General features: G+C 61.4%; 48 protein-coding genes and 2 pseudogenes (1 of these 50 running past the window's edge). 29 read left to right on the top strand and 21 right to left on the bottom strand.

What is annotated here, in order from left to right; translation table 11 throughout:
- Positions 1-113 precede the first annotated feature (113 nt).
- A pseudogene (locus tag CVM52_RS27575) lies at positions 114-632 on the bottom strand (transposase family protein); the annotation flags it as partial.
- A 24-nt stretch (positions 633-656) separates the two neighbouring features.
- On the opposite strand from CVM52_RS27575, the pseudogene CVM52_RS02255 reads away from it, so the two are divergent.
- A pseudogene (locus tag CVM52_RS02255) lies at positions 657-1,649 on the top strand (acyl-CoA dehydrogenase family protein); the annotation flags it as partial.
- Positions 1,650-1,670: 21 nt separating this feature from the next.
- Here the strand turns inward: CVM52_RS02255 and CVM52_RS02250 are convergent.
- Positions 1,671-2,837, bottom strand: coding sequence for a CaiB/BaiF CoA transferase family protein (locus CVM52_RS02250; protein ID WP_100160984.1), 1,167 nt, complete (start codon positions 2,835-2,837; stop codon positions 1,671-1,673).
- A 33-nt stretch (positions 2,838-2,870) separates the two neighbouring features.
- Positions 2,871-4,016 (bottom strand): CaiB/BaiF CoA transferase family protein, encoded by a 1,146-nt coding sequence (locus tag CVM52_RS02245; RefSeq protein ID WP_100160983.1) that lies wholly within the window; start codon positions 4,014-4,016, stop codon positions 2,871-2,873.
- A gap of 104 nt (positions 4,017-4,120) precedes the next feature.
- Here CVM52_RS02245 and CVM52_RS02240 point away from each other — a divergent pair, with 104 nt between their 5' ends.
- The 10 genes from CVM52_RS02240 to CVM52_RS02195 all read left to right on the top strand — a co-directional run bounded on the left by CVM52_RS02240 (position 4,121) and on the right by CVM52_RS02195 (position 13,228).
- The gene (locus CVM52_RS02240; protein WP_100160982.1) at positions 4,121-4,498 is read left to right on the top strand and encodes a Zn-ribbon domain-containing OB-fold protein; all 378 of its coding nucleotides are present in this window, start codon (positions 4,121-4,123) and stop codon (positions 4,496-4,498) included.
- Positions 4,499-4,501: 3 nt separating this feature from the next.
- Positions 4,502-5,653, top strand: a complete 1,152-nt coding sequence (locus CVM52_RS02235) for a thiolase family protein (RefSeq protein WP_100160981.1) — start codon at positions 4,502-4,504, stop codon at positions 5,651-5,653.
- Positions 5,654-5,676: 23 nt separating this feature from the next.
- Positions 5,677-6,534 carry a MaoC/PaaZ C-terminal domain-containing protein gene (locus tag CVM52_RS02230; RefSeq protein WP_027264317.1) on the top strand — a complete coding sequence of 286 codons (858 nt, stop codon included), beginning with the start codon at positions 5,677-5,679 and terminating at the stop codon, positions 6,532-6,534.
- A gap of 10 nt (positions 6,535-6,544) precedes the next feature.
- Entirely contained in the window at positions 6,545-7,681 is a 1,137-nt protein-coding gene (locus CVM52_RS02225; protein ID WP_027264318.1) for a CaiB/BaiF CoA transferase family protein, read from the top strand.
- A gap of 61 nt (positions 7,682-7,742) precedes the next feature.
- On the top strand, positions 7,743-8,462 hold the full coding sequence (locus CVM52_RS02220) for a transglutaminase-like domain-containing protein (RefSeq protein ID WP_027264319.1): 720 nt from the start codon (positions 7,743-7,745) through the stop codon (positions 8,460-8,462).
- On the top strand, positions 8,459-8,908 hold the full coding sequence (locus tag CVM52_RS02215) for a MaoC family dehydratase (RefSeq protein ID WP_100160980.1): 450 nt from the start codon (positions 8,459-8,461) through the stop codon (positions 8,906-8,908). The genes CVM52_RS02220 and CVM52_RS02215 overlap by 4 nt, the downstream gene beginning before the upstream one ends.
- A complete protein-coding gene (locus CVM52_RS02210; protein WP_100160979.1) occupies positions 8,895-10,019 on the top strand; it encodes an acyl-CoA dehydrogenase family protein in 1,125 nt (374 codons plus the stop codon). Before CVM52_RS02215 ends, CVM52_RS02210 begins: the two co-directional genes overlap by 14 nt.
- Positions 9,980-11,167, top strand: coding sequence for an acyl-CoA dehydrogenase family protein (locus tag CVM52_RS02205; RefSeq protein ID WP_240620830.1), 1,188 nt, complete (start codon positions 9,980-9,982; stop codon positions 11,165-11,167). Before CVM52_RS02210 ends, CVM52_RS02205 begins: the two co-directional genes overlap by 40 nt.
- Before the next feature lie 27 nt (positions 11,168-11,194).
- Positions 11,195-12,004: an enoyl-CoA hydratase/isomerase family protein gene (locus CVM52_RS02200; protein WP_027264323.1), complete on the top strand. Its 810-nt coding sequence runs from the start codon at positions 11,195-11,197 to the stop codon at positions 12,002-12,004.
- Positions 12,005-12,175: 171 nt separating this feature from the next.
- The gene (locus CVM52_RS02195; RefSeq protein ID WP_237267657.1) at positions 12,176-13,228 is read left to right on the top strand and encodes a phenylacetate--CoA ligase family protein; all 1,053 of its coding nucleotides are present in this window, start codon (positions 12,176-12,178) and stop codon (positions 13,226-13,228) included.
- A gap of 71 nt (positions 13,229-13,299) precedes the next feature.
- Here CVM52_RS02195 and CVM52_RS02190 read toward each other — a convergent pair whose 3' ends face one another.
- Positions 13,300-14,265 carry an NAD(P)H-dependent flavin oxidoreductase gene (locus CVM52_RS02190; RefSeq protein ID WP_027264325.1) on the bottom strand — a complete coding sequence of 322 codons (966 nt, stop codon included), beginning with the start codon at positions 14,263-14,265 and terminating at the stop codon, positions 13,300-13,302.
- Between the two features lie 223 nt (positions 14,266-14,488).
- Between CVM52_RS02190 and CVM52_RS02185 the strand changes: the two genes are divergently transcribed.
- The 8 genes from CVM52_RS02185 to CVM52_RS02150 all read left to right on the top strand — a co-directional run bounded on the left by CVM52_RS02185 (position 14,489) and on the right by CVM52_RS02150 (position 22,669).
- The gene (locus CVM52_RS02185) at positions 14,489-15,259 is read left to right on the top strand and encodes an enoyl-CoA hydratase/isomerase family protein (RefSeq protein WP_223228104.1); all 771 of its coding nucleotides are present in this window, start codon (positions 14,489-14,491) and stop codon (positions 15,257-15,259) included.
- Positions 15,256-16,446: a CaiB/BaiF CoA transferase family protein gene (locus CVM52_RS02180; RefSeq protein WP_027264327.1), complete on the top strand. Its 1,191-nt coding sequence runs from the start codon at positions 15,256-15,258 to the stop codon at positions 16,444-16,446. Before CVM52_RS02185 ends, CVM52_RS02180 begins: the two co-directional genes overlap by 4 nt.
- Before the next feature lies 1 nt (position 16,447).
- Positions 16,448-17,623: an acyl-CoA dehydrogenase family protein gene (locus tag CVM52_RS02175; RefSeq protein WP_027264328.1), complete on the top strand. Its 1,176-nt coding sequence runs from the start codon at positions 16,448-16,450 to the stop codon at positions 17,621-17,623.
- Between the two features lie 17 nt (positions 17,624-17,640).
- Entirely contained in the window at positions 17,641-18,783 is a 1,143-nt protein-coding gene (locus tag CVM52_RS02170; protein ID WP_027264329.1) for an acyl-CoA dehydrogenase family protein, read from the top strand.
- A 28-nt stretch (positions 18,784-18,811) separates the two neighbouring features.
- Positions 18,812-19,588 (top strand): enoyl-CoA hydratase/isomerase family protein, encoded by a 777-nt coding sequence (locus CVM52_RS02165; protein WP_027264330.1) that lies wholly within the window; start codon positions 18,812-18,814, stop codon positions 19,586-19,588.
- 41 nt (positions 19,589-19,629) lie between these two features.
- Complete coding sequence (locus CVM52_RS02160; RefSeq protein WP_027264331.1) at positions 19,630-20,151, top strand: TRAP transporter small permease subunit; 522 nt, start codon at positions 19,630-19,632, stop codon at positions 20,149-20,151.
- A gap of 10 nt (positions 20,152-20,161) precedes the next feature.
- Entirely contained in the window at positions 20,162-21,469 is a 1,308-nt protein-coding gene (locus tag CVM52_RS02155; protein ID WP_027264332.1) for a TRAP transporter large permease, read from the top strand.
- 66 nt (positions 21,470-21,535) lie between these two features.
- Positions 21,536-22,669, top strand: coding sequence for a C4-dicarboxylate TRAP transporter substrate-binding protein (locus CVM52_RS02150; protein ID WP_027264333.1), 1,134 nt, complete (start codon positions 21,536-21,538; stop codon positions 22,667-22,669).
- Between the two features lie 68 nt (positions 22,670-22,737).
- Here CVM52_RS02150 and CVM52_RS02145 read toward each other — a convergent pair whose 3' ends face one another.
- The 8 genes from CVM52_RS02145 to CVM52_RS02110 all read right to left on the bottom strand — a co-directional run bounded on the left by CVM52_RS02145 (position 22,738) and on the right by CVM52_RS02110 (position 31,115).
- On the bottom strand, positions 22,738-23,883 hold the full coding sequence (locus CVM52_RS02145) for a thiolase family protein (RefSeq protein WP_027264334.1): 1,146 nt from the start codon (positions 23,881-23,883) through the stop codon (positions 22,738-22,740).
- Positions 23,880-24,275: a Zn-ribbon domain-containing OB-fold protein gene (locus tag CVM52_RS02140; RefSeq protein ID WP_027264335.1), complete on the bottom strand. Its 396-nt coding sequence runs from the start codon at positions 24,273-24,275 to the stop codon at positions 23,880-23,882. Before CVM52_RS02140 ends, CVM52_RS02145 begins: the two co-directional genes overlap by 4 nt.
- Before the next feature lies 1 nt (position 24,276).
- Positions 24,277-25,053: an SDR family NAD(P)-dependent oxidoreductase gene (locus CVM52_RS02135; protein ID WP_027264336.1), complete on the bottom strand. Its 777-nt coding sequence runs from the start codon at positions 25,051-25,053 to the stop codon at positions 24,277-24,279.
- 60 nt (positions 25,054-25,113) lie between these two features.
- On the bottom strand, positions 25,114-25,527 hold the full coding sequence (locus CVM52_RS02130) for a PaaI family thioesterase (RefSeq protein WP_036051569.1): 414 nt from the start codon (positions 25,525-25,527) through the stop codon (positions 25,114-25,116).
- A 1-nt stretch (position 25,528) separates the two neighbouring features.
- Positions 25,529-27,496, bottom strand: coding sequence for a TRAP transporter permease (locus tag CVM52_RS02125; protein ID WP_240620829.1), 1,968 nt, complete (start codon positions 27,494-27,496; stop codon positions 25,529-25,531).
- 68 nt (positions 27,497-27,564) lie between these two features.
- On the bottom strand, positions 27,565-28,710 hold the full coding sequence (locus CVM52_RS02120; protein WP_027264339.1) for a TAXI family TRAP transporter solute-binding subunit: 1,146 nt from the start codon (positions 28,708-28,710) through the stop codon (positions 27,565-27,567).
- A 49-nt stretch (positions 28,711-28,759) separates the two neighbouring features.
- On the bottom strand, positions 28,760-29,986 hold the full coding sequence (locus CVM52_RS02115) for an acyl-CoA dehydrogenase family protein (protein ID WP_027264340.1): 1,227 nt from the start codon (positions 29,984-29,986) through the stop codon (positions 28,760-28,762).
- Positions 29,987-30,002: 16 nt separating this feature from the next.
- The gene (locus CVM52_RS02110; protein ID WP_027264341.1) at positions 30,003-31,115 is read right to left on the bottom strand and encodes an acyl-CoA dehydrogenase family protein; all 1,113 of its coding nucleotides are present in this window, start codon (positions 31,113-31,115) and stop codon (positions 30,003-30,005) included.
- A 320-nt stretch (positions 31,116-31,435) separates the two neighbouring features.
- Here CVM52_RS02110 and CVM52_RS02105 point away from each other — a divergent pair, with 320 nt between their 5' ends.
- Together CVM52_RS02105 and CVM52_RS02100 are read left to right on the top strand one after the other, a co-directional pair.
- The gene (locus CVM52_RS02105) at positions 31,436-31,918 is read left to right on the top strand and encodes a MaoC family dehydratase (RefSeq protein WP_036051571.1); all 483 of its coding nucleotides are present in this window, start codon (positions 31,436-31,438) and stop codon (positions 31,916-31,918) included.
- Positions 31,919-31,952: 34 nt separating this feature from the next.
- Positions 31,953-32,771 carry an IclR family transcriptional regulator gene (locus CVM52_RS02100; protein WP_071974435.1) on the top strand — a complete coding sequence of 273 codons (819 nt, stop codon included), beginning with the start codon at positions 31,953-31,955 and terminating at the stop codon, positions 32,769-32,771.
- Positions 32,772-32,811: 40 nt separating this feature from the next.
- Here CVM52_RS02100 and CVM52_RS02095 read toward each other — a convergent pair whose 3' ends face one another.
- From CVM52_RS02095 to CVM52_RS02085, 3 genes are read right to left on the bottom strand one after another with little or no spacing between them, the layout of a single operon-like run.
- Positions 32,812-33,960 carry an acyl-CoA dehydrogenase family protein gene (locus CVM52_RS02095; RefSeq protein WP_027264344.1) on the bottom strand — a complete coding sequence of 383 codons (1,149 nt, stop codon included), beginning with the start codon at positions 33,958-33,960 and terminating at the stop codon, positions 32,812-32,814.
- Entirely contained in the window at positions 33,957-35,015 is a 1,059-nt protein-coding gene (locus tag CVM52_RS02090; protein WP_100160977.1) for an acyl-CoA dehydrogenase family protein, read from the bottom strand. Before CVM52_RS02090 ends, CVM52_RS02095 begins: the two co-directional genes overlap by 4 nt.
- On the bottom strand, positions 35,015-36,445 hold the full coding sequence (locus CVM52_RS02085) for an MmgE/PrpD family protein (protein ID WP_027264346.1): 1,431 nt from the start codon (positions 36,443-36,445) through the stop codon (positions 35,015-35,017). The genes CVM52_RS02090 and CVM52_RS02085 overlap by 1 nt, the downstream gene beginning before the upstream one ends.
- A gap of 510 nt (positions 36,446-36,955) precedes the next feature.
- Between CVM52_RS02085 and CVM52_RS02080 the strand changes: the two genes are divergently transcribed.
- From CVM52_RS02080 to CVM52_RS02060, 5 genes are all read left to right on the top strand, one after another.
- Positions 36,956-38,383 (top strand): hypothetical protein, encoded by a 1,428-nt coding sequence (locus CVM52_RS02080; protein ID WP_027264347.1) that lies wholly within the window; start codon positions 36,956-36,958, stop codon positions 38,381-38,383.
- 224 nt (positions 38,384-38,607) lie between these two features.
- On the top strand, positions 38,608-39,468 hold the full coding sequence (locus CVM52_RS02075; RefSeq protein WP_036051647.1) for a CoA transferase subunit A: 861 nt from the start codon (positions 38,608-38,610) through the stop codon (positions 39,466-39,468).
- Complete coding sequence (locus CVM52_RS02070; RefSeq protein WP_027264349.1) at positions 39,465-40,232, top strand: CoA-transferase; 768 nt, start codon at positions 39,465-39,467, stop codon at positions 40,230-40,232. The genes CVM52_RS02075 and CVM52_RS02070 overlap by 4 nt, the downstream gene beginning before the upstream one ends.
- A gap of 45 nt (positions 40,233-40,277) precedes the next feature.
- The gene (locus CVM52_RS02065) at positions 40,278-41,249 is read left to right on the top strand and encodes a TAXI family TRAP transporter solute-binding subunit (protein ID WP_027264350.1); all 972 of its coding nucleotides are present in this window, start codon (positions 40,278-40,280) and stop codon (positions 41,247-41,249) included.
- Between the two features lie 89 nt (positions 41,250-41,338).
- Positions 41,339-43,282: a TRAP transporter permease gene (locus CVM52_RS02060; RefSeq protein WP_223228103.1), complete on the top strand. Its 1,944-nt coding sequence runs from the start codon at positions 41,339-41,341 to the stop codon at positions 43,280-43,282.
- Positions 43,283-43,365: 83 nt separating this feature from the next.
- Here CVM52_RS02060 and CVM52_RS02055 read toward each other — a convergent pair whose 3' ends face one another.
- The 6 genes from CVM52_RS02055 to CVM52_RS02030 are packed head-to-tail and all read right to left on the bottom strand — an operon-like array spanning position 43,366 to position 48,741.
- The gene (locus tag CVM52_RS02055; protein WP_027264352.1) at positions 43,366-43,770 is read right to left on the bottom strand and encodes a Zn-ribbon domain-containing OB-fold protein; all 405 of its coding nucleotides are present in this window, start codon (positions 43,768-43,770) and stop codon (positions 43,366-43,368) included.
- Between the two features lie 4 nt (positions 43,771-43,774).
- Positions 43,775-44,947, bottom strand: a complete 1,173-nt coding sequence (locus CVM52_RS02050) for an acetyl-CoA acetyltransferase (RefSeq protein WP_027264353.1) — start codon at positions 44,945-44,947, stop codon at positions 43,775-43,777.
- 47 nt (positions 44,948-44,994) lie between these two features.
- Positions 44,995-46,137 (bottom strand): acyl-CoA dehydrogenase family protein, encoded by a 1,143-nt coding sequence (locus CVM52_RS02045; RefSeq protein WP_027264354.1) that lies wholly within the window; start codon positions 46,135-46,137, stop codon positions 44,995-44,997.
- Positions 46,134-46,571: a MaoC/PaaZ C-terminal domain-containing protein gene (locus CVM52_RS02040; protein ID WP_051372686.1), complete on the bottom strand. Its 438-nt coding sequence runs from the start codon at positions 46,569-46,571 to the stop codon at positions 46,134-46,136. The genes CVM52_RS02045 and CVM52_RS02040 overlap by 4 nt, the downstream gene beginning before the upstream one ends.
- Positions 46,572-46,630: 59 nt before the next feature.
- On the bottom strand, positions 46,631-47,302 hold the full coding sequence (locus CVM52_RS02035; protein ID WP_027264356.1) for an acetate--CoA ligase family protein: 672 nt from the start codon (positions 47,300-47,302) through the stop codon (positions 46,631-46,633).
- Entirely contained in the window at positions 47,299-48,741 is a 1,443-nt protein-coding gene (locus tag CVM52_RS02030; protein ID WP_240620828.1) for an acetate--CoA ligase family protein, read from the bottom strand. Before CVM52_RS02030 ends, CVM52_RS02035 begins: the two co-directional genes overlap by 4 nt.
- A gap of 135 nt (positions 48,742-48,876) precedes the next feature.
- Between CVM52_RS02030 and CVM52_RS02025 the strand changes: the two genes are divergently transcribed.
- The 3 genes in view from CVM52_RS02025 to CVM52_RS02015 are tightly spaced (at most 30 nt apart) and all read left to right on the top strand, a layout consistent with a single transcriptional unit that may run on beyond the window.
- Positions 48,877-50,085, top strand: coding sequence for a CaiB/BaiF CoA transferase family protein (locus tag CVM52_RS02025; RefSeq protein ID WP_027264358.1), 1,209 nt, complete (start codon positions 48,877-48,879; stop codon positions 50,083-50,085).
- A gap of 30 nt (positions 50,086-50,115) precedes the next feature.
- Positions 50,116-51,282, top strand: a complete 1,167-nt coding sequence (locus CVM52_RS02020; RefSeq protein ID WP_027264359.1) for an acyl-CoA dehydrogenase family protein — start codon at positions 50,116-50,118, stop codon at positions 51,280-51,282.
- Positions 51,283-51,305: 23 nt separating this feature from the next.
- Positions 51,306-52,803: the 5' portion of an acetate--CoA ligase family protein gene (locus CVM52_RS02015; protein WP_027264360.1), read on the top strand. 617 nt of this gene lie beyond the right edge of the window; the window shows 1,498 of its 2,115 coding nt (coding positions 1-1,498); its start codon is at positions 51,306-51,308; its stop codon lies off the right edge, out of view.

Below are 52,803 nucleotides of genomic sequence, written 5' to 3'. Positions count from 1 at the left end.
ACTGACCGTTCTCAACGCAATGATCAAAACTGGAACGGCCTACCGAGACGCCATTGTTTGAAACACAGTTGCTACTCAAGAGTTGGAGCCTCCGGAAAACCCGGCGCGGTTCAGTTCAAACCTTCGACCTGGCCGTTCGTCGGGGCAATGGTCCCTCGGACCATTGCCTGACCCTCCTCACTCCACGGGTGGTTGGGTTTCGCTAGTCGATGCTTGATATCATTTGCCTCACAGATCAGATCAAACCGCATCTTGCGGAACGTCACGCTGTCACGGCTCCGAGCCTGTTCAGCGAACTGGATGCCGTTATCCGTCGGGTTCGTGTGGATCTTGTACGGAACGGATTCGAGAAGGTGTTGAAGAAACTCCCAATCCGACTTGCGATTGACATGCGCGACCAGTTGCGCGAAAGCAAACTTGCTGATCCGGTTAATGGCCTCAAAGAGATAAAGCTTTCCTTACGCTGTCTTGACTTCGGCGATGTCGATAGGAAAATAGCCAATCGGGTCGCGTTTGAAATTCTGCCGCTTCGGCTTTTCACCTTCGGCCTCTGGCAAACGGGATCTCCCATGCCGCCGCAGACAACGATGCAATGAAGATCGCGTCAGGTGCGGGATTGAGGGCTGCAAACTGGTCGAAAATCTAGGACCACCTCTGTCATGGGTGGCTCGATTGCCGAAGAATATGGTGGGTTCGGTGGCGGCATCGGGTTCGACGCGATTACCGTCTACGAGCAGGGGCGCACCGGTGATACAGGTTGGGGTTATGGGATCCAATCCATCGTAATCCATTATCTCAACGCATATGGCAGTGAGGAACAGAAGAAAAAGTGGTTGCCGAAACTGGTCAGCGGCGACAGCGTTGCGGCGATTGCCATGACCGAACCTGGAACGGGGTCAAACCTTCAGAACGTCCAGACCCATGCCGAAAAGGATGGCAACCACTACAAGATCTACGGTTCGAAGATCTTTATCACCAACGGGCACACGGCGGATCTGGTTGTGATCGTGGCAAAGACCGACCGCAATGCCGGCGCCAAGGGCGTTTCGCTGATCGTTCTGGAAACCGAGGGTGCCGAGGGCTTTCGCCGGGGACGGAACCTGAAGAAACTGGGTATGAAAGGTTCGGATACTGCTGAGCTGTTCTTCGAGGATGTGCGCGTGCCTACGGCGAACCTGCTTGGTCCGGAAGAGGGGCAGGGGTTCTACCAGCTGATGAAGCAGCTGCCTTGGGAGCGGCTGATGATCGGCATTACCGCGCTCGGCTTTATTGATTTTGCGATCGATGAAACTGTGAAATATGTTCAGGACCGCAAGGCATTTGGAAGCCGGATCATGGACTTCCAGAATACACGCTTCAAACTGGCGGAATGCAAAACCAAGGCCGAATTGCTACGTTCCTTCGTAAATGACGGGCTCGCGCGTCTTGAAGCGGGCGAACTTGATGCGGCCACGGCTTCGATGGCGAAATGGTGGGGCAGCCAGACGCAGAACGAGGTCATGCATGAATGCCTGCAACTGCACGGCGGTTACGGTTTCATGATGGAATACCCCATCGCGCGACTTTATGCCGACAGCAGGGTCCAGATGATCTATGGCGGCACCAACGAGATCATGAAGGAACTGATCGCACGCTCGATGGATGTTTGATCCGTCCGGTGCCGGGTGGGGCTATTCCCTGCCCGGCCCCAGAATTTCGTCGCTGTGTTCCCCAAGTCGCGGGGCCGGGCGATGATCATGTCGCGAAGGGGTCGCCGAAAAGCGAACCGGCGGGCGTGTCGTCCAGATCGCACCTTCGGTCGGGTGATCAATCCGTTGAAAGAACCCGGTTGCGGCAAGATGGGGATCGTTCGGCAAATCTGAAAGGTTGCGCACTGGCATGGCGGGTATGTCGGCCTGCTCCATGAGGTCAAGCCACTCATCTGTGGTCCGGGTCAGCGCAATGTGCGCCACCATATCGTATACTGCGCCGATGTTGCGGCTACGGGCGTCCATGTCCGTGACCCAGACATGGTCGATCATGTCATTGCGCCCAACCGTCTTGAAGAATCGCGCCCATTGTACGTTGGTGTAAGGCAGAATTGTGATGTAGCCATCAGCGGTCTGAACTGGACGCCGGTGCGGAACCAGCATGCGGGCATAGCCGAAATCCTGCGGAAGCTCTTCAAAGGTGGCACCATCCATATGTTCGGCCAACAGGAAGGCGGCGAGCGTCTCAAACATCGGAACCTCAACATGCTGAGCCTCTCCCGTACGCTCGCGGTGGAATAGGGCACCCATCACGGCATAGGCAGCGGTGACCCCGCCAAGCTTGTCGGCGAGAATTGTCGGGGCATAGGCGGGCGGTGCCTCGGGGTCGCGAAGGGTCGCCAGGCTGGCCAATCCCGACACCGACTGGACGGAATCGTCGAATGCAGGCTTGGCGGCATAGGGCCCGTCCTGCCCGAAACCGGTGGCGGATACCGTGATCAGGTTCGGGTTTTCCTGGCGTAGAGTTTCGGGATCCAAAGACAATCTGGCCAGCGCCGCAGGCCGGATGCTCGAAATCATCACATCGGCATCGATGAGCAGTTTGCGCAACTGATCGCGACCAGTTTGTGTTTTGAGGTCGAGTACGACACTGCGCTTGTTACGGTTGGTCCCCAGAAAAGCGGCCCCCATCAGCTTGTTGCGCGATGGCTGGACCTGGCGAAGAAGATCGCCCTCGGGGCCTTCCACCTTGATCACATCGGCCCCCAGATCGCCCAGCATCTGCGTCGCCAAAGGTCCGAAAACCACAGAAGTCAGATCGACGATCTTCACGCCTTGAAGGATCGCCGGTTTGTTCTCAGCGGTCATTTGATTGTCCACCCTTTTGGTTGTCCACCGTTTTCATGAACGGGGTCCGAATTCGGCGCGAATGGCTTTACCTTGCGCATCGAAGGCCGGGCAGGGGCGCAGTGTCGTTTCGCCGACGCTGCGCCGGATCGGGGGTGTCGGGACGTTGATCTCGCCCGAGGGTGTGCCTATCACGGATCGGTCAAGCTGGGGGTGACCGGACAGGGTCGCCACGTCGTTCACCGCGCCCGAGGCAATGCCCGCAGCGTCAAGCCGCTTCAGCATCTCGGCGCGGTCATGCGAGGCGAACACGGCCTTGATGAGCACTTCGAGCGCGGGTTTGTTGTTGATGCGCGATGTGTTGTCGTGAAAACGGGGGTCGGTTGCCAGAGCCGCGTCGCCCAGTATGTGTTCACAGAACCTTTGCCATTCGCCGCTGTGCTGCACGGTAATGACGACAAGCTGACCGTCCTTGCATTCATAGGCCCCGTACGGGCAGATGACCGTGTGGTTCAGTCCGACACGGGGTGTCGGCTTGCCAAGGTAATCGTGATATAGCAGCGGAACCGACATCCAGTCGGCCATCACATCAAACATTGCCACGGAAACGCCGCTGCCCTTGCCGGTGCTATCTCGCCCGACCAGTGCTTCGCAGATTCCGGCATGGGCTGTCATACCGGTTGCGATATCGCAGACCGACACTCCAACCCGTCCCGGTCCGTCCGCAGTGCCGGTCACTGATGCCAGACCGCTCTCGCATTGCACCAGAAGGTCATAGGCCTTGGCGTTGCGCATCGGGCCGTCTTCGCCATATCCGGTGATGTCGCAGGTCACGAGACGCGGGAACCTCTCTCGCAGACTTGCGGAATCGAGCCCGAGCTTGGCCAGCGCGCCCGGCAGCAGGTTCTGAATAAACACATCCGCGTTTTCCAGCATCCTGAGCAGGATTTCACGGTCTTCGTCGGCTTTAATGTCCAGCGCCACCGATTCCTTTCCCCGGTTCAACCATGTGAAATAGGCGCTTTCGCCGTTGGCGGCGGTATCGTAGGCGCGGGCGAAATCGCCGGCTCCCTTGCGTTCGATCTTAATCACACGCGCGCCGGCATCGGCCAGCCGCGAGGAGCAAAAAGGCGCGGCGACTGCCTGTTCCAACGCAACGACGAGTTTGCCGGAAAGGGGGGCTAAGTCTGAACCTGACATGAGTTTCTCTCAATTGATCCTGAAAGGTTGACTAAATCTAACAATTGTTAGAAACATAATCAATACGATTAGACAAAGACTGGATCGCTTGAAGGAGAACGCCGGTGCAGGACGCCAAACGACCAGACCAGTTTTTCCAACGCGCGCTGGCAGAGGGAGAGATCCTGCTGCCCAAGTGCGATGACTGCGGGGCATATCACTTTTTCCCGAGAGTCCTGTGTCCCCATTGTCATGGCAGCGCGATTTCTTGGAAGAAGGCTAGCGGCAAGGGACGGGTCCACACCACAACAGTTGTGCGCCGAAAGCCCGAACGGGGCGGCGATTACAACGTATGCGTCGTCGAGCTGGACGAGGGTGTCCGGATGATGAGCCGGGTCGAGGGCATTGCCCCAGGTGAGGTCGTCATCGACATGCCTGTAACCGCATTCGTGGGCGAGGCTGAGGGTGTTCCGGCCGTGCTTTTCAAACCGTCGGAGGGATAGGCCATGACCACTGAACTTCGGGGAAAATCCGCCATCGTGGGAACCGGTCATGCCGGTTTCGGAGAAGCCCATGGCCTGACGGCCTATGATGTCATGGCGCAATCCGCGCTTGCGGCGCTTGGCGATGCCGGGCTGAACCTGTCCGACGTCGACGGGCTGTTTTGCACCATGATGGAAGACAGCATGCCGGCGCTTATGGCGGCGGAGTATCTGGGCATCCAGCCCCGTTTCATTGATGGCACGATGTCGGGCGGTTCGTCTTTCGTAAACTACCTGACGTCCGCGACCATGGCGCTGGACGCCGGTCTGTGTGATGTCGCGCTGATTGTTTATGGCTCCAACCAGCGCACCGCGTCGGGCAGACTCGTGACCGCTTCACGTCCGCCGGCCTACGAGGCGCCGTATAATCCGCGCTATCCGATCTCGGCCTATGCGATGGCGGCGGCGCGGCACATGCATGAATATGGCACCACCCGCGAACAGCTGGCCGACGTGGCCGTTGCTGCGCGGGCCTGGGCGCAGCACAACCCCGAAGCGTTCGAGCGCGGCCCGCTGACCCGCGAGGACGTGTTGGGTGCGCGCATGGTGGGCGATCCATTGACCGTGCGCGACTGTTGTCTTGTCACCGACGGCGGCGGCGCGATCGTAATGGTCCGCGCGGACCGCGCCCGGGATTTCCCGAAGGCGCCTGTCTATGTGCTGGGCAGTGCTGCGGCAAGCTCGCACCGGCAGATTTCGCAGATGAAGGATTTCACCGTGACCGCAGCCCGCGACTCGGGCGCGCGCGCTTTTGCGGCGGCCGGCGTGACCCCTGCGGACATCCAGGCGGTCGAGCTTTATGATGCCTTCACCATCAATACCATCCTGTTTCTTGAAGATCTGGGGTTCTGCGCCAAGGGCGATGGCGGGGCCTTTGTCCAGGGCGGGCGCATCGCGCCTGGCGGGGCCTTGCCGGTGAACACGAATGGCGGAGGCCTGTCCTGTGTGCACCCCGGGATGTACGGTATCTTCACAGTGATCGAGGCTGCTCGTCAGATCCGTGGCGACGCGCCGGGCATTCAGTTGAAGGATATTGATCTGGCGCTGGCGCATGGCAACGGCGGTGTGCTGTCCAGTCAGGTCACGGCCATACTTGGATCGCAAAACACGCTCTGACGGCAACTAAGGGAGGAAAGATCATGCCACTGGATTTCGAAGCACTTTCGAATTGGGATTTCGAAGAGATCAAGCAGACTCTGACCGAGCGGGATACCATCCTTTACGCACTCGGGCTGGGGTTCGGCGAAGATCCGACAGACAAGAAAGAACTGGCCTTTGTCTATGAGGACGGTCTGAAGGCGGTTCCCTCGATGGCGGTCATTTTGGGGTATCCCGGCTTCTGGCTGCGCGATCCCAAGACCGGCGTAAACTGGCAAAAAGTGCTGCACGGCGAACAGTGGCTCGACATCTACAAGCCGCTGCCGACACATGGCCGGATTGTCGGCCGCAGCCAGATCGACTTCATCTCGGACAAGGGCGAGGGCAAGGGCGCTGTGATCTATCAAAGCCGCGAGATCATCGACGCGGACAGCGGCGACAAGCTGGCACGCGTCGCGATGTCGGCCTTCGCCCGGGGCGACGGCGGATTCGGCGGCGAGAACAGGCCCGGCCCGACGCCGGCGGTGCTGCCGGACCGGGTGCCCGATCACATATGTGATATCGAGACGCTTCCGCGCCAGGCGCTGATCTACCGGCTCAGCGGCGACATGAACCCGCTGCATGCCGACCCCGATGTCGCGCGGTCGGTCGGGTTCGACCGCCCGATCCTGCACGGTTTGGCGACCTATGGTCTGGCCGCCCGGGCGATTCTCAAGACGTTGCTGGACTATGATTCTGCCCGGCTTGTCGGTCTGGATGTTCGGTTCTCGGCTCCGGTCTATCCCGGCGAAACCGTGCGGTTCGAAATCTGGGAAGAGGACGGCGAGGCCCGGTTTCGAGCGTCTATTCCTGCACGCGACGTGGTTGTTCTGAACAACGGCGCGGCGCGCTTTGCCTGAGGCAGTGAAGATGGCTCAACCGCTCAAGGATATCCTGGTGCTGGATTTCAGCACACTTCTTCCCGGTCCGATGGCGACGCTCATGCTGTCCGAGGCTGGCGCCGAAGTGATCAAGTTCGAACGGCCCGGAGCCGGCGAGGACGCGCGCCACACGGAGCCAAAGATCGACGGAGAGAGCATCGGATTTGCTGTGTTGAACCACGGCAAGCGATCGGTGGCCATCGACCTCAAGTCAAGGGGCGCAGTGGAACGTCTGCGCCCCTTGATCGAGAAGGCCGATGTTCTGGTAGAGCAGTTTCGTCCCGGCGTGATGGACCGGCTGGGGCTTGGTTATGAAGCGGTGCGAAAGATCAATCCCGGTCTCATCTATTGTTCGATCACCGGCTATGGCCAGACCGGACCAAAGGCCAGCGCCGCCGGCCACGATCTCAACTACGTCGGTGATGCGGGTATCCTGTCGCTCAGTCGCGGACCGGATGACCAGCCAACAGCCCCGTTCGGGCTGGTCGCCGATATCGGAGGCGGAACCTATCCTGCGGTGATGAATATCCTGCTGGCCCTGATTGCGCGGCAGGCAAGCGGGCAGGGGACGCATCTGGATATCGCAATGGCCGAGGGGGCGTTCGCCTTTGCCTATTGGGCCCATGCCGAAGGTGTGATTGCCGGGCAGAACATCGAAAGCGGTGGCAGCCGTCTGACGGGTGGCCTGGCCCGGTATCGGCTTTATACGGCTGCGGACGGGCGTCAGATCGCCGTCGGCGCGTTGGAAGAAAAGTTCTGGCAGTCGTTCTGCGATGTCATTGGTTTGCCTGTGGCCCTTCGCGATGACTGGTCCGATCCAAATGCCTGTGCCGCAGAGGTTGCACGTCGTCTGAGGGAACACCCCTCGACCCATTGGGAGCCTTTGCTGGCTGCGGCAGATTGCTGCTGTTCGGTCGTGAAGACGCCCGCCGAGGCGGCGCGTGACCCGCATTTCAAAGCGCGTGACGTGTTCGGGCGGACCGTAAAAATCTCCGGCCGGGACGCGCCCGCTTTGCCGCTGCCAATTGCCCCGGAGTTCCGTTCTTCCGGAAATTCGGTCGGAGTTGCAGCCACTCTGGGCGAAGACAATCCGCGTTATGGCGTGGACCAACCGAAAACAGAGTAAATCCCGTTGACGGGCAGGATTTGAATCGGTAATCTAACATTTGTTAGAAAAAGGGGGGCCAATGGACAAGTCTGACGATGACCTGCCGACTGAAGCTGAGCGTTATGTCATGCCATCGCGCTTTGTGGAAAGCGATAGCGTGGAAGTGCAGGGTTTCGTGACATCGGCTTTGCGTGATCTTCCTGTGGACGCAACCAATCGAGACAAGGCGATCCGCCTGTTCGAAGCGGTGCGCGACGATATTCGCTATGATCCCTATTGTTTTGCGCTGGATGAGGACTCTTACCGTGCCAGCCGTATCGCTGGCGCGGAAGCGGCGTTTTGCGTTCCCAAGGCAATTCTTCTGGCGGCTTGTTTGCGTGCTGTGGGTATCCCCGCCGCTCTGGGGTTCGCGGATGTGCGCAACCACCTGAATACACCCAAGTTGCAGGAGTTGATGGGGACCGATCTCTTTATCTACCACGGCTATGTTCAGCTGTGGTTGGGGAATGAGGCCTACAAGGTGACACCTGCATTCAACATGGAACTGTGTGAAAGATTCGGGGTCAAACCCCTGGTCTTCGACGGCTATCACGACGCGCTCTTTCATGAGTTCGACGAACAGAATCACCGGCACATGGAATATGTGAACGACCGTGGTCTCTATTTCGACGCGCCGATGGGTGAGTTCCTGATGGCGTTCAAGGAAACCTATCCGAAGCTGGAAGAATTCAACCGCATCCGGATATCCAAGGATGCGAGCGGATACGATGACGGTTTCGCAAAGGAGGGTGCCTCTTGAGGTATCTGGAAGACTTCTCGCCGGGCCAAGTCTATCGCTTTCGCAGCGCTCCGATGAGCGCGGATTCGATAAAGGCCTTTGCCAAGGAATGGGATCCGCAGCGGCTGCACACCGATGAAGACTATGCAACCGCCATACATGGCAGCCTGATCGCCTCGGGCTTTCAGACCATGCTTGAGGTGTTCAAGCCGGTCATGACCGAGATGATGGTCGATGTTGCCAATATCGGCGGCATGGGCTTTGACAATTTGCGCTGGCTGCGGCCTGTGCACCCGAACGAACCCCTTGATGTCGAACTGACGGTCAACGCGGTCACGCCGTCAAAAAGCAAGCCCGACAGAGGTGTTTTGCACTATACGCTCAGCGCCAAAAACCCCGAGGGCGAGGTCGTTTTTTCGACCGACACCCCTGTGATGATCCAGCGAAAACAAAATGACACAAACTGAGTTCCTTTCCAGCGAACAAGAAGACCTTCGCCTGTTGCGCGAGAGCGTGCGCACGTTGTTTGAACGGGCGGGCGGAAGTGACAGAGCCCGACAACTCCGTGATGCCGGGGGCGGTTTCGATCCGGAGATGGTCCGGGAACTGGCCGAGGCCGGTGTTTTCGGCGTGGCGGTGCCCGAAGATCAGGGCGGGCTTGGCATGGGCCTAGCCGCCGGGGGTGTCATCGCCGAGGAAGTCGGCCGTGTGTTTGCCCCGGAACCGGTCGTGTCGACGATAGGTCTGAGCCTCGGCCTTCTGCGCCGCCTTTGTCCGGATCATCCGAAGATGGCACAGCTCATCGGCGGCGAAATTTCATTGGCGGTTGCCTGGCAGGAACGCGGCCCCGACGGGGCGCCTGCCGATGCGACCTGCCGATACGCGGACGGAAAGCTGACCGGTGGCAAGGCCTGGGTCGTCGGTGCGATCGGTTCGCACGGGTTCCTTGTCGTGGCCGAACAGGATGATGGTCCGGTTCTGGTTCTGGCTGAGGCAGACGCGCAGGGGCTTGTCATCGACAAGCGGACGCAGGCGGATGGCAGCTCTCTGGGCGAGCTTTCGTTTTCGGGAACTCCGGCCGCGGAATTGGCCAGCAGCGGTGCGGTTCTCACTGCACTGGCCGAGGCTGTCGCCGATGCAACGGCGCTTGCCGCGGCCGAGCTTGTCGGCGTGAGCGAGCGCGCCTTCGAGATCACGCTCGACTACATCAAGACGCGGGAGCAGTTCGACAAGCCGATCGGATCATTCCAGGTCATCCAGCACCGTGCCGTCGACCTCAACGTGATGTGCGAGGTCGCGCAGGCCGGAGTGCGGGAGGCGCTTGCGCAGATGGACAGCGAAACCGATCCAAAAGTCCGGGCGCGGCTTGCCAGCCGGGCCAAGGCTCGCGCGGTCACCGCCGCCAAGAAGATCACGCGCGACGCCATCCAGCTGCACGGGGCCGTCGGGTACACGGATGAGTTCGATATCGGGCTCTACCTGAACCGGGCGCTGGTGCTGTCGGCCTGGTTGGGCGACGATGCCTATCACAGGCGGATATGGTTCGAGGCACGCGAAGCAGAGGGGGCAGCACAATGACCGACTGGAACGCTATGACCGATGCAGAGTTCCGCAAAGAAGTGCGCCAGTTCTTCGAGGCGGAATATCCCGAGGAGCTGCGTCACCTGCCGCACCGACCGAAGTTCGCCGAGATCGAACATTGGCACCGCAAGCTTCACGCCAAGGGCTGGGTCGCGCCAGCCTGGCCCGCTGAATTCGGCGGTATGGGGCTGAACGCCGCCAAGTTGCTGATCTTTTACGAAGAGCAGCAGCGCTGGGGCGTCAATCGCGGCCGCGACATGGGCGTGCAGATGGTCGGGCCGCTGATCATCAAATTCGGCACCCAGGAACAAAAAGATTACTGGCTGCCGCGTATCCTGAGTTGCGAAGATATCTGGTGTCAGGGCTATTCGGAACCCGGCGCCGGGTCCGATCTGGCGAACCTGCGCACACGCGCGGAAATTGACGGCGACGATTTCGTCATTAACGGCCAGAAGATCTGGACGACGATGGCGCATGATGCCACGCACATCTTCATGCTGGTGCGCACCGATCCCGATGCGCCGAAGAAACAGCAGGGCATCAGTTTCCTTCTTGCTCCGATGGATCAGCCGGGGATCGAGGTGCGCACGATCACCACCCTTTCGGGTGAGACCGAATTTTGCGAGGTGTTCTTCGACAATGCCCGCACTCCCCGGGAAAACCTGGTCGGCGAACTGAACAAGGGCTGGACGATGGCCAAGGCGCTTTTGAGCTTCGAGCGCATCTTCATCGGCTCGCCAAGTCTGGCCCAGAACGCTCTGGGACAGCTTGAAAGCTTTGCCCGTGGCCGTGGCGCGTTTGACGATCCGGTGTTCCGTGACCGCTTTGCCCAAGCGGCACTGGATGTGGAAGATCATGCCGCGCTTTATGCCCGTTTTGCAGATCAGCTCAAACGTGGCGAGACGCTCGGTGCGGATGTGTCCATGCTGAAGATCTGGGTGACTGAATGCTTCCAGCGCATCACCGAGCTGATGATCGAAGCAGCCGGTCCCGATGGCGGCTCCATCGGGCCGCTTCAGGTTGGCAATGTTAGCGTCGACGTTTTGTCGAGCTTCTACAAGGCCAGACCTACCACGATCTACGGTGGATCGAACGAAATCCAAAGAAACATCCTGTCCAAGGCCGTCCTGGGACTGCCTGGCTGAACCCATACCCTGAGGAGGAAAAGACCTATGTCGGAGCGTTACGCAAAGTACGACAAACTGAAATTTGACTACCCGGCGGATCGCGTCCTGCGCATCACGTTCGACCGGCCCGAGACATTCAACTCGGTCGATGCCGAAACCCACACCCAGATGACGGACATGTGGATCGACATCGACCGCGACCCCGACATCAACGCGGTCATCGTGACCGGCGCGGGCAAGGCGTTTTCGGCGGGCGGCGATTTCAGCCTGATTGAGAAGATGATCGGCGACTCGCACGAGATCATGAAGACGTGGAAAGAAGCCAAGGATCTCGTCTACAACATCATCAACTGCAACAAGCCGATCATTTCCGCGATCAATGGCCCTGCGGCAGGCGCGGGCCTTGTGGTTGCCATCCTGGCCGACATCTCGATCGCCGGGAAACGGGCAAAGATTGTCGATGGTCATCCGCGTCTGGGCGTTGCCGCTGGCGATGTCGCGGCGATTATCTGGCCGCTGCTGACCTCGATGGCCAAGGCGAAATACTATCTGATGACCTGCAAGCCGGTGTCGGGCGAAGAGGCCGAGCGCATCGGTCTGGTGTCAATGTGCGTCGAGGATGACGAGCTTCAGCAGATCGCTTTGGACACGGCTGTCGAACTGGCCAACGGCTCGCAAAGCGCGATCCGCTGGACCAAGTATTCGCTGAACAACTGGCTGCGCCAGGCCGGGCCGATCTTTGATGCGTCGACCGCGCTGGAGATGCTTGGTTTTATGAGCGAGGACGTCAAGGAAGGTGTGTTGTCGCACCGCGAGAAGCGCGCGCCAAACTTCCGCAAGGACTGCCCGCTTTAACGCCCGATTGGACGAGGAGGCATGGAAATGTCTGATGATATCTACAAAGATATAGCGCAAGCCTATGCCGCTGCGGCCGAAAAAGCTCCTGGCCTGAAATCGCGATTTACGGCTGCCGGATTCGATCCGGCAGCCGTCACATCGGTGGCGGACCTCTCGCGACTTCCAGTGATGAAAAAAGAAGAGCTTCTGAAGATCCAGCGCGAGAACCCGCCTTTCGGCGGATTCCTTGCCTCGGATCTGAAGGATATTGGACGGATCTACGTGTCCCCTGGCCCAATTTTCGAGCCGGCCCTTTCGGGCGAGGGAGGTCATGGCCTGGACCTGCTTTTCAAGGCGGCAGGCGTGGGGCCGGGGGATATCATCCTGAACACCTGGATGTATCATCTTGTGCCCGCAGGCTTGCTGTTCGACGAAGCGGCACAGGCCGCAGGTGCCACGGTGATTCCCGGCGGCGTGGGCAATACCGAGCTTCAGGCGCAGATCATCGTCGAAACCGGCGTGACTTCGATCTGCGCCTCGACCGCGTTTTTCCTGACGCTGGCGGACAAGGTGATCGAAACCTATGGCCGCGACGCATGGAAGGTGAAGACAGCCTTCCTCGGCGGTGAGATGGGCGACTGGATGGCCAAGCGCCGCCGGATCGAGGCCGAATACGGCGTGTCCACCTGGGCCGCCTATGCCACCGCCGATCTAGGCCTTGTCGCCTATGAGGATGGCGGCGAAGGCTATCTGGTTCATCCCGACCGCGTGGTGCAGATCTGCGATCCGGTCAGCGGCGAACAGGTCGCCCATGGCGAACCGGGCGAGGTTGTCGTGACCGCGCGCGATGCCACCTGGCCGATGATCCGGTTCGGCACCGGCGACAGCGCCTTTGCCCTGGAAAGCAACGCGGATGGCACCGTCAGCCGGATTTCAGCATTGCAGGGACGGGTCGGGGCAGCGGTCAAAGTGCGCGAGATTTTCGTTTATCCGCGCGTGGTTGAAGAAGTTGTCATCGGCACGCCGGGCGCAAAGGCCGCGCAGGCCGTGGTAACGCGCGAGAACGATCGCGACATGATCCGCCTCTCGCTTGTGCTGGAAGACGGTGCCGACGCTTCTGCTGCGGAAGCAGCCGCCGCCAAAAACTTCAAACTGCATACACGAATTCGTGTCGACGAAGTGAACATTGTTTCGGAACTACCCGAAAATGCAGAACTGATCGTCAACCAAAAGGACCGCTAAGATCGGGTCTCGATCATTCGCGACAACCGCAGAAACAGATGGGCGGCCGGGCAACCGGCCGCCCTCTTTCGTCAGGAACAGAGCGCATCTTTGGCGACCTGGTATTCCCGGTCGAGACGGTCGACGTAGTCCGCCGTGGTCATCACCTCTTTCACCGCTCCGATCCCCTGACCGCTGCCCCAGATGTCACGCCAGGCCTTGGGGCGAATGTCGCCGGTGGCCAGATCGAGTTTGTTGCCGATCCCGGCCAGGTTGTCCGGATCGAGACCGACCGCCCGCACCGACGGTTTCAGATAGTTGGCATGCACGCCGCTGAAATAGTCGGTATAGACAATATCATCGGCCCCGCCTTCGACGATCATTTGCTTGTACTCCTCCGACGCGACCGCCTCGGTCATGGCAATGAAGGGGGATCCGATATACCCAAAATCCGCACCCATGGCCTGCGCCGCCAGAATTGAGCGCCCGGTCGCGATGGACCCGGACAGGGCAAGCGGACCATCGAACCATTCCCGGATTTCCTGAACCAGCGCAAAGGGTGACAAGGCCCCGGCGTGGCCGCCAGCGCCGGCGCAGACCGCGATCAGGCCGTCGGCGCCCTTGTCGATCGCTTTCCTGGCGTATTTGTTGTTGATTACATCGTGCAGTACAGTGCCGCCGCACTCATGTGCCGCCTGGTTGACGTCTTCCCGTGCGCCCATTGATGTGATCCAGACAGGCACTTTCCAGCGCGCACATATTTCGACGTCCCGCTCAATCCGATCATTCGATCGATGGACGATCTGGTTGACCGCGAATGGCGCGGCGGGCCGATCGGGATTGGCCTGATTGTGCGCGTCAAGCTCTTCAGTGATGCGCTTGAGCCAGGCTTCAAGCAGCGGCGGTTCACCTTCGGACTCGCGTGCGTTCAGCGCCGGAAAGCTGCCGATGACGCCGGCTTTGCACTGGGCGACGACAAGATCCGGCCCGGACACCAGGAACATGGGCGAGCAGATCACAGGCAGGCGCAAGCGGCCGAGAGGGGTGTCGGAGTACATTGTCTATTTCTTCTTTGCTGTTTCAACAGGGGGTGCCGAGGCCCGTAGCCGTGACGGGCGCGCATGGGAAGGGAAGCCGAAAAAACGTGCCAGCAGACCGCAAGGAAATACACAGAACGGGTGAATTTTACACATGTCTGATTTTCCGCACCGGACTATTGCCCGTCGCTCAATGCCACTCCTATCGTGTTCCATGCTAGCCCATTCCTGGGAGGAGGAAGCGGTGCCATTGCTCTACAGCCGCTCGGAAAGCGTTGGTCGGATGACTTTCGATTTTCCCGAGAAGAAGAATGCCCTTGATCAAGACGCACGCAAAGAGATGGAACGCATCGTCACCCAGGTGCGCGACGATGACCGCGTGCGCGCGCTGTTGATCACGGGTGCCGGGGGCGCGTTTTGCGCCGGAGGCGATATCAGCACCTTCGCCGGTTCTTCGCCTGTGGCCATGCGGGACCGCATGAAACAACAGCACCGCGTAACCCGGATGCTATATGATCTTGAAAAGCCGGTCGTCGCGGCGGTTGCCGGGCCGGCCTTTGGCGTGGGGTTCAACATTGCGCTTCTGGCTGACGTGATCCTGGCCGCGCCCTCGGCCCGCTTTTGCCAGGCCTATGCGCGCGTGGCGATCGTGCCCGACGGTGGCGGGCTTTACTTGCTGGCGCGGACGGTCGGGACGCAGCGGGCGAAGGCGATGTTCCTGACGGCCCAGGTGATCGATGCCCAAGAGGCGCACGACCTTGGGATCGTCCACGCAATCCACGAAGAAGACGCGCTCGACGCAGAGGCCGATGCGCTGGCCGTGCGTCTGGCCGAAGGGCCGACCCGAGCCTTTGGGCTGGGCAAGTCGATGCTGAACCGTGGCATGGATTGCGATTTCGCGACCTATCTCGAGATCGAGGCAACCGCCGAAGCCCATATCATGCAGACCGCAGATCACCGCGAGGCGGTCGCCTCTTTCAAGGAAAAGCGCCCGCCGGGCTTTGTCGGATCATGAACGCGGCGCCCGATTGTGGCCCGCTGGCCGGTCTTCGGGTGATCGACCTCGGGCAGGTCTACCTTGGGCCCTATTGCGGTCTGATGTTCGCGCTCATGGGGGCCGAGGTCATCAAGGTCGAGCCGCCCGGCGGCGACAGTATCCGCGGCATCGCGGGCGGGCGCGAGAACCCCGCAGCGATGATGCTCAATTCCAGCAAACAGAGCGTGACGCTTGATCTGGGGTCCGAGGGCGGGCGCAGCGCCCTGCTGGCGCTGGCAGATTCGGCCGATGTTCTAATCGAGAATTTCCGTCCCGGTACGATGGAGAAACTGGGGCTGGGGTGGGAAACACTCTGTGCCCGCAATCCGCGCCTGGTCATGGGGTCAGGAAAGGGTTACGCGGCCGATTCCGTCTATCGCGATGCGCCGGCGATGGATTTTCCTATTCAGGCCCTGACCGGGCTGATGTCGGTGACCGGGTTTCCCGATGGTCCGCCGGTGAAATGCGGCGCAGCGATCACCGATTTTCTGGGCGGTATCCACCTTTTTGGTGGCATTATGGCGGCGTTGCATGCGCGCGGCGCGACAGGGCGCGGGGACTTTGTCCAGATCGCGATGCAGGACGTCACGCACCACGCGCTGGCGTCGAATATCGCAAGCTATCTGCTGGCGCCTGACGGGTTCGCCGACCGGGCCGGCAACAGTCAGGCCGTGCTCAAGGTCGCACCCTACGACCTGTTTCCGGCGCGCGACGGGCAGGTGGCCATCATGTGCCTGAATGATCGCCACTGGCAGCAGCTGACCCGGGCCATGGGTCGCCCTGATCTGGCCGAAGATCCCGAACTGGCCGCGGGACCCGCGCGCTGCGCGCGGCGTGCCCAAGTCGATGGCTGGGTGACGGCGTGGACCTCAAGTCAGACCCGCGCCGAGATTTTCGCGGCCCTGAGCAGCGCACATGTGCCGGGCGCCCCGGTGCGCACGCTCGCTGAGGTGGTGTCGGACGATGACATGCGCGCCCGCGGCATGATCCATGACCTTCCGCATCCAGACCTGGGCACGGTCCCTGTTCCAGGGCTGCCGATGCGTTTCGCGGCTCACCCACAGGTCGCCCCTATCCCCGCACCAACCGTAGGCGCCGATACGGCGCGCATCCTGGCCGCGCTGGAACAGGACCTGCCCTCTGCTCAATCAAAGGACACCTACTGACATGTTCAAGCTCGATCCGGAATTGGAGGATTTTCGCAACGAGGCACGCAAGCTGGCTGAGCGCGAGTTTGCTCCCAGGGCCGCCCATTGGGACGAAGCCGAAGAGTTTCCAGCCGCGAACCGCGACAAGCTGGCCGAACTTGGCTATCTGGGAATGTTCATCCCTGAAGAATACGGCGGCTCCGGCGCGCCAGTGATCCAGGGCACGGTGTTTCTGGAAGAAATGGCGCGGGTCTGTTTCAACACGGCGCTGGTCTCGCAACTCTACCTGAACGGCCCATCCCGGGCAATCAGCGTTCTGGGCAGCGACGAGCAGAAAAAGCGGTTCCTGCCAGACATGGCGGCCGGCAAGAAATTCATCGCAATCGCCATCAGCGAGCCAGAGGCGGGGTCGGCGGTGACAGACCTGCGCACCACGGCCACAAGGGACGGCGACGGATGGGTGCTGAATGGCAACAAATGCTGGTCCACGGGCGCCCATGTGGCCGATTATGCGCTGGTCTTCTGCCGTTTCGGCAAGGCCAGCGGGGCGAAGGGGATTGGTGCCTTTGTCGTCGATCTGAAGAAGCCGGGCGCGCGGATCGGCCACATATCGCTGAAGATGGGTGGCCGGGGGCTGACCGAGGCCGAGATTATCCTTGAAAACTACAAGGCCGGTCCCGAGGATGTGCTGGTCGAAGGGGACCCGGAAAGCTCGCGCTCCTTCGCGCTGTTGATGAGCAGTTTCGGACCCGAGCGGGTGGGCAACGCAGCGATGTGCGTGGGGCTGGCGCAGGGCGCTTTCGATGCTGCAAAGTCGTATTCCGAGATTCGCCATCAGTTCGGGCGCCCGATCAAGGAATTCCAGGGCCTGCAATGGAAAATCGCCGACATGGCCACACAGATCCATGCTGCGCGTCTGATGGTCTATCGGGCCGCGACCAACCCCGCGCCGAACGGCTTTCCCGATCCGATGGATGCGACCATGGCCAAGCTTTACGCCAACGAAATGGCGCAGAGGGTCACGAACGAAGCGCTGCAGATCCACGGTCACAATGGTTACACGCGCGAATACCCGCTGGAACGTATGGTGCGTGACGCGCGCGGCTTCGCGCTTGGCGGTGGCACCGTCGAAATCCTGCGCAATACGATCGCCGCCATGGTCTACGGCCACAGCTTCGACCAGCGGCGGGGGTAGGGCGGATGCATCCCTCGTTGCTAACGACAGAACAGGTCGCTCTCAAGGATGCCGCGCGCAAACTGGCGCTCGGGGAATTCCGGGACCGCGCCGCACGCTGGGACCGCGACGGCATCTACCCCGAGGAAAACCACCATCGCCTGGGCGCGCTTGGCTATCTGGGCATGACCATTCCCGAAGAATACGGCGGTGGCGGTACGCCGCTGGTGGATTGCTATCTCGTGATCGAAGAACTGGCCAAGGTGGATTTCAATACCGCGCTGATCGTTCACGATCAGAACGTCTCGCCCCGGATCATCGCCACCTGCGGCAGCGAGGCGTTGAAGCAGGCTTTCCTGCCCCGCTTCGCCGCGGGCGAGATCGAATGCGCGATCTCCTGGTCCGAGCCCGAGGCCGGGTCGGACGCCACCGCGGTGACGACATCGCTGCGCCCGGACGGGGACGGGTTTGTGCTGAACGGCGGCAAGATCTTTACCACTTTCGGCGACAGGGCCGATTACCTTCTGGTCTATGCTCGGTTCTGCGAAAGCAAAGGCGCGCGAGGCATCGGAACCGTTTTGGTGCACCGCAAAAGCCCCGGCGTTTCGGTCCATATTCTTGAACAGAAGATGGGCGCGCGCGGCTGCAACGAATGCGAGATCCATTTCGACGATGTGCGGGTGCCGTCCGAAAACGTCGTGACCGAAGGGCTGGCCGGCAACTCCAGCGGCTTTGTCCGCCCGCTGGGTGTCTATAACGCCACGCGCGTCGGCATGGGGATACTGGCGCTTGGTGTCGCCGAGGGGGCGTTCGACCTTGCACGCGACTACATGAAGACCCGCCGGCAATTCGGCAAGGCGCTGTCCGAGATGCAGGGGCTGCAATGGATGATGTCGGACATGAAGGTGCAGATCGAGGCCGCGCGGTCGTTGTGTTATACGGCGCTGTCGCTGATCGACCGCGGCCAGCCCGATCCAACATTGTCTTCGATCGCCAAGGTTCAGGCCACCGAAATGGCACAGCGCGTCACCCATGACGCCATGCAGATGTTCGGTGGCTACGGCTATTTCGGTTCGCTTCCGTTGGAGCGGATGGTGAGGGATGTGCGGATGCTGACGATCACCGGGGGAACGACCCAGATACATAAGAACGGGATTGCTCGGGCGCTGTTCACTGACTGACGAATCTTCGCCAAAGGGAGGGGTGGTCATGACAAGCGATATCACTGTGGAACACTCAGAAGGTCTGGCCGTCGTGTCGTTGAACCGGCCCGACAAGCTGAATGCGCTGACCCTCGACATGCGCGTCGAACTCCTGGACGCGTTTCGCGATATCCAAACTGACCCGCGGATTCGCGCCGTATTACTGCGGGCCGAGGGCCGCGCTTTTTGTGCGGGTGCGGATATTTCGACCATGGGCAAGGACGATGTCTGGGGTGATCGGGCGCGCTTGTACAGGGCGCACCAGATGATCCTTTCCATATTCAATTGCGAGAAGCCTGTGGTTGCCGCGGTGCGCGGTCCGGCGGTCGGGATCGGTCTGAGCATGGCGCTCGCCTGCGACGTTATCCTGCTCTCCGAGACGGCAAGATTCGGTCAGGTTTTTCGCAAGATCGGGCTGGCCCCCGATGGCGGCGCGGCGTTTTTCCTTCAGAATCTGATCGGTCGGCAACGTGCGACGGACCTTGCCTTCTCAGCGCGGATGGTGCCGGCGGATGAAGCCCTGAGCCTGGGATTGGCAAGCCAGGTTCATCCCGATGATGCCCTCGACCGGGCGGCCCTGGACTATGCGACAGACCTGGCCGCGGGGCCAACCTTTGCCCTGGCCGGTACCAAGCGGCTGATGCGCGCCGCGATGCAACCGTCTCTGGAGAGCTTTCTTGAAACAGAAGCCATCATTCAGGGGCAAATCATCAAGAGCGCGGATCACGCCGAAGGCATCGACGCCTTTCTGAGCAAGAGAAAACCGGTTTTCCGTGGCGTATGACCAAGCGGATTGGCCCTTTTTACGACAGGGAAGAGATAGTGATGGAAACAGTCATTGCACGACTTGGCAGGGTGTCGCGGATTATCACCTATATTGCGACTGCCCTGGCGGCCCTGATGATGGTCCACGTCACGCTCGATGTCATCCTGAGCCAGTTCATCGCCGAGCCCCTGCCGGGCACGGTGGATTACGTGTCGTATTATTACATGGTCGGGCTGGTCTTTCTGCCGCTTCCCTTCGTCGAATACACCAACGAGCACATCAAGGTCGACCTGATCCACGATCTGCTCCCGACGGGGGCGAGGACCGCTCTCGACATGCTGGCTCTGGCGCTGTCTGCGGTGTTCTACGGGCTGCTCACCTGGCAGACCTGGATCGATGCCGTCGAAAAATACCTCATCGGCGAGCAATCCATGGGCATGGCGGCGGTGACCGTCTGGCCCGGTCGCTTCTGTCTGCCTCTTGGTGCGGGGCTGATGGTTCTGCTCTTGCTGGCCAAGCTGATCCAGAGGCCTTTCACCGACGCTGGCATGGCCGGCCCCAATCACGACATGTACGAATAGGAGTGGAACGGTGAGCTTTTTCCAGATCGGCCTTTGCGGCATCGTTTCTGTCATCCTGCTGGTCTTGCTGCGCGTTCCGATCGCGGTCGCGCTGGGTATCGTGTCCTTCTTCGGGTTCTGGGCGATGCTGGGAAGCGGCGCGGCTTTCGGCCTGCTGACGGCGGTGCCCTATGATTTTGCCGCGCACTGGACCCTCAGTTCGATCCCGATGTTCCTGTTGATGGGATACGTCTGTTACCAGACCGACATCACGCGCGGGATCTTCAAGGCCGCCCGGGTCTGGCTGTCATTCCTGCCGGGCGGGCTGGCGGTCGCCAGCGTGGGCGGCGCGGCGCTGTTTTCGGCGGCGGCCGGCTCCAGCCTGGCCTGCGCCGCGGCAATGGGCCGGATCGCGGTGCCGGAAATGCTGAAGCGCGACTACGATCCCGGGCTGAGTACCGCCGTGGTTGCCGCAGCCGGCACCATGGGGTCGCTCATCCCGCCGAGCATCCTTCTGATCATCTACGGTATTTTTGCCGAGGTCGCGATCAGCAAGCTGTTTCTGGCCGCGATCGTGCCGGGCGTACTGACGATGCTGGGGTACTGGGCCGTGATCATCGTTCGTGTGTGGATCAATCCCGCGCTCGCGCCGTCGCTCGACGAAAGCGCGACATGGTCCGAACGGCTGGAGGCCCTGAGCGAGACATGGCCCGTGATCTTGCTGGTGGTGGGCGTTTTCGGCGGTCTGTTCACCGGGATATTCACACCCACGCAGGCCGGGGCTGTCGGGGCGGCGTTGTCCTTCGTGATTGCGGCGGCGCGCGGCACCCTGAACTGGAAAGTTTCCAGGATCGCGCTGATGGACACTGCAAAAATGACTGCGGCGATCTTCATCATCGCGGTCGGTGCCAACCTGTTTTCGAGGTTTCTGGCGATCAGCGGTATCCCCGAAGCGATGACCGACCTGGTGATTGATATGGGGGCCAGCTATGTGATGCTGGTTTTCGGCACGGCCGTGATCTTTTGTCTGCTGGGCATGATCCTCGATCCGCTGGGCATCCTGCTGCTGACGCTGCCGATCCTTCTGCCGATCTACGAGGCGAACCATATCAGCCTGATCTGGCTGGGCGTGCTTGCAACCAAGCTGGTCGAGATGGCTCTGATCACCCCACCGGTGGGGCTGAACGTGTTCGTGATCAAGGGCATCGTCGGTGATGCGGTCCCGATTTCACTGATTTTCAAGGGTGTTTTGTGGTTTTTGGCTGCGGATGTGGTGGTCCTGATCATCATGGTCGCCTTTCCCGAACTGATCATGTTCCTGCCAGAGCTCGGCAACTGATTTGGCCATCCCGGCCGTGACGAACCCCGCGCAATAGCGGGGTCTTGAAAAAGAGGAGGAGACCACATGAAACTGACCAATGCGTTTGCCGCGCTGGCGGCGACGACCGTTCTAGCGGCGACACCGGCCCTGGCCGAAAAGCGGGTGACTATATCCAACTGGACGTCACCCAATCACGCGACATCGCGTGGCCATGCCGCCTTTGCCGAAATGACCGAATCTGAATTTCCGGATGCCTTCGACTTCAAGCTGTTTGCCGGCGGCGCCTTGCTTGGCCCCAAGCCAACACTGTCCGGCCTGCGCGACGGCGTCGCCGATGTAGGTCTGCTGGCGTTGACCTATTTCAGGTCGGAAATGCCCTATGCGCAGCTCGTCGCCGATCTCGCTCTTTTGGGCGAGGACCACTATGCCATGGCCGGCGCGACCAGCGAATTCGTGATGCTGCACTGCCAGCCGTGCAAGGACGAGTTCGCAAAGAACGGCATGGTGGCGCTGAGCGGGATCAGCACTGCGCCTTATGTATTGCTGACCACCAAGCCGATCGTCGAAATCAGCGATATGCAAGGGGTCAAGCTGCGCACGGGCGGGTCGGTCTGGGACCGCTGGGCGACACGCCTTGGGGCAGAGCCGGTAAACGTGCCGTCGAGCGAGATGTACGACACGATGAGCCACGGTGTCGTCACCGCTGCGGTGCAGCCGGTCGGTGCGCTCAAGGGGCACAGTCTGATCGAGGTTGCCAAGCACCTGACGGAGTTGCCGTTGGGCACCTATCATTCCGGTTCGATCTTTGCCGCCGGCCCGAAATTCTGGATCTCACTTTCGCCGGAGCAACGCGAGCAATTCGTCAAGAACATACCCGAGGCCGTGGCGCAGACCGAGGTGTACTACGAAACCGACGATCTCGACGTGCTGAAAGAGGCGGGTGGGCTTGGCCTGCAGGTACACCAGCCGTCGCCTGAGTTTCTTCAGGATCTCATTGATTTCCGCACCGCCGATCTTGAAGAGATCGCCCGCATCTCGCGCGAGGAACGCGGCATCGAAGATCCGGAACCGCTGATCGCAACCTATCGCGAGCTGATCGAGAAATGGCACGGTCTGGTTGAGCCGCTGCAACCGATCCGGGACAATCATCAGCCTTATGCAGACCTTCTGCGTCAGGAGATTTATTCCAAGATCGACTTCGCAACCTACCCGAACTGAGCCGTTTCAGGCCTGAATACACAGCGGCCCTTCGCAAGAAGGGCCGCTTCATTGCTTCCTTCGTCTGTTCAGAGGGTGGCTTCGGTGCCCAGGATATTCGTCACCTGGCTGGACAGGACACCGCCGTTGCCGTGGGCCAGGGCCAGTTCGGCACTGCCGATCTGGCGATCGCCAGCATCGCCGCGCAGTTGCCGCACCGCCTCGACCAGCGTGAAGATGCCGTACATCCCGGGATGCACGCATGACAGGCCGCCACCATTGGTATTGACCGGCAGGTGGCCGCCAGGCGCGATGCCGCCGTTCGCCACAAACGCACCGCCTTCGCCTTTCTTGCAAAAGCCCAGATCTTCTAGAAAAAGGATCACATTGATGGTGAACGCGTCGTAGAGCTGGACCACGTCGATGTCCGCGGGTTTGACACCCGCCATGTCCATGGCCGTTCGCCCTGATTGCGCAGCGCCGGTCACGGTCAGGTCCGCCATTTCGGAGATGTCGCGGTGCGTCGTGCCCTCGCCGCCGCCCAGCAAATACACCGGAGGTCTGGGGTGATCCTTGGCCGTCTCGGCCCGGCGCATCACAATCGCGCCACCGCCATCGGTCACAAGGCAGCAGTCGCGCACCCGCAGAGGGTCGGAAACCGGCCGCGAGGCGATGACATCCTCGCGCGTCAGAGGATCGCGCATGAAAGCGTCGGGGTTCTTTTGGGCCCAGGCCCGGGCCGCCACCGCCACGTCGGCCAGCTGTTCGCGCGTTGTGCCGAATTGCGTCATGTGACGGTCTGTGGCCAGCGCATAGGACGACAGCGGGAACAACGGTCGGTAGGGGGCCTCGTAGGTCGGCAGGCCAAGCGCAGTCATCAGCTTGCCCGAGGCGGTGCGCTGGTTCGATCCGTAGCAGATCAACACGGTATCAGCGAGCCGCAATTCGAGCAGCATCGCGGCCCAGAGCGTGTGCGACAGGAACGACGAGCCGCCCATGCGGTTGTTCATCGTGAACCTGGGGTTCAAGCCCAATTCCTGCGCCAGTGTAAGACCCGACAGCATATCCAGCGGCTGGCAGGTGGCAACGGCATCGACCTCGCCAAGTGCGATCCCCGCATCGGCAAGCGCGCCGTGCACCCCCTCGATTGTGATCTCCATCGAGCTTTTGCCATGGGCCTCGCCGCAGCCTGCCAGCGCTGCACCGACGATGGCGGCTTTTCCCCGTAAACTCAATTTGCTTCTCCTTCTGGCCGGAAAACCACGGCGGGGTCACCTTCGGCGCCTTCGCCGATCGACGCGGTTACTTTCAGCCCGGCGACAATCTGGTCATGCGCGATACCGTCGATGCGCGACATCATTCGTACCCCTTCCTCCAGGTCCACCAGAACCACGTTGTAATCGCCGCCTCGTTCCGGTTTTCGGCGCACGACCGTTCGCGCATAGACGGTGCCCCTCCCGGTTGGCGCGAACCATCCCAGATCCGCGCTGCCGCAGGCCGGACAGATCACGCGCGGATGGAATACATGGGTGCCGCAGCCGCCACATTTCTGAATCTCGAAGACGCCCTCGGCCAGCTTCGCGGCGAAGACGGCGTCCGGCCCTGGGCCTTGTCCAATGCCGGCCATCTCAGAACCCGATGTGGAAGCCACCGTTCACGCTCAGGTGCTGGCCGGTGATATAGGATGCCGCGTTGGACAACAGGAAACAGACGGGCTGCGCGACTTCTTCAGGGGTGCTCATCCGTCCCATCGGAATCTGCGCCATATACCTGTCGGCGAATTTTTCAGAGCGGATGGTCTCAGTCATTGGTGTCTCGACCATTCCGAAACAGACTGAATTGACGTTGATGCGGTAACGGCCCCATTCACGCGCGGCGCTCATTGTCAGGCCCAGAACCCCGGATTTTGCCGCGCCATAATTGATCTGACCGATGGTGCCGCGACGCCCGGCATCGGATGAGATATTCACGATGGCACGGCGCGCGGCGCTTTCGGGGTCTTTTTCGACCCGGTCCTTGTAATAGGTCCCCACGGCCTGAAGGCAGGCGAAGACACCGGTGAGGTTCACGTCGATGACCTGTTGCCAGGTGGCCCGGTCCATCTTGTGGATCATCGCGGCGCGCACGATCCCGGCGTTGTTCACAAGCCCGTTGATGTCGCCGAATTCGTCGAAGGCGAATTTCACGAGCTTCCCGGGAAAGTCCGGGTCGGCCACATTCCCCACGATGGCGCGGGCATTGCCACCGATCTGTTCGGCGGTTTCCTTGACGCCGTCCTCGTTCAGATCGTTCACCACGACCTTGGCGCCCAGCTCTGCCGACAGCGCCGCCACACCGCGGCCGATACCCTGTCCGGCGCCTGTGACGATAACCACTTGATTGTCCAATGCCATCGGGTTGATCATTTCTGTCTCCTTTTGTCCTTCGTTTGTTTGGTCTCGCTCACCATCGGTTCACTCAGGTGGTCACGACGGTGGTGCGAGCCGCTTGATCACGGCATCGCCATGGGCCAGATGGTGCCCGTCCTGATTGAAGATCTCGCCCTGTACAAAAACCAGTTTGCGTCCGCCCCCGACAATGCGCGCGCGGGCCGTCAGCGTGTCTCCTTCGGTCGCCGGGGCGACGAAACTGGTGGTAAGCGAAAGCGTAAGGCAGCGATGACCTGGGCGGCCATCCCCCGCGTAGGCCGCGCAAAAGGTGACCGCGTTGTCCAGCATGGTCGCGTAGACACCGCCATGCACCGAAAAAGCGCCGTTCAGGTGATCGCGTCCGATGGCCAACCGCAGCTCGGCTTTGCCATCGGACCACGAGACGAAGCGCACGCCGAGCAATGCGTTGAACGGGGCGGGGATGTCCGGTCTGCCGTCTTGTGCGCTCATATTACGCTGTCTCCTGCTTGGCCGAGACCATCACCAAAGCGACAGCCACTGCCGCCATAGCGGCACCTGCGCCCACCGCGCCGAGGATCGGAACCGCCAGACCCGCGTTCGAGGGAAAGGCGAAGGCCAGACCGGCAATACCAAGAAGGACGCGGGCGATTGTTCCTGGCAGTCCGGTTTCGATCCGCCCGACGCCAAACAGATACCCCTGAATACCGGCGCAGATCAGCAGAATGCCGAGACCGGCGCGCAGAACCGTAAGCAGGCTTTCGAGTGGACCGGCTTGCAGGATGAACGCCGGATCAAGGACGAAGAAGAAGGGAATTATATAGACGATGCTTCCAAGCTTCATCGCTTCGAAGGCCGTCGCAAAGGGTTTGGCCTGGGCGATGGCCGCCGCGGCGAAAGCCGCGAGCGCGACGGGGGGGGTGATATAGCTCAGCATGCTCCAGTAAAGGATAAATAAATGGACGCCGATCGGATCGAGCCCGCCGGCGACCAGGGCGGGTGCCAGCGACACCGCCAGAATCACATAGGCGGCGGTCACGGTCATGCCCATTCCAAGAATGAAACTGGTCAAAGCCCCCAGCAGCAGAAGCAGAAAGATGTTGCCGCCCGCGATGAACAGCAGATCGTTCGAGATCGTCCCGGACATCCCGGTCACCGCCAGTCCGCCGACGATCAGCCCGACCGCCGCAAGAATGGCAACAAGTTCGACGAACAACTGTCCCGTGGCGATCAGAAAATTCATCAGCTCCTTTCGCCCCCAGCGTGATTTTGAGAGCAGCTGGTTCAGGACAAGAAGCAGCGCGGTCGCATAGAATGGAGCGATCGCCTCGCGCTTGAGGTAGAGCAACATCCAGATCAGCAGCCCGAAGACGGCGAGAAAGTACCAGCCTTCGCGCAGCACCTTGCCGATCCTGGGAAGGTCGGCGCGCGGAACGCCTTTCAGTCCGTTGCGCGCCGAGTATGCGTCGATTTGTGCGAACAGGCCGAAAAAGTAGAACAGCGAAGGAAGCACCGCCGCCACAACGATGTTGGTGTAGTCGGTCGCCAGGAATGTCGCCATGACAAAGGCCGTGGCGCCCATGATAGGGGGCATCAGCACCGCCCCCGTCGACGCCGCCGCTTCGATCCCCGCCGCATAAGTGGGCCTGAACCCCACCTTTTTCATCGCTGGAATGGTAATTGATCCGGTCGTCAGCACATTGGTGATCACGCTGCCGCTCATCGAACCGGTCAGCCCGCTGGTCAGAACTCCTACCTTGGCCGGCCCGCCCCGGACATTTCCGAGCGCGGCAAAGGCGATGTCGATAAAAAACGGACCTGCGCCGGTATGTTGCATCGCAACGCCGAAGATCATGAACCCCACGACAAGATTGACAAAGCTGCGCATCGGTATGCCCAGCACACTTTCGCCGCTCATCGCGTGGAAGATCGCCGTTTCGACGGGCGAGCGCTGGAAGCCCTGGATCGGGCCGGGCGCATAGTTGGCGATCATGGGGTAGATGGAAAATACCAGGATTACCGCGAACAGCGTCCAGCCGCCGGTGCGGCGCGCGGCCACGAGCAGCAGGAACCAGAAGGCGAAGCTGGCGATCACGGCATTAAGAGGAGCGGCGAAATCCCACCCTTTGTTCACCACGCTGCGCCCGTAGTAGGCAAAGAAGGCGCAGGTGATCAGGGCCAGCAGGGCCAGAAAGTAATCCCACCATCGCGTCGATCCGTAAGGATCTGACTTTGAACAGGGAAAGACAAGGAACACCAGTGGCAGCGTCAGCAGAAGCATCACGTAGAGGTAGTGAATTTCAAGCAACCGGACGTTCATGAAGAAGCTCAGATTGAACAGATGGTTGACCGACGCCGCGGTCAAAAGCAGCGCCGAGACGACGAGCGACCAGCGAACAAACGCGGGCAGGGTGCCCATACCGGTCGGTTGCGCCGGCGCTTCCTGTGTTTCCTGTGCCATGCCCGTATTCCAGTTTTGTGCTGCGTTGCTTTGTGCAAGGCGCCTGTGGGGCGCCGCGCTGTGTCGCATCAGCGGAAAAAGACTTCGTGGCCGGCCGCTTCCAGTGCGTCGGCACGGGCTTTCATCCATGCAGCGGCAAATTCTTCTTCACCCTCTGGAGCGTCCCCGACAAATGTGCCCCAGGCCCGCAAGAGCACCTCTTGCCGTTCCACCAATTTGTCCTGGTTTGCCTGGGCTTCCGGTGTCCACAGACCCTTTTCCTTGAAGTAGGCAACGCTGCCATCGCTCCATGGCATCACCCAAGACAGGATCTGGCGATCAATCGCATACGCATTGGCACCGGGGGCGGCATCCTTGTAATCGTCGAACCCTGCGTCAAGCGCGGCTACGATGTTGCGCACCTCGGTGGAATCCTGATCGGAGTTAGTGACCAGGATCGGATAGGGGTACTGCGCCATGGGCAGTGGGGAGGCAGGGTCGATGCCCGGCCCCACAGACACCATATGCGGTGTCACGAAGGGCGTTACGCTGGTGTAGCGTTCCCATGCTTCTGTCTGGTCCGCGGGTGTTTCAAGCCATTTCAGGCCGCGCGGGCTTGACTCGATCTGGTAGTTTACGGTGGTCGTCGTCAGTGCAAAGGCGGCATCCACACGGTCTTCGAGAATGCCCTGGAGCGTGTTCACATAGCCCGAGAATTCCACTGCCTCCACGTCGTCCCATGTCAGGTCCGCAAAGGCCAGCAGCCCCTCCATGTTGACATCGATCGCCGGCGAACTGACGGCGCGACCGACCCGTTTGCCCTTGAGGTCCGTAATCGTCTCGATGCCGGCATCGGCCGCGACGGCGACACCCAGACCGTAGTCGCCGACAGCCTGAAGCACCGCGCGGATCGGCTGCGGGCCCCATTCAGGCGCAGCAAAAAGGAAAACCCCTTCGGCAGCGAAATAGGAGGCGATGCCGCACAGGCAATAATCGACCGTCCCGTTTTTGAGCGGCGTCATCCGCGAGACGTCGTTTCGCCCCGGAAGCACGCGGACCGTCGATCCGTATTTGCTGCGCATCATGTTGCCGATGGCTATGGAATGCGCATGACCGGCCGATCCCGTGTCATAGGCCGACCAAGCGATCACGTCAGGCAGATCGATGTCTTGCGCGCCAGCCGAGGTGGCCATTGCCAGGCATGCGGCAGCGATCCCGGTTATCTTGAACTTCATGATATTCTCCTCCTTGTTGGTCGTTGGTCCCGGGTGGCGCCCATTCAGATCAAAGCTCTGAAAACGCGACATCCTTGTCGACGCGTATTTCAGGCGGCAGCCCGAGAATGCGTTCGCCAATGATCGTGCGCTGGATCTCGTCCGATCCCCCCGCGATCCGGTTGCCCGGCGCGGTCAGGTATTCGTTTCGCCAGCGCGCCACGTCATCCCCGACCTTGGCTGATATGCCCGCCGAAGTTCCCGCCAGATCCATCCCGAAAGCGCCCATTTCCTGCCGCAGCTTGCCCAGCAACAGCTTGCCGATCGAGCCCTCTTCACCCGGTGCCTGGCCGCGCGAAAGCGACGTCATGACCCGGTAAGAGGTGAATTCCAGTCCGCGTTGACGCGCGATGAAATCGGCAATGCGCGCGCGCACCTCGTCGTCCTCGATGGCCGGGCGACCGTTCCGTTCGACACGGGTAGCCAGATCAATCAATTCCTCGGCCCGCGCACCGCCACTGGCCCGGCCGACGGAAATACTGAACCGTTCGTTCATGAGTGTGGTCAGCGCCACTTTCCACCCTTCGGATACACCGCCCAAGCGGGCGCTGTCTGGCACGCGCAGGTTGTCGATGAACACTTCGTTGAAACTGGAGCTGCCCGAAATCTGGCGAATAGGACGGGTTTCGATGGCCGGGTCGGACATGTCCACAAGGAACATGGTCATTCCCTTGTGCTTGGGCACCTGTGGATCGGTGCGCGCCAGCAGGATGCCGTGAGTGGAATAATGCGCCCCCGAGGTCCAAACCTTCTGACCGGAGATCACCCATTCGTCGTCTTCGCGGCGTGCACGGGTGCGGATACCGGCCAAATCGGACCCGGCGGCGGGTTCGGAAAAAAGTTGGCACCAGATGTCTTCGCCCGTGAGAGCCCGGGGCAGGAATCTTGTTTTCTGGTCTTCGGTGCCGTGGATCATGACCGTAGGCCCGACCAGCCCGATCCCGATCAGAAAGACGTTGGGCGGGACGGCGTAGCGCCCTTCCTCTTGATTCCAGATCACTTGCTCGATCGGAGTGGCGTCACGCCCACCGAAAGCACGGGGCCATGTCAGCCCCGCCCAGCCTGCGTCGGCCTTTCGTGCCTGCCAGTCGCGCGCACGGGCAACTTCGTCGGCGTCGCGGGCCATGAAATGGTCCTGGGCCTTTTCGCTTCCATTGCGGCGGGTCGCGGTGGCATCAAGCCAGTCGCGCGCCTTGGCGCGGAACGCGGCTTCTTCCGGGCTGTCGCTGAAATCCATCTGCACTTTGTCCTTGTCAGTTCGCGGCCCTTTGGCCGTCCGCCAGATTGCAAAGCAGCCGCTCGCGCCACAAATCGGCCAGGCCGAGTTCGGCCTTCAACTGCCATCCTCGCCGCAGAAACAAATGCGGGTCGGCCGCCCAGGTGAACCCGATCCCACCGTGAAGCTGCACCGATTCCTCAGTGGTGAATTGCACTGCATCGAGAGCCGCGAGGCGTGCTACCGCCGCCGCTTCGGACAGCCGTTCATCCCCGCTCGCCAGCGCCCAGGCGCCGAAAAAAGCATTGGACCGTGCCAGCTCGATCTTGGCGAACATGTCCGCGAGCCGGTGCTTGACCGCCTGAAAACTGCCGATCTGGCGTCCGAACGCCTGCCGCTCGCAGGCATAGTCTCTGGTCAGGAAAAGCGCCCGCTCGGCCAGGCCGATCTGTTCGAAGGCGGCCAACACTGCGGCGCCGTCCAGAAGAGTCCGGATCGCTGCGGGATCGGACCCGGGAAGCAGTTCAACCGGCGTGTCGTGAAAGACGATCTCGGACGTCGGACGGGTGCGGTCGATCGCATCCAGCGCGCTGATCGACACCGAGGGGTCCGAAAGATCCGCCAGATAAAGGCGCGCGGTGCCGCCTTCGTCCAGGGCGGCGACGATCGCGAATGACGCATCGGATGCGAACGAAACTGGCGATTTCCGTCCCGAAAGGCGATCCTGCAGCACTTTTGCCGAGACCCGTTCCGGTGCAGACCCTCCATCCTCGGCAAGCGCGACGGTAACGATCATGCGGCCTTCGGCGATCCGGGGAAGCAGATTTTCCCTTTGGCTTTGCGTGCCCAAGTCCTGAATCGCGGGGATCGCCAGGCCAAGAACCGGGCCAAAAGGTATGGCGGCCAGGCTACGGCCGATCTCTTCGGCGACAATGGCCAGTTCGATCGCCCCCATCGCCGCCCCCCCGTAGTCTTCGGCAATTGCAAGGCCCAGCCATCCGCCGTCCGCCAAGGCGGTCCAGGTTGCGGAATCGAACCCGTCGGCAGCCTCAAGACAGTCATGCGCCACCGCGAGAGTGGCGTGATCGCTCAGCATTCGTGCCAGCGTGTCGCGTATGGCATCGTGTTCGTCGGAAAAGCCGAAATTCATGCTGGTCCTCTTCGGGTCATGGCATTTGGCGCCTGTTCACAAAAAGGTAAGGTACGCGTTCGGTATGTCCCAAACGCTATCCGGCACCAGCCGCGTAAAACCACATATGTGCTGTGGCGTGGAAAAAGGGGCCACTGGAGCGAAGAATGCGATTCATCAAGAATGTGCTCAATCGACGTGAAAGCCGCAAAAACGAGGCAGTCGATTGATTGCTGCGGAGCTTGCCGCCTAACGTGAAGGAACCGGGGCGTGTTCCGGGCGCAGGACAGATGTGGCCGAACCCTCTCAGAAAATGGAACTGATCAAGGGAATTGTGCGAAATGGAAACTGTAGGACTCGGGTTTTGTTATGAAGATTTGCCAGTGGGGCGCAGGTTTCGGACCATTGGCCGCACCGTCACCGAAACCGATATCACGAATTTTGTAAGTGTTACCGGCATGCTTGAGGTCTTGTTCATCAATCGTGACTTCCGAGAGAAGGAATCCAATATCCCCGGTTTCGCCGCGCCCGGTGCGCTGGTCTATACCTTTATGGAAGGGCTCTTGACCCAATCCACAATGCAACATACCGGCTTTGCCTTTCTGGACATGGAACTGAAGGTCATGGGGCCCACATTTGCCGGGGACACCATCCATTGTGAGGTCGAGGTAACAGAATCGCGCCGGTCGAAGAGCCGTCCGAACCGCGGATTGGTGCGGACGCGAAACAAGGTGTTCAAGCAAACCGGAGAACAGGTATTGGAGTATACGCCGTTGCGGATGATCAAGGCCCGCATGACGGATAAAGAGCCAGGAAAGGCATAGGCCTGTTCCGGATAGCGGCACTGGAGACATGACTATGAAAACCGCGCAATCTGGCCCAGCCGAAGCCGCCGGGCGCACATCGGAAGGGCCCCGGTCCTTGACGCGTATCCTTGCGTTGTTCGATCTTTTGGCGCGCTGCAAACGTCACATGTCTCTTTCGGAACTCAGCATCGCGATTGATTGCCCCAAGAGCAGTTTGCTGGTGCTGCTTCGGCCCCTCACCGAGAAGGGGTATCTGATGCGCGAGGAAGACAATTACTTTCTGGGTCCGAGGATTTTTCAGTTCGCCCAGTCAATTCTGACCAACCACCCGTTCGAATCGGTCCTGCGCGGGGTGATGAATGATGTGGTTAACCAGACCGGTGAAACCATCCTGTTTGCTGTCCGGGACGGCGAGAAAGTCATTTATTCGTCGGTCATCGAAAGCCCCCAGCCCGTTCGGTATGTCGCCCAACAGGGGATCAACCGGCCATTGTTCTGTTCGGCATCGGGGCTGGTCATGCTGGCCTTTGACACGCAGCAGGAACTGGACGATTATTTTCGGCGCACTGAATTAAAGCCGCTGACGCCTAATTCGATCACCGATGAAAATGAACTGCGCGGGTTAATTTCGGAGATTCGCAAAACCGGGTATTCCAGTACAGCTGGAACCGCGCATGTAGATGCAGCGGGGTTCGGGGTTCCGGTCTTTCGCGCCGACGGACACTTGGCAGGAGCATTGGTGATTGGTGCTCCTCTGGAGCGCGCCAAGCGTAACAAGAAGCGATATGTTGCCGCTGCCAAAACGGCCGCTGAACAGCTCTCCCGAGCACTCGGCTATCGTTCGGAGGTTGGGGAAACCGGCCGGCACTAGACGTGTGCCGCCCGCCGTTGTTGTCATTCCGCAGGCGGGATCATCTCAGTCCGAGTCCCCGCGCAATGATACCGCGAAGAATTTCGCGTGTGCCGCCGCGCAACGAAAACGACGGAACGGCGAGTTCGGTATACGCCAGAACAGCCGCATAGCTATCGCTCCCGCCAGGCACCGCCGGGCGCGACACAAGACTTCGGGCCAGGCGCGGAATGTCCTGTTCGAAAAGCGCTCCCAGATCCTTGACAATGGCAGCCTGAAGTGACGGGTTCTCTCCTTCGTTCAACATTCCGGCCACCGATCGTGACATCTGCCGCAGCACCATCAGATGCGCGGACAAACGGCCAATCTCGGCCTGCTGCGCTTCGGTTGCGTCGTCGCGCAGCAATCGGATCAGTTCCTCGATCAGGGCAAACGACGACAGGAACCGCTCGGGGCCGCTGCGCTCGAACGCCAGTTCGCTCATGACCTGCGACCAGCCCTCGCCCTTTTCGCCCAGCAGCGCATCGGAGGGCAAAAAGGTATCGTCGAATACCACCTGGTTGAAATGATGCTCACCGCCCAAGTCGATGATCGGGGTGATCTGAATGTTGTCGGTGGCCTTGAGATCGACCAGAAATTGGCTCATCCCGCCGTGGCGGTCGTCGCTCTTGCCGGTGCGGCAGAACAGGATCATGTAATCGGCGACATGCGCATAGGTCGTCCAGACCTTCGTGCCGTTGATCCGGAACCCCCCGTCGACCTCGGTGGCCATCGTGCGCGTCGCCGCCAGGTCCGAGCCGGAATCCGGCTCGCTCATCCCGATGCAGAAACACAGTTCGCCCGCGGCGATGCGCGGCACGATCCGGCGTTTCTGATCGTCGGTGCCCTTGGCAAGTATGAGCGGACCGCTCTGCCGATCTGCGATCCAGTGCGAAATCACCGGGGCACCGGCGGCCAGTAGCTCTTCGGACACGACATACCGCTCAAGCGCGCTGCGCGCGTGGCCGCCGTATTCCTTTGGGAAGGTCATGCCGACCCAGCCGCGCTGCGCCAGCTTTCGTGAAAAATCACGGCTGAACCCATTCCACGACTGCGCGCGTTTTATGGGCGGGAAATCGGCCAGTTCGTCGGCCAGGAACGCGCGGACCTCTTGCCGGAGGTCGTCATAGTCGGCGCCGGGCGGGGGGGGAGAAAAAGCGGTGAGGGTCATGCCTGGGTCCCTTTTGCAGCGCTGTCTGTGATGAAATGCCAGAAGGTGTCGTGGGGGCTCGACAGGGCGGCCCGCCCAAGTTCCCTGGTCCAGTCAAGCTCGGTGCCGAACTCGTCACGCCAGCCCCAAATCCGTTTGGTGAAATGGTGAAGCGCGTGTTCCTGGGTATAACCGATGGCCCCGTGAATCTGGTGGGCCAGGGCCCCGACCTTCTCGGCCGCTTCTCCGGCGCGGGCCTTGGCGGCGGCAACGGCCAGCGCAAAGGCCGGTGTGTCATAGCTGCCGGCCGCCATCTCGGCGGCCGTGCGCGAGGCTGCGGTTTCTCCGGCCATTGTCGCAAGATTGTGCTGGATCGCCTGGAACCTGCCGATTGGCCGTCCGAACTGCACCCGGTCGTTGGCGTATTGAACGCTCATCTTCAGGATGGTCTCCATCGCCCCGGTGGTGGCAAGACTGCGGATAAGTGCACCAAGCCCGCGCATCCCTCCCACGGGTCGTGGCAAGGGGGTGACATCGGTCTCTGTCAGGGTATAATCGAGTTCGATGTCGTCGCGTGGCATCCCGGCAAAATCCTGCGCCGGGTCAACGATCAGATCCTGCACCGGCAGGGACAGGACGTGATCGACACCGTCCAGGACGCCAATGGTCACGATCCGGTTCGCCCAGCGGGCAAAGGGCACCAGTGTCAGATGCCCGCTCGCATGGATCTTCTTGCCGCGCCGTTCCAACCGCAGCGCTTCGCCTTCGGCGATGGTCAGCCTGCCACCGGGAAGGGCCATATTCGCGGCCGCCAGAACGGCGTTTGCGATCAGGGTTTCAGCCAGAGGCAAGGGCAGGCCATGCGCCCCGACAATACGCACAAGACCGAGCGCCTCGGCCGGTGGCACGCCGAAACCGCCTGCGTCCTCTGGCACCAGCGCCATGGTTAACCCTGCCTCCTCGATCTGCGTCCAGAGCGCCTCGGGGCATTGTCCCGAGGCGGCGTCTTCGCGCATGCGGTGGGTGACATGGTCGCGGAACAGTCGCTCTGCCATGTCATGAATCATCGATTCCATCAGACGGTCCTTTCAGACGGTGTTTGATCGGCGCTGGACATTTCCTTCACGGGCTTGTCCTGCCGCGCATGGTTTTTTTGCCCGTCGGGGGCCGACGCCTCTCGCAGTGGCGGCAGATGCAGCCGCGTGCGCAGATCCCGGCGGAACGCACTGGCAGAGGGCGCCGCGCCCCCGTCCCTGCGATATTTTCCGAGGCAATCGGCGATTTTGTCGCCGATCGCGGCAGGGGTTGCCGGATCCGAGGGAGAGCCGGGGTGCGCCGCGACCGAGGTTTCGGCCAGGGTTACGTTCCCTTTGCGCAGGCGGACATGGACCGTCCCATGGTCCACGCCAGCGTGATCCCGCCCCGCTTCCGGCATGGTTTGGATATGCACCATGTCCATAAGCCGGCGCACCGCGGGGCGATGGGGGCTGTCCCCTTCGAAATCCACCAGCCCGACCTGGCCCTGCTGCAGGGCCACGGCGAGCGTATAGGCGGCACAGAACTTGGCCTGCATTCCATCTTTGGGGTCGGTGACATGCAACGGGACCATGACGCTTTCGGGCACTGTCATTTCAATCACCGATCCTTCGGGCACCGCCTCGCCGCCGCGTTCGGCGTGAAGGTGCCGCCCGGCGGCGATCATCCTGTGGGTGAGGTAGCAGCAGGGATACAGCTTGCGGGACACCGTGCCCAGATCGATCCGCGGTTCCACCGCTGCGGGGTCGGCCGCAATCCCGTCCGGGCCGGCATAAAGGTCGAAGAAGCCGCGCGCCGCGAAGATGTCCGGGGCGCCCGTGATGCCGGCCTCGGCCATCCGGGTGGCCCGCAATCCGACAAGGGCGGCGTTTCCGGCCTGGATCGGTTTCGCCATGGCGCCGAAATTGATCTGCATTCCCCCGGCCAGCGACGCGGCCAGGGACAGGGCGTTGCGGACTGCGTCGTCGTCGAGCCCAAGCTGATGCGCGACCGCTGCCGCCGATGCCAGAACCCCGATGGTCGACGTTGCGTGCCAGCCCTTGTTGTAGTGGCCAAAACCCAGGATCTGACCGAGCGCGACATTGACGGCTGTTCCGACCGCAAGCGCGGGGGCAATGCGGCCGGCCGTGTCCGGCCGGACATCCACGGTGGCCAGCAGCGCCGACACGATTACAACACTGGGATGGGTGACGCTGACCGTATGGACATCGTCGAAATCGAGCGCATGACCGGCAACCGCGTTCAGGAACGCGGCCTGTTCGGGACTGCCACCTTCAGCAGCTCCTGCCGGGACTGCCGGTCCGCCCGCGTCAAGCGCCGCCAGCCGGCGAACCACCGGTTCATGCCACCCGCCATAGATGGCGGCTATGGTATCCTCAACGCAAAGCGCGGCCTGCTCGGCGTCTGCAACGCTCAGCCGGTGCGGCGCGGCGACGAACCGCGACAAACGGATGGTGAAATCGCTGATCATCCACTTCTTTCTCTGACACTGCATATTGCCTCATCAAGGCGGGCGCTATCAACTCTCGGCCCCACTCTTTCGCACATATGTGTTGGAGCGGGATGCTTGCGTTGTGATCCTTGCTGCCGTTGGATATTCTGGGTGCTCATCCTTCCTCTGTTTCCGTGCAGGATCGGGCGTTGGACGTGACCGTAGAACTTCGGAAAGAAGAACAGACGTGGTTGAGGGTATCGGCGTGAAAAGTCGGGCAGACAAGCACGCATGTGCGGAGAGACATTTCGAGGCATCGTTGTGTCATTGACCGCCAGACGATGTATCCTCGGAGGCCCGGAACCAAGGCGGTCAGTGCCACCACAAATCCGGGCTAGTCCGCCCTGCGCCGACAAGATGAGCACCTTGTGTGTCCTTGCCTGTGAATGGGAAATTGTCGGCATCGCATTTCCGCCGTCGTGCCATGAAAGACCGCATCTGCCGTTGCGTCACAGACACAACGAGCGCCTTCGGAAAAGGGGGGGGCAGATGTCGCCTGTCGAGCGCCTGAAACGTTCCGGCAAGCGCAACAGGTTTACGGCCATTTGTCTGCTGATTTGTCTTGGCGCTGCCATCATTCAGGGTGTCTTGCCCTCCGCCGTCGCGTCCATCGCTGCCGCGCCGTTTTTCTGCATCTATCTTGCCATTTCGTCCCGCTACATCGCCCGTGTCGGATGGGTGCTGCTTTTCTTCTCGCTCGCGATCGCCCTTCTGGCGCTGGCCAATGGAATCGACCCCGGCATCTTCGTCCAGGCGGCGGGGCGCGTCGTGTTCCTGTCCGCTCTGCTGACGGCTGTCGCCTTCCTGCGCATCGCGGCCACCCAAGACCCGATTGTCGAGGTTGCCGGTGAATTCCTGACACTGCAGCCGCCGACCCGTCGCTACGCCTCTCTGGGTGCGGGCGGGCATCTGTTCGGGGTGCTTCTAAATCTCGGCGGGCTTGGGGTGATGCTGGAGATCATAATGAAAGGGCTGGCGGCGCATCGGCACGAGATGGACGAATTCGTGTTCCAGGCTCGCAAGCGCAGGATGGTGAGCGCCTGTATGCGGGGGTTTTCCTCGATCGCGTTCTGGACGCCGTTCGGAATCGCTCTCAATCTGATGATTCTCACAATACCGGGGCTCGAATGGACGACCCTGGCGCCTTACGGGATTGCTCTGGCCGGGATTCTGTTTCTTCTGGGATGGCTGTTCGACACGGTGGAATGGTGGCGCCCGCCCTCGGCGCGCGGCCGGGCACCGGCCCTGAGCGGTGACTTGCCGGACTGGAGCCCCTGGGCCGTCCTGATCGTGTCCGGGCATGTGCTTTTTTTGGGCGCCGCCGTGGTCACGCTGGACCGGTTGACCCAGTACAGTTTCCAGACCGTCCTGATCACCATCGTGCCGATCTATGCGCTGCTCTGGTCGGTTATGCGCAGCGGCAGTGGCAGCCTTGCCGGTATATCGCGCCGGTTTGTGACCCAGGCACCGGGTTTCGCGACCGAAATGAGCGTCATCGCGTCGGCGGGGTTCATCGGCCTCGTCGCGCTGGAGGTCGTTCCGGTCGAATGGATTGCCGACCATCTTGGCTGGATCGCAACGCGGCCTGTGCTGACCGTCGTGCTGTTGATCATGACGGTGTTTCTGACGGGGCTGCTGGGCGTGCATCCGATGATCTCGGTGGTCCTGCTGGCAGAGGTGGTCAACCGCGTCGGCGTGGAAGGTTTGTCGCCGCTTGCTCTGGGCCTTGCACTGGCTGGTGGCTGGAGCAGCATCATCTGCATGGGACCGGCCATCACGGCGGTGGTCTACGCCTCCTCCATCGTGGGCGAGCGGCCGCTGACCATCGGCTTGCGGTGGAACGGGATCTTCGGTGTTGCGAGCATCCTCCTCATCACGCTCATCGTTGGCGGCGGTGTCGCGGCAGGGTGGTTCTGACCGGTCTCAATTGCCTGTCAGGAACCGGGCGCAAGCATTTCCACATATGTGTTCGATCAGGCTTTGCGCTAGTCGGAAGGTGATGGACCCCATAGCGTCAACTAGGATGGGTCAGCGCAATCACTATCGGAGTGGCACGCCCAACGATGGAAGGCCAAGCGAAACCCACACGTCGCAGCAAGGTCACAGGCCTGCAAGACGCAGCCCGGCTGGCACGAGGCGCTTTGGAAGAACGCCCCGAGCTTTGTCTCGGTGGTCTGTTCAAGCAAAGCCGCCCTGTCGCACTGGTGCGCGCGTTGCTGGCCGCGGGCGCAGATGGTCTGCATGTGTATTCCTCGCCGGGCGCGGGGTATGATGTCGACCTGATGATTGCGGCAGGCGCGGTCGCACAGGTCTTTATTCCCGGCGTTACGCTGGAAAACCGGCTTTGCCCCAATTTCCGCCGCGCGGTCGAGGCAGGGCAGGTGACCGCGCACGCGCTGGATGCGCTGACCGTGGTGGGCGGGCTGATGGCGTCGGCTCATGGCGTGCCGTTCCAGCCAATCGACGCGCTGCGCGGATCGGACGTTCTGAAGCACAACCCGCTTTTGCACGAAATCGACTGCCCGTTCTCCGGCCGCCGTATTCACGCCGTCGGGCCGATCCGCCCCAGAGTGACGTTCTTGCACGCGCAGGAAGCCGACCGTTGGGGAAACCTGCGCCATCTCAGCACGATGGTCTACGCCGATCAGCTGATGGCACGCGCGTCTGACATGGTCATTGCCAGCGTGGACCGGATCGTGCCGGACGAGGTCGTTCTGGACGATCCCTCGCGGGTTACCGTGCCGTCTTATTATGTCGATGCCGTGGTCGAGGTGCCCTATGGCGCGCACCCAACCGCGAGCTTTCCCAACTATGCGATGGACGAGGACCATATCGACGCCTACGCCGATCTGGGGGATGCCGCCCGGACCGGCGACAGCACGGGGCTGGACACCTATATCGCCCGCCATGTGACCGGACCGAAAAACCAGAGCGACTACATCGAAGCGGTCGGGGGAGCCGGGTATTTCGCCGTGCTCGAAGCCGAGGCACGGAACGAATGAGTGCAGCGGTTTCCCCAATTGAACAGATGGTCGTCGTGTTGGCCCGCGATCTGGCCGACGGAGAACTGGGTGCGGCGGGTGCAGCCGCGTTGGTGCCGATGGCGGCCATTGCGCTAGCCCGCGAGCTGCATGCACCGAACCTGACGGTCGGCGGCGAGATGTTCTTCAACCCCGAGCCGGGGCGTTTGTATCCGTCGATGCTGGACGATCGTGCGCTCGGCCGCTGCGAGGCCGCCGAGACCTTTATCGAGTTGTTCGGCCACAGCCATCACGGGCTGGATTTTTTCTTTCACAGTGGCTTGCAGCACGATGTGTACGGCAACATCAACCTGCACCACGTCGGCGGCACGCTGCACGCACCAAAGATGCGCGGGCCGGGGGCAGCAAACCTGTCATACTGCCACACCTCGTCGCGGTATTACATTTGCCCCACCGTGCATACGGCGCGAAACTTTGTGGAAACGGTCGATTTCATCACAATACCCGGACATCTGTCCGGGCCTGCCGCGAAACGCGACGCCGGGCTGGTCAATGAAGGACCGCGCCTGGTGGTGACACCGCGAGCGGTTATGGATTTCGACAAGACGACGCTGCGAATGCGACTGAAATCGGTGCATGCGGGAAATACGCCCGAAGAGGTCCAGCGTCATACGGGGTTCGATCTGGCGATCAGAGGCGAGGTGCCGCAAACGCGGCCACCAACGGAGGAAGAATTGCGCGTTCTGAGAGAGCGGATCGATACATCGGGGGCCCTGCGTGCTTAAGCGACCGGGCTGACGTTACTTTAAAGGCAAAAACGGGAGGATAAAATGATCCAACGCAAGTTGACCGGATACCGGGCGGCGGTGGGTGCTATCGCGGCCATGGGCGCGATAGCCCTTGGCGGCGCGGCATCTGCCAAGGATCTCACGATGGGCACGACCAGCCCGACGTCGAGCCATTTCACCATTTCGGTTGCGATGAGCAAGGCGATCGAGACCGGCATGGAAGGCACCAATGTCAGCGTGATCGAAACCGGGGCCAGCGTGGACAATGTGCTGCGGCTGGCGCGCGACGAGATCGACCTTGGGCTTGCCACCACCGACATTCTGATCTCCGCCAGAAACGGGACCGGCAAGTTCGAAGGTAACGCAATCCCAGATACGGTTGCGCTTTATCCTTACAGCGCCTCGATCCTGCTGATCGCGGTCACCGAAGAGTCTGGTGTGACGACGCTGGACGAACTGGACGGAAAGAAGTTCAATCCCGGCATCCGCGGATCGGCGGCCGAGACGTTGACGACCGGTGTCCTGTCCATGTTCGATATCAACGCGGACCTGGTGCATGGCGCCGTTGGCGACGCGGTGGAAGGCATCAAGAACCGCCAGATCATCGGTTATAGCAAATACGGGGCCGCAAACTCTGTCGATGCAACCCTGCAAGAGTTGATGACAAGCACCAAGATGCGGTTGATCGGCTTCACCGAAGAGCAGGAGAAAGCGGCGACAGAAGCCATGGAGGGCGTCGGTTTCACGACTCTTCCCGCAGGGCTTATTCCGGGATCCGAGGAAATGCGGGTACCCAAGCTCAACGTCTTCTTCCTGACCCGCACCGGCGTCATGGATGACCAGAGCGCCTATGACATCGCTCGCAGCATCCACCAGAACATGGACCTGCTGGTCGAAGCCTGGCCGCAGCTTGCGGATTACGACATCGCCGCCGATGCCGTCGCCACAATCGAGACCGGTATACCCTATCATCCAGGTGCGGAACGTTACTGGAGAGAGGCGGCCGGAAGCTGACCGGAATCGCGGGCCGTCACGACGGCGGCCATAGGCTGATCCAGACGGGGTGCTGCGGGCACCCCGCCGTTACCGCTCTCGGAGAGAACATGACGCAGACATCGACCGCAATACCCAATTGGGAACGGCGCGGAGGGCAGGCGCTTGGAGTATTGTTGGCGGCATTCGTCGCTCTGCATTTCTACAATGCCTTATTCGGGCAGTTCGAACCGCTGGTTCAGCGGCCGATCTTTATCGGTTTCGGTATCGGCGGCGCGTTCTTTCTTTATGCGGCACGCGCCTCGCGGACCGGTGCGCGAAGCGGGATTGAACGGGCTGTGGACATCATGCTGGGACTACTGGCGTTCGCGGTTTGCCTCTACGTGATCCTGAACCGGGATCGCTTTTCGGATATCATGGTGCGCTATGGGCCGATCGACAAGGCGGCAGGTCTGATAGCTGTTCTGCTGACCCTCGAGGCCGCGCGCCGGGTGATCGGATGGTTCCTGCCGCTGCTGGCCCTTTGCACCGTGATCTATTTCTATTTCGGCTATGACCTGATCGACGGCGCCTGGCGCCCGCCGCGCGTTTCGGCACGTACCGCTGTCGAGACATTTTACAGCTCGACCACCGGCCTGTTCGGCTACCTTGCGGATATCGGGGCACGGGTCATCGTGATCTATGTGCTTCTGGGGGCGCTCCTGCTGTCGACCGGGGCAACGGATGCTTTCATGAAAATGGCAACGTGGATCGCCGGTCGAACGTATGGCGGCCCGGCAAAGGTCTGTGCCCTGTCTTCGGCGATGTTCGGGACGGTGACCGGTTCGGCAGTGGCCAACGTCATGGCGACCGGCTCGATCACCATTCCCACGATGAAGCGGCTGCGCTATCCACCGGCCTTTGCCGGGGCGGTCGAGGCCGTTGCCTCCTCCGCCGGCCAGCTTACGCCGCCGGTGATGGGGGCAGCGGCCTTCATCATGGCTGAGTTCCTGAACATTCCCTATACCGACATTGTCGTTGCGGCGATCGGTCCGGCATTTCTCTACTACCTGGCGGTATGGCTCGGGGTGGATCTCTATGCGCGTCGCACAGGGTTGCAACCGACACCGAGGAGCGAAATGCCCGAACCGGCGGAATTCCTCGCACCGGACAAGTCAATTCCCTTGTTTCTTCCCATCGCGGCGATGGTCTACTTCCTGTTCAACGGCTACACGCCGAGCTTTGCAGGTGCCGGTGCTGTTATCATACTGGTTTTGGCCTGTGTGGTGGTGCGCCCGTTCGCGCGTGACGGAAGAGAGCAGGGCGTGCTGGCCTCTTGGGCCAAGCTGGCGCGCGACCTCTATGAGGGGATGATCGAAGCAGGGCGGGCGTTGGTGATGATCGCCGCGCTGCTAGCCTGCGCCGCCATCGTCGTCAAGGTTCTGACGGCGACGGGTGCCGGGGTCAAAGTCTCGAACCTGTTGTTCTCTGTGTCCGGTCAGGGGTTGATCGTGGCCCTGTTGCTGGCGGCGGTGCTGGCGATCTTGCTGGGTATGGACGTGCCGACGACGGCCTCCTATGTGCTGGCGGCGGCAATCGCCGCGCCCAGTCTCGTGCGGCTTGGCCTACCCGAACTGACGGCTCATCTTTTTGTCTTCTACTATGCGATCCTGTCGGCCATCACGCCACCGGTCTGCGCCAGTGTCTATGCCGCCGCCGCCCTGGCAGGGGCCAATTTCTGGCGGGTGGCGGGTCGCGCGCTGATGTTGGCCGGAGCGATCTATGTGGTGCCGTTTCTCTTTGTGTTCCGGCCGGGCATACTGGCCCAGGGCGGCACGGTGCAAATCCTACTGGATATGGGCGTGGCCTGCGCCGCGGTTTTTGCCGTCAGCGTCGGCACAAGCGGCTGGTTTCGTGGAAAGGTGCCGGTCATCGGCCGGTTGCTGTTCCTGTCGGCTGCCGGCTTGCTGTTTTACGCCGCGCCTGCGGCCGACATCGTTGGTGGGCTGGCGCTGGCCGGGCTCTTGGCGTGGCGGTTTTTGCGCGGAGCACCGCAGCCCGGCCGCGCCGGGTGACCTCCGAAAAGCGAAGAGCCACCGCAGACAACCTCTGCGACGGCTCTTCCACATTCGGCCCCGAAGTGGCGGTGCCTCTGGCCTCAGGTCATTTTGAAGTAGGGAAAAGTCACTTCGTCGGTTGCCTTGACGAACGTCACTTCCACCTTGGCCCCGATATGAACCTTCTCGGGGTCGCCGGTCTGGATCCGGCTCATCATCCGGGGGCCTTCCTCCAGCTCGATCAATGCCACGACATATGGCACGTCATCCGCGAAAGTCGGCCCTGCCGGACGGCGCGCGATGGTGAAGGTATGCACCTTGCCGCGTCCGCTCACGGTGTTGAAGCGCAGATTGTCGGAATGGCAATACGGGCAAATAGAGCGGGGATAGAAATGATGTTTGCCGCAATCGCCGCAAAGCGGGATGTCGAGGCGGCCCTCGCGCGTGGCCTCCCAATAGGGGGCACTGTCATGGTCGATCACCGGAAGCGGTTTTTCAATGCTCATCGTCTTAGCCCTTCTGCAAAATCACGGTCGCACCTGAGGAAAGCGTACCCCCGGTACCATGCACCAGAGCGGTCTCGGCGCCCTTGACCTGGCGCTCGCCGCCTTCGCCGCGAAGCTGCCGGACGGCCTCGATCAGCAGGAACATTCCGAACATGCCCGGATGCAGCGCCGAGAGGCCGCCGCCGCTGGTGTTCATTGGGAACGCCCCGCCTGGTGCCGTGCGCTGGCCCGACACGAAATCCCCGCCTTCGCCGATCTTGCAGAAGCCGAGAGCCTCGAGCGAGAGCAGCACGGTGATGGTAAAGCTGTCATAGATCTCGACCAGGTCGATATCCGAATGGCTCACCCCGGCCATTTTTATTGCGCGTTCCCCGGCCTTTTGCGCGGGAAGCAGGCGGGCGAGGTCCGGCATTTCGCCGATGGCCCAGTGGGTATGCGCCTCGCCATAGCCCTTGACCGCGACGGGACGGGTGTTGAGGTCCTTGGCCCGCTCGGCGGTGGTCATGACGAGGGCGCCGGCCCCGTCGGTGACGAGACAGCAATCGAGCAGATGCAGCGGCTCCGAGATCATCGTGCTGGACAGCACGTCGTCAATGGACAGCGGATCGCGACGCGTCGCCTCGGGGTTCAACTGTGCCCATTTCCGCGTCGCGACGGCGATTTCGGCCAGATTCTCGGACGTGGTGCCAAATTCATGCATATGGCGCTGTGCGGCCATCGCATAGCCGCCCACAGGCGTGGGCATTCCGTAAGGCGTTTCATGCTGCATGGACAGGACTGAGGGCCGACCCCCTAGATTGCGGCTGCGCAGGGATTTCTGGTCCGAGCTGTAGACAATCAGCGCAACCTCGCAATAGCCTTCGCGAAGAGCCATGGCGGCATGTGCGATATGGGCCTCGAATGCCGAACCGCCAATATTCGTGCCATCGACGAATGTCGGCATGATGCCCAGATATTCGCCCAGCGTCACCGTGGCCAGTTGGCCGGGGCCGGGGACCCCCCACATGCCGGCCGTCAGAAGACCGTCGACATCGCTCAACTTCAGTCCTGCTTCTTCGACGGCGGCTTTTGCCACAAATGCGGCATGACCAAGGACCGAAGCCTTGGTGACGAACTTGCCGTCCTTCAGCGGCGCGTCGGCGATGCCGACGACCACCGGTTCTCGTCCGTTCTTCATATGCTCTTTCTCCTTCTTGTCGGGCTGTCCCGGTGCGCCCCGAACTGTTAGCCCGGGCGCATGGTCTTGGCGATGAGCGTACGCTGAATCTGCGAGGTTCCGCCGCCGATGGTGCTTTGCATCCCTTCGCGGAAATACCGCTCCATATCTGCTTCGGGCAGCATCGAGTGGCCACCCAGGATCTGCATTCCGTTGCGCGTCACCGTCTGCAGCGTCTCGGAGGCATAGAGCTTTGCCATCGAGACCTCTCGCGTGCAGGGCGTCTTGGCTGCGGCCAGGCTGGCGGCGCGATAAACCAACAGCCGGGCGGCATCGACCTGGGTCTGCATGTCGGCCAGCATGTGGCGGATCACCTGAAAGTCGAAGATCGGCTTGTCGAACTGAATCCGTTCGTGGGCGTAGCGCAGAGCATCGTCTACGGCTGTCTGGGCATTGCCCACATAGGCGGCGGCCACGGCCACGCGTTCCAGTTCCAGATGGTCGGTGATGATCTTCCAGCCATCGTTTTCCGTGCCCAGCAGCGCATCGGCCGGCAGTTTCACGTCGTCCACGAAAATCTCGGTGGTGCCGGTTGCGCGGCGCGCCATGGTCGGCAGCTTGCGGATGTCCAGACCTTCGGTGTCATTGGGGATCAGGAAAACCGACAGCCCCTTGTGTTTGGGCGCGTCGGGGTCGGTCCGGGTCAGCATTGCAAGGATTGCGTTATCGGCCGCAGCGCCCGAGCACCACAGTTTCTGCCCGTTGACGACCCAGCCGTTGCCGTCGCGCCGCGCGCGGGTCTTTGTCGATGCCGCATCCGACCCCGCGCCCGGTTCGGAAATCGAGATCGAAAAGCGGATGTCGCCATTGAGGAAGGGCTGGATGTACCGCTCTTTTTGCTCGGGCGTGCCGAATTTCTCGACATTCATCGCGGTGAACGTCGCCACCATCAACCCGGTCGAGAAGTCAAAGCCGTATTTGGCCAACCCTTCGCACATCAGGGCATAATCCATGATGTCACCGCCAAGACCGCCGCTCTCTTCTGAAAACAGGATGCCGAGCCAGCCCTGCTTGGCCACTTTTTCATAGGCTTCGTAGGGGTATTTGCGCTCGCGGTCGCAATTGCGGATATAATCGCGGCCGATCTCTTCGTCGACGAAACGCTCGACGGTGGCGCGCCACATCTCTTGCTCGGGTGTCAGAAAGTTCATGCGCTCTGTCCTTGTGTCTTGTCGTGCGCCGCACGGATTTTGGCCGGTTCTCCGGGGCGATCCAGACGCGACTTGCGGATCAGCAGGCTGAACTCGCAGCGCAGGACCGTTTCGTCCCGCTGGTTGATGCCTTCCAGTTTGCTGGTCACGACGCCGTGCCTTTCGTCATGGTCCTTCAGGTCGATGATTTCGGTGCGGGCCCAAAGGGTGTCGTTGATAAAAGTGGGCCGCAAAAAGCGTAGCTTGTCACAGCCATAGAAAGCGGCCAGCACGGAACTGTCGAAGGGGATCATCGCATTGACGATCGAGAACACGAGGCTGCCCTGCACGAGGCGCTGGCCATACAGAGACGATTTGGCGTGCTCGACGTTGGAGTGAAGTTCCAGCCAGTTCCCGGTCAACATGCAGAAATTGACGACATCGGTTTCGGTCATCGTCCGACCGCTCGAAATGCCGGTCTGGCCAAGTGACAACTCTCCAAAAGGGTGACGTATCACGTTGATTTCTCCTGTCCGTCCGCCTTTGATGACAAAACGATCAAGGCATCGGCGGCGACCAATCCCTTCCCGTCGGCCCGAACCATCACAGGGTTGATTTCAATTTCCGAGATCAGATCGGCGTTCTCGGCAAAGAAAACAGATATGCGTGAAATCAGGTCTGCCAGGGCATCTTTGTCGGCCGGTTCTGCGCCGCGTAGTCCAGTCAGCAACCGCGCCCCCGGACCCGATCGCAGCATGGCCGCGGCAGTTTGCGGGGTGGCGGGCGCAAGCCTGATTTCGGCGGCATCAATCAGTTCTACAAGGATGCCGCCAGGACCGGCCAGAACGATCGGACCAAAGGTGTCGTCGCGTTTGCAGCCGATAATCCATTCGGCCACGGACCCTTCTTCCATTTCCTCGATCAGCGCCGTGCCGCCCGCAAAACGTTCCGCCATTTCCGCGGCGGCCTGTTTCGCCTCGTCGGGGGAAAGACCCAAACGGACGAGCCCGTGATCGGACTTATGCGGATAGTCATCGTGACACAGCTTGGCGACACAGCGCCCGTGGTCGGGGTCACGTCGGGGCACCGGGATTCCAATCCGTTGCAGCAGATCCTTCGCATCGGCCTCGTGGATAACCGTGCGCCCGGCACGCTGCCAGTTTTCCAGCGTTTCTCTTTGGGTCATGCCACTTCTCCTGTCGCGACCGCGAGTGCGGCGAGGCCCGATGCCGCCCGAGCGGGCGAATCATAGACAGGAACGGCTCGTTCGCGCAGCGCCTCGCCCGAGGCATTGCTGCGTGCCGAACCGGTCCAGACGATCAGAATCGGCTTGTCTGTGCTGTCGAACGCCTCGGCCAAGGCCTCGATGAACTGCTGATCTGGCACAAATGTGATAATTGCGATGGCAATATCCACGCCCGGATCGGCGGCAACGGCCTCCAGACAGCGTCCGACATATGTGGGATTCGCCAAAACCACACCGGTCAGATCGACCGGGTTTGTCACCGACCCATAAAAGGGCACATAGCGCGACAGCGCCGTCTGCGTCGTTTCATCCAGCACCGGAACCTCGAAGCCGGCGCTTTCGGCCAAGTCGGTCATTTCGACGCCAAGCCCGCCGGTGACAGAAATGATCCCGACCCTGTTTCCGGCAGGTCGTCGACCCGCGGCGAGCGCCGTCACGGCATCGACGGCGGCGACGGATTCACGGGCGCGGATGACACCGGTTTCGCGAAAGACCGCGCTGATCACCCGGTCGTCCCCGGCCATGGCGCCGGTATGCGACTGGACCGCGCGTGACCCGGCGCGGCTGCGCCCACCCTTGACCGCGACAATATGCTTCCCCGCCTGTGTCAGCCGCTGGGCCGCTTCGGAAAAACGGCGTCCGTCGCGCAGTTCCTCGACGTAGCAAAGAACCACCCGCGTCTGGGGGTCGTTGCCCAGATAATCCAGCAGGTCCGCTGCGGTCAGGTCGGTTTCGTTGCCGCTGGAAACGATGGCGTTGATGCCCACGCCGCGTTCGCCCAGGCGCAACGCCATAAGGCCCGCAAGCGCGCCGGACTGGGAAATCATGGCCACGGGACCAGGCCGAAGATCGTTGAACATCGGGCTGAAGGTCAGTTGCAGGTCCGCCGCGGGGCGCACCACGCCTTCGCAGTTCGGTCCGACCAGTCTGAAGGGCGCGTCTTGCATGATCCGGCGCAAGCGCTCTTCGTTGTCATGCCCTTCTTCCCCGGCTTCGGAAAAGCCCGAGGTGACCCCGACCACGACCTTTACATCGAGCCTGGTGCAGGTCTCCAGAGCGTCCAGCGCGACCCCGACCGGCGTTGCCAGCACAACCACGTCGATCGGGCTGTCAATCTCGTCCAGACTGCGCACAGCCGGAAGGCCTTCGATCTCGCCGCCCGAAGGGTTCACGGGGATAATCGTGCCGCTGTAACCGTTGCTCTTCAGCAGGGCCATGACGGCCTGCCCCAACTTGCCCTTGGTGCGGGACGCGCCGACCACCGCAATGGTGCGAGGGTCGAACAACCCGTCCAGTGCGTCGGCTACCGTGGGCCGGCATGCCGTCATTCGATTCGTGTTTGGCTCTGCCATTCTTTCCTCCGTCAAGTGAAAAAACATCGGCTCGTTTCGGCGATCTAACGGTTGTTCGATTGTTCTCGCAATGGATTCTAGTTCCGAGCAGAATGAGGCTTTCAGAGCCGCAAACTAGGGCTTGACGTCGGAAAATTCGCAGAACGAGGCAGACACGTGAAAATGGAAAATGGGCCACTGAGCGATGTCAGGGTGATTGAACTGGGGCATGTGATCGCAGCACCGATGTGCGGCGCATTGCTGTCCGATTTTGGCGCCGACGTGGTCAAGATCGAGCGTCCGGGGCAGGGTGACATGCTGCGGGTACTGAGCGCGCGGGCCAGTGATGGCGTTGGCGCCTGGTGGAAGACCCTGGCACGAAACAAGCGTCTGATGGCGCTGGATTGGAAGAGTGAAGACGGCCGCGCCATTCTGCGCCGGCTGGTCGAAAACGCCCATGTGCTTATCGAGAACTTTCGACCCGGTGTTCTGGAACGGGCAGGGTTGGCCCCAGAGGTCCTGCATGAGTGGAACCCCGATCTGGTGATCGTGCGGATCTCGGGCTATGGCCAGACGGGGCCGCGCGCCTCGTGGCCGGGTTTCGGTCGGGCCGGCGAGGCCATGAGCGGACTGGCGCACATCACCGGCTTTGCCGACAACGCGCCGATGCACCCCGGCTTTCCCGCTGCGGATTCGACCACAGGCCTGATGGCGGCCTACGGCGCGATGATGGCGCTGCATGCGGTGCAGAACGGCCGCGCCCGGGGGCAAGTGGTGGACCTGGCTATTTTCGAGCCGCTGTTGCGCCTGATCGACTATCACGTTCCGACGCGAACCGGCGCGGGGCTGCCGGTTGACCGAAACGGGCTCCAGGCGCCCAATTCCTACGCCCCGGCGGGGGTGTTTCGCGCCCGCGACGGGAAATGGGTCACAATCAGCGCAGGCAGTGCCGCGACCGGGCGGCGGCTTCTGGAAGCCGCGGGCGGAAAGGAATGGGCGGAACAGCCGCAATTCCAAAGCCTCGATGGCTTCGCGGAGCACATGGACGAGATTGTGGACCGTCTCGGCGCATTTGTGGCACAGCATGACGCGCAGAAGGCGATTGACATCTTCCAGGCCCACGATGCCGTGGCTGCGATGGTCTATGACGTCGATGACATCCTGGCCGATCCGCAGATCGCCGCGCGAAGGGACATTGTTGGGGTGGAGGGCGACGACACCAAGGTCGTCGGACCCGTGCCAAAGCTGGACAAGACGCCGGGACGGCTGCGCTGGCTTGGGCGCCGCGAACTGGGTGCTGACACCCGGGCGATTTTACAAGAGCTCGCGTACGACACCGGGCAAATCGACACCCTAATCGAACAAGGCACTGTGGCCGAACCGGGCCGCTGAGCCGGGTCTGCAAGACGTGAGGAGAAAATCATGACCTATCAGATGACATCCGAACAGCAGGGAATCCGCGATGCGATCCTGCGGATCTGCGAAGAATTCGACGACGAATTCTGGCTGACACGCGATCGCGTAGGCGGTTTCCCGCGAGAGCTGCATCAAAAGCTGGCCCGCGATGGCTGGCTGGGGATTGCAATCCCCGAAGAGTACGGAGGTGCCGGTCTTGGCATCGTCGATGCCGCGATCATGATGCAGGCCATTGCGGAATCCGGCGGCGGCAACAGCGCCGCATCGGCGATTCACATGAATATCTTCGGTCTGAACCCAGTCGTGAAATTCGGCACCGATGACCAGAAAAAGAAATACCTTCCGCCTTTGGTGGCAGGCGATGAACGTGCGTGTTTCGGGGTGACCGAGCCGACAACCGGTCTGGACACCACCAAACTGAAAACACGCGCCGTGCGACAGGGTGACCGATATGTGGTGCACGGCCAGAAGGTCTGGATTTCAACCGCCCAGGAGGCCGACAAGATCCTGTTGCTGGCGCGCACGACCCCGCTTGAGGACGTCAAGAAACCGACAGAAGGATTAAGCCTTTTTTACACCGATCTGGACCGATCTTTCGTCACCGTGCGCGAGATCGAAAAGATGGGCCGCAAATGTGTCGACTCGAACGAACTGTTCATCGACGGGCTTCCGATCCCCGCCGGGGATCTGATCGGCGAAGAAGGCCAGGGCTTTCGTCAGATCCTGCACGGGCTGAACCCCGAACGGGTTCTAATTGCCGCTGAAGCAGTCGGAATCGGGCGGAATGCGCTTCGGCGCGCCGCGGATTACGCCAATGAGCGCGTCGTTTTTGGCAGACCAATCGGTCAGAATCAGGGTGTACAGCACCCCCTGGCCGCCAGCTGGGCGGAACTGGAGGCGGCCAACCTGATGGCGATGCACGCCGGCGCGCTCTACGACGCGGGCAAGCCCTGCGGAAATGAAGCCAACGCAGGAAAATATCTGGCCGCCGAAGCGGCGGTGAAGGCGACACAGACCGCGCAGCTGACCTTCGGGGGGTTCGGATACGCCAAGGAATACCATGTCGAGCGTCTTGTTCGCGAGGCCATCCTGTTCCGCATCGCGCCGGTCACCCCGCAGCTGGTGCTTTCGTTTATCGCGGAACATGCCCTCGGCCTGCCAAAATCCTACTAGTTACGAACATCAAAGGAAGTCCCATGCGAATTCATGGAATGGATGCCATTTTCAACCCTCGCTCGGTAGCGGTGATTGGCGCCTCAAGCGATCCCAAGCGCATCGGCGGAAGGCCGGTGGATTTTCTCAAGCGGCACGGTTTCGACGGCCCGATCCTGCCTATCAACCCGAAATCGCCAGAGGTGCAGGGCCTGACGGCGTATCCGTCGATCTCGGAGGCACCCACGACACCGGACCTGGCCGTGATCGCGCTGCCCGCGCCGCTGGCCGTTCAGGCGGTCGAACAGTGCGCGGCCCAAGGTGTGCGGGGGGCGGTGATCTTCAGTTCGGGGTTCTCGGAGGTCGATGCCGACGGGGCCGCCCTTCAGGCGCGCATGGTCGACATCGCGCGCGAGGGCGGCATGCGGCTTGTGGGGCCGAACTGCCTTGGCATCGCGAATGTGCGCCACAACCTCTATGCGACATTCACGCCCGGGGTCGAAAAACACCTGCCAAAACCCGGCGGCGTGTCGATCGTCAGTCAAAGCGGCGCGTTCGGCTCGTATTGCATGACGCTCGTTCGAATGCGCGGACTTGGGGTCAATATCTGGGCGACGACGGGCAATTCCTGCGATGTCGATTTTGCCGATGCCGTGGCCTATTGCGCGCAGGATGACGATACCCGCGTCATCATGGGATATCTCGAAGGGGCAACCGATCGCGACAGGCTGGTCGAGGCACTTGAGCTGGCGCGGGCCCGGGGAAAGCCGGTGGTCATGATGAAGGTCGGGCGCAGCGCGGTCGGAGCAGAGGCCGCGCAGTCGCATACCGCCTCATTGGCTGGGGCAGACGCGGTTTATGACGCGGCGTTCCGGCAGTACGGCGTTTACCGGGCGCAATCGGTCGATGAAATGTTCGATGTGACTTATGCCTGTGCCGAATCCGCGTCGATGATGCAGGGCGACCGGCTGGGCCTTGTGACAGTCTCGGGCGGGGTCGGGGTGCTGATGGCCGACGAAGCCGAAAAGCTGAAACTGGACGTGCCTGCGCTTCCCGATCATGCACAGAAAAAGCTGAAAGAGGTGCTGCCATTTGCCGGTGTCCGAAACCCGGTCGATGTGACGGCGCAGCTGGTCAACCAGATCGATCTTCTGGAAACCAACATGGATGTGTTGTTTGGTGACGGCGAGATCGATGGGGCCATCATCTTCATGTCGACGGTCGGACTTGTCGCCGACCTGAACGAAGCCATTCGGCGCGGACTGGAGCGCATTCGCGAGAAATATCCCGATCGGCCAATGCTGTTCTGTTCGCTGACAGAGCCAGAGGGGCGCGCCGCGTACGAAAAGTCGGGGTTCATCGTGTTCGAGGAACCGACCCGTGCAGTCCGGGCGATGGCCGCATTGCGCTATTTTGCCCGTTCCTTCGCGCGGGCAGGCGAAAAGGACCCGATACCCGAACTCTCCAACCTGTCGCCGTTGCCGGACGGAATTGTGAACGAGATCGAGGCCAAGGCCCTGCTTGCAGAGGCCGGAATCGGGA

Origin of the sequence: Pseudooceanicola lipolyticus (genome assembly GCF_002786325.1) — a bacterium.
In the GTDB taxonomy this organism is placed as follows: domain Bacteria; phylum Pseudomonadota; class Alphaproteobacteria; order Rhodobacterales; family Rhodobacteraceae; genus Pseudooceanicola_C; species Pseudooceanicola_C lipolyticus.
The sequence above is the reverse complement of the archived record's forward strand: the minus strand, read 5'-3'. Positions and strand labels throughout refer to the sequence as shown.

Coding starts and splice junctions, on each gene's coding strand:
- CVM52_RS02095 (WP_027264344.1), bottom strand. CDS start 33,960: ATGACCCTCACCGCTTTTTCTCCCCCCCCGCCCGGCGCCGACTATGAC.
- CVM52_RS02125 (WP_240620829.1), bottom strand. CDS start 27,496: ATGGCACAGGAAACACAGGAAGCGCCGGCGCAACCGACCGGTATGGGC.
- CVM52_RS02220 (WP_027264319.1), top strand. CDS start 7,743: ATGGACAAGTCTGACGATGACCTGCCGACTGAAGCTGAGCGTTATGTC.
- CVM52_RS02195 (WP_237267657.1), top strand. CDS start 12,176: ATGAAAAAAGAAGAGCTTCTGAAGATCCAGCGCGAGAACCCGCCTTTC.
- CVM52_RS02025 (WP_027264358.1), top strand. CDS start 48,877: ATGGAAAATGGGCCACTGAGCGATGTCAGGGTGATTGAACTGGGGCAT.
- CVM52_RS02210 (WP_100160979.1), top strand. CDS start 8,895: ATGACACAAACTGAGTTCCTTTCCAGCGAACAAGAAGACCTTCGCCTG.
- CVM52_RS02100 (WP_071974435.1), top strand. CDS start 31,953: ATGAAAACCGCGCAATCTGGCCCAGCCGAAGCCGCCGGGCGCACATCG.
- CVM52_RS02110 (WP_027264341.1), bottom strand. CDS start 31,115: ATGAATTTCGGCTTTTCCGACGAACACGATGCCATACGCGACACGCTG.
- CVM52_RS02135 (WP_027264336.1), bottom strand. CDS start 25,053: ATGATCAACCCGATGGCATTGGACAATCAAGTGGTTATCGTCACAGGC.
- CVM52_RS02200 (WP_027264323.1), top strand. CDS start 11,195: ATGTCGGAGCGTTACGCAAAGTACGACAAACTGAAATTTGACTACCCG.
- CVM52_RS02235 (WP_100160981.1), top strand. CDS start 4,502: ATGACCACTGAACTTCGGGGAAAATCCGCCATCGTGGGAACCGGTCAT.
- CVM52_RS02030 (WP_240620828.1), bottom strand. CDS start 48,741: ATGTTTTTTCACTTGACGGAGGAAAGAATGGCAGAGCCAAACACGAAT.
- CVM52_RS02060 (WP_223228103.1), top strand. CDS start 41,339: ATGACGCAGACATCGACCGCAATACCCAATTGGGAACGGCGCGGAGGG.
- CVM52_RS02190 (WP_027264325.1), bottom strand. CDS start 14,265: ATGTACTCCGACACCCCTCTCGGCCGCTTGCGCCTGCCTGTGATCTGC.
- CVM52_RS02150 (WP_027264333.1), top strand. CDS start 21,536: ATGAAACTGACCAATGCGTTTGCCGCGCTGGCGGCGACGACCGTTCTA.
- CVM52_RS02180 (WP_027264327.1), top strand. CDS start 15,256: ATGAACGCGGCGCCCGATTGTGGCCCGCTGGCCGGTCTTCGGGTGATC.
- CVM52_RS02090 (WP_100160977.1), bottom strand. CDS start 35,015: ATGGAATCGATGATTCATGACATGGCAGAGCGACTGTTCCGCGACCAT.
- CVM52_RS02205 (WP_240620830.1), top strand. CDS start 9,980: ATGGTTCGAGGCACGCGAAGCAGAGGGGGCAGCACAATGACCGACTGG.
- CVM52_RS02035 (WP_027264356.1), bottom strand. CDS start 47,302: ATGACCCAAAGAGAAACGCTGGAAAACTGGCAGCGTGCCGGGCGCACG.
- CVM52_RS02120 (WP_027264339.1), bottom strand. CDS start 28,710: ATGAAGTTCAAGATAACCGGGATCGCTGCCGCATGCCTGGCAATGGCC.
- CVM52_RS02130 (WP_036051569.1), bottom strand. CDS start 25,527: ATGAGCGCACAAGACGGCAGACCGGACATCCCCGCCCCGTTCAACGCA.
- CVM52_RS02020 (WP_027264359.1), top strand. CDS start 50,116: ATGACCTATCAGATGACATCCGAACAGCAGGGAATCCGCGATGCGATC.
- CVM52_RS02250 (WP_100160984.1), bottom strand. CDS start 2,837: ATGACCGCTGAGAACAAACCGGCGATCCTTCAAGGCGTGAAGATCGTC.
- CVM52_RS02160 (WP_027264331.1), top strand. CDS start 19,630: ATGGAAACAGTCATTGCACGACTTGGCAGGGTGTCGCGGATTATCACC.
- CVM52_RS02045 (WP_027264354.1), bottom strand. CDS start 46,137: ATGAACTTTCTGACACCCGAGCAAGAGATGTGGCGCGCCACCGTCGAG.
- CVM52_RS02085 (WP_027264346.1), bottom strand. CDS start 36,445: ATGATCAGCGATTTCACCATCCGTTTGTCGCGGTTCGTCGCCGCGCCG.
- CVM52_RS02055 (WP_027264352.1), bottom strand. CDS start 43,770: ATGAGCATTGAAAAACCGCTTCCGGTGATCGACCATGACAGTGCCCCC.
- CVM52_RS02050 (WP_027264353.1), bottom strand. CDS start 44,947: ATGAAGAACGGACGAGAACCGGTGGTCGTCGGCATCGCCGACGCGCCG.
- CVM52_RS02105 (WP_036051571.1), top strand. CDS start 31,436: ATGGAAACTGTAGGACTCGGGTTTTGTTATGAAGATTTGCCAGTGGGG.
- CVM52_RS02115 (WP_027264340.1), bottom strand. CDS start 29,986: ATGGATTTCAGCGACAGCCCGGAAGAAGCCGCGTTCCGCGCCAAGGCG.
- CVM52_RS02140 (WP_027264335.1), bottom strand. CDS start 24,275: ATGGCCGGCATTGGACAAGGCCCAGGGCCGGACGCCGTCTTCGCCGCG.
- CVM52_RS02225 (WP_027264318.1), top strand. CDS start 6,545: ATGGCTCAACCGCTCAAGGATATCCTGGTGCTGGATTTCAGCACACTT.
- CVM52_RS02065 (WP_027264350.1), top strand. CDS start 40,278: ATGATCCAACGCAAGTTGACCGGATACCGGGCGGCGGTGGGTGCTATC.
- CVM52_RS02230 (WP_027264317.1), top strand. CDS start 5,677: ATGCCACTGGATTTCGAAGCACTTTCGAATTGGGATTTCGAAGAGATC.
- CVM52_RS02165 (WP_027264330.1), top strand. CDS start 18,812: ATGACAAGCGATATCACTGTGGAACACTCAGAAGGTCTGGCCGTCGTG.
- CVM52_RS02080 (WP_027264347.1), top strand. CDS start 36,956: ATGTCGCCTGTCGAGCGCCTGAAACGTTCCGGCAAGCGCAACAGGTTT.
- CVM52_RS02175 (WP_027264328.1), top strand. CDS start 16,448: ATGTTCAAGCTCGATCCGGAATTGGAGGATTTTCGCAACGAGGCACGC.
- CVM52_RS02245 (WP_100160983.1), bottom strand. CDS start 4,016: ATGTCAGGTTCAGACTTAGCCCCCCTTTCCGGCAAACTCGTCGTTGCG.
- CVM52_RS02040 (WP_051372686.1), bottom strand. CDS start 46,571: ATGACCGAAACCGATGTCGTCAATTTCTGCATGTTGACCGGGAACTGG.
- CVM52_RS02070 (WP_027264349.1), top strand. CDS start 39,465: ATGAGTGCAGCGGTTTCCCCAATTGAACAGATGGTCGTCGTGTTGGCC.